Source organism: Sinorhizobium mexicanum (assembly GCF_013488225.1).
In the GTDB taxonomy this organism is placed as follows: Bacteria; Pseudomonadota; Alphaproteobacteria; order Rhizobiales; family Rhizobiaceae; genus Sinorhizobium; species Sinorhizobium mexicanum.
On record NZ_CP041238.1, the window covers coordinates 3372725 to 3429658 of the forward strand.

Below are 56934 nucleotides of genomic sequence, written 5' to 3' on the forward strand. Positions count from 1 at the left end.
CGAAGAACGTCAGGTCGCTACCGGGCGTTGCCTTTCCGTCGGCATAGAAAAGATGATAGGCGGTGGTGTCGTCCTGATTGACGGTTTTCTTGACCAGCCTCAGCCCGAGCGTCTTGGTGTAGAAGCGCAGGTTTTCCGGCGCGTTGGCAGTGATCGCGGTGAGGTGGTGGATGCCTGTCAGTTGCAAGCTCATGATTGCCTCCAGTTCAATGCGTTACGGTGGCGTTTGGGCGTCTCATAGGACGAACGGCGCCGTAACGCGGGCATTTCGTTGAGCCCCAATATCGGTCGGCTCGGTCGCTTCAAAAAGAGAAAGCGACGCGAACAGATTGTTCTCTAAAGGCGAACGATCTAGAGCGCCATGCGTTCAACGAACGCACAAAGGGCGCTCTAGCACTCTGATTCTAGAGCATCTTATCCGCCTTCAGTGATTCCAATGAAAGCGGGATGCTCTAACCGCGCGGACGCTGCAGATCCCGGAGATAGGTATTCTCCAACCGCGAAATGGCAAACAGCCCCGGGTCGATTTCCGCGAAGATCAGCGTTTCGTCTGCGGAATTGGCTTTCGCCAGGAGCTGCCCGTCCGGCGAAGCGATGCGCGACGAACCGGCGAAGGAAAACATCGCGTCGGAACCGCAATGATTGATGTAGGCGACGAAGAGCTGGTTTTCGAACGCCCTCGTCTGAATCATGTGGTCAGCAATGAAGGTTCCGGACCAACCGGCCGGAAGCGCCGTCGGCACCAGCACGGCGTCGGCGCCGGCAAGCGCGAGTCGGCGGACATTTTCCGGAAACTCGACGTCGTAGCAGATCAGCATGCCGCACCTGACGCCTTGGTGTTCGAACAGGCGCGTCGACGGCTCCGCCGGCGTGAACAGCGAGCGTTCGTAGTCGCCATAGAGGTGCGACTTGCGATAGACCGTCGGGGCGGCGTCACCGTCGACATGGACGGCGCTGTTGTAGACGGCATCGCCCTCACGCTCGGCGAAGCCGGCAATGATCGCGATGCCGGCTTCGGCCGAAATCTGCTGCAACCGCTGCACGATCGGGCCGTCGGCGGCCTCGGCGATGTCACGGATCACGTCACCGGCACCGTAGCCGGTGACGCCGAGCTCGGGCGTGACAAGCAGCGTCGCGCCCTGGCGGGACGCCTCGACCGCCGCTGCCCCGATCCGGGCGAGATTGGCGGCGATATCACCGCCAACGGATTTCATCTGCAGAGCGGCAAGCTTCATCATTTGCCATCCGATGACATGGCGCCGAGCAGCTTCGGCAGGTCTCCGAACCGGGCGACGAGGCCGAAGATGATCGCGGCCGTCGTGACGAAGAGGATCGTCACCGAGGCCATGGTCGGCGTGTAGCCGTAGCGTAGCGCGTTGAAGATCTTGATCGGCAGCGTCTCCATGGTGAAGCCGACGGTCATATAGGCGACGATATATTCATTGAGCGACAGCACGAACGCAAAGGCATAGCCCGAGACGATGTAGGGCAGGATCAGCGGCAACACCACGGTGCGGAACACCGTGCGCTCGTCCGCGCCCATGGTCGATGCTGCCTCGACCAGCGATCGATCGATCGACGTGAAGCCGAGCGAAAGCGTGACGAGCGGCAGCGTCACGAAGAAGATCGCGTGGCTGACGACCGCAGTCCAGGGCTGGCCGTAGAAGCCGACAGTCGCCCAGAAGGTGAGAAGGCCCAACGCGGTGATCACCGGCGGCAGCGTGAAGGGCGCGACGCCCAGAAGCTGGAAGATGTTCGCCCAGGGCGCTATCCGCCGCCACAGGAACCAGGCAAGCGGCAAGGCGATGGTGACGGCAAGCGCTGCCGAAAGCACCGCAAGCGTAACCGAGGCCATCAGTGCGTTTCGCCATTCGGGATTCAGGAAGATCTCGCCATACCAGGATGTCGAGAAGCCCTGCGGCGGAAAGGCGAGCGTCTGTTTTTGATTGACCGAAACGCCGGCAACCACGATCAGCGGCAGCGCAAGGAAGAGCGCGATCAGGAAGAAATAGAACTTGCGGAAAATGGACGTCATGCCGCCTCTCCCTTTCGTCCCGCAATAACCGTCAAGGCGACAAGGCCAAGCGTCACCAGGACGAGGAACACCGCCATCGCCGCCGCGAAAGGCATGTTCGACTGGTAGATCGCCTGGTCGGTAATCAGCACCGACAGCGTCCAGTGCTGTGGACGGCCGAGAAGCTGCGGCAGTAGATAGGAACCGAGCGCGAAGATGAAGACCATGATCAGCGTCGCGACGATCGTGTTCCTCAGCGCCGGAACGACGACGGTGAAGAAGGCCTTGAGTGGCGACGCCCCGAGCGTTCGCGCGGCCTCGGTCAGAGTCGGATCAAGTCGGACAAGCGCCGGGAACAATACGAGCACCGTATAGGGGAAGGCCTGATAGACCATGCCCGTCAGCACTGCGGCGAAACTCGGCGTCAGCGCCTTGGCCTCGCCCATGAGGCCGAGCGCAACAAGAATGTTCGTGATGCCGGCCGTGCGCGAAAAAAGCGTCGACCAGGCGAAACCGATGATGACCTCGGAGAGCGAGAGCACCGAGAGCAGCGCGACAAGCCAGACGACCTGCACGCTGCGCGCCATCCGCGTCAGCATGTAGGTGAAGGGTAGCGCCAGCACGACGCAGCAGATGGCGACTGCGATCGCCATCATGAGCGAGAAGCCGAGCACGCCGCCGAAGAACGCCGTAAGAAAGCGGGCATAATTGTCGAAGACGAAGGCCGGCGTATAGAAGCCGCCCTGCTGGCGCTGGAAGAAGCTCACGGCGATCATCGTACCAAAGGGCACCACGAAGAAGATGGTGAGCATCGCCGCGGGGAAAAGGAGCGGCGCGTAGTCGCCGATGGTCTGGGGCGGTTCGCGTCTCATTTCCTGAGCACCACGCAAACGTCCGGAGTGAGCGCGACGCCGACTTGCTGGCCGACGGTGACGTCCGGCCGCTCGCGCGGCGTGGAAACGGCGACGATCTGGCGGCCGGCTACATCGACAAACGTTTCGATCGTGCCGCCGAGATCGCGCACGAAAGTGACCGTGCCGGAAATCGCACCGGCACCCGGCGCCGTCAGGTGCACGTCCTCGGGACGAATTGAAAGCATGGCCTTTGCGGCGCCGTCAGGCAGGGCAAGGCCCTGCACTGGCTGGCCGAGAACGGAAACATAGCCCCGCGTGTCCGCTTCGGCTTCGATCAGGTTGGTCTGGCCGATGAAGTCGGCAACGAAACTGTCCGCCGGTCGGCGATAGATTTCGATCGGCGATGCCGCCTGGCGGATTTCCCCGCCATTCATGACGACCACCGTATCGGCCATCGTCATTGCTTCGCGCTGGTCGTGCGTGACGACGATCGTCGTAATCCCGAGCTGCTGCTGCAACTGGCGCAGTTCCACCTGCATCGCCTCCCTGAGCTTCGCGTCGAGTGCCGAAAGCGGCTCATCGAGAAGGAAAAGCTTCGGTGAGATTGCCAGCGCGCGGGCGATTGCAACACGCTGACGCTGACCGCCGGAAAGCTTCGAGACTGGCCGGTCGGCATAGCCGGAAAGGTGGATCATCGACAGCAGTTCCTCGACCCGCCGCTTCTGGTCCTCCTTCGGCGCCTTGCGGATTCGCAAGGGATAGGCGATGTTTTCGCCGACGGTCAGGTGTGGGAAGAGCGCCAGCGACTGGAACACCATGCCGAGATTGCGCTTATGGGTCGGCACGTGGGTGATGTCTTCGCCGTCCAGGCGGATCGCACCTCCCGTCGGAAGATCGAGGCCGGCGATCATGCGCAGCAACGTCGTCTTGCCGCAGCCTGAGGGGCCGAGCATGCAAACGAAGGTGCCATGCGGCACCGCGAGCTCGACATTGTTGACGGCCCTGAAGGACCCGAATTCCTTGACGACGTTCTGAAGGGCAAGTCCCGACATATATTTCCCGTCCTGCGGCGCCGTGCGTCCGTTCAGACGCAAAGGTCGCTGCATCGCTGTGAGTTGCTGCATGGCCTTGGCCTCAAAGCGGTTCCCTAGGAACCATGCAGTAGCGCCTGATGCGCATGTGGTTCATGGAGCGCGAACAGGGGAACGGTTTTTCCGCCCGCATTCCGCTCGGTCTTTCAACATCGACCCCCCGCCCGCAGGCGGGAAGTCGACGCCCATTGGCGATCAGCCGACGATCAGCTCCGTCCACTTCTGGTTCAGCCAATCCGACTTGGTCTGGTAGAGATCGTAGCGCGGGATGATCGGCTCGATGTCCGACGAAACGGCTGCAAACTCCTTGTCCGTAAGATCAGTCGATTCGCGCTTGACCGTCGGCGAGGTGCCAACCTTACGCGACAGCGTCGCCTGAATCGACGGCTGGGACATATAGTCGATGAAGATGTGCGCTTCCTCCGCTTTCTGCGAAGCGCGCGACAGCGCCCAGCAACCGGAATCCTGGATGCCGCCTTCCTTGGGGAAGGTAGAGCGTACCGGATGGCCGTCTGCGGCCGCAAGACCGGTCACGTCGTGATAATACTGGCCCATCGGAATTTCACCCGACTTCAGCGCCTGTTCGAACTGCGCCTCGTCGCGATACCAGAGCCGGACATTCGGTTTCACTTCGGCGAGTTTCTCGAATGCCTTGAGGATGCCCTCCTCCGTGTCGAGCGCATTGGTGCCGCCCATGAAGGTCTTCGCGGTCACCTCGAGCAGGAAAGAATTGGAGACGAGCGCGAGCAGCCCGAGCTTGTCGGCATTTGCCGGATCCCAGAAGGCGGTCCACGACGTCGGCGCTTCCTTGAAGACGTCGGTGTTGGTGACGAGCGTGATGTACCAGGAAACGGCTCCGATGCCAGCGACGCGGCCATCCGGATACTTGTTGATGAACCGGTCGAGCAGATGCGAGGCGTTCTTGATCTTCGCCATATCGAGCGGCGCCCAGAGCTCGGTCGCCTGGCCCTTGAGCATTGCGACCTGCGACATCATCGAGACGTCCGCCGGAGCCTGGCCGGCACGAGCGGCCTGTTCCAACTGCACGAGCCAGGCTTCACCGGTCGGCTCTGCGACCGACTCGATCGCGATGCCCGTGGCCTTGGTGAATTCGGGGAAGATGTTCTTGTCGAACGAGTCCTTGAAGTAGCCGCCGTAGACGCCGACCTTCAACGACCTGTCCTGCGCCCTCAGCACCGCCGGCATCGCCAGCATCGATGCGCCGGCAAGCCCCGCCCCCAGCAGCGTGCGCCGCTTGATGGAATTGATTTTCATTGCATGTCTCCTTTGTTTTGGCGGCAGCTGCCGCGTTCCCTGTTGTAGTTGATTCCCTGCATCTTTTCGGTGTCAATGTGCTGGCATTCGCCGCTCGAGCATCCGCGCATATTGCGTCAAGGGATAACAAATCACGAAGAAAATCACGGCGACCAGACCATAGACAGTGAAAGGTTCGAAAGTTGCATTATTGATCGCATTGGCCGTCCTGAGAAGCTCCTCGAAGCCGATGATCGAGGTCAGCGCCGTGCTCTTGATGAGCTGGACGAGAAAGCCGACAGCCGGCGGACGCGTGATCGCAAAGGCCTGCGGCAGGATGACCAGGCGCAGTTCCTGAAGATAGTGCAGACCGAGGCTGGCGCCAGCATCCCATTGACCGCGCGGCAGCGCTTCCACGCCGCCCCGCCAGATTTCGGCGAGATAGGCGCTGGCGTAGAAGGTGAGCCCGAGCGCCGCGGCCGTCCACGGCTCGATGCGGAAACCCAGCATCGGCAGGCCGAAGAACATCAGGAAGAGCTGCATGAGCAACGGTGTTCCCTGGAAAAGCGCGATGTAGCCTGAGCCGAGGCGGCGCAACCACGGGTGCTTCGATATGCGGGCAAACAGGATCAGCAGGCCGACCGCAGTCCCGCCGGCGAAGGCAACGATCGAAAGCAGAAGCGTCCAGCGCGTCGCGAAAAGCAGATTGCGCAGAATATCCCAGAAAGTGAATTCGATCACGACACGCCCGCCCCCAACACACGCCGGCCACTGGCGACAAGGCATCGCCTGATCGCCATCGACAGGCCGAGATAGATCATCGTGACGACGAGGTAGGTTTCGAAGGACCGGAATGTCCGTGCCTGCAGCAGGTCGGCCTCATGCGCGAGCTCGCGCACTGCAATCTGCGATACGACCGCCGACTCCAACATCATGATCACAACTTGGCTGGTCAGTGCCGGGAAGATTACCTTGAGGGCCTGCGGCAGGATGATCTTGACGAAAACCTGACGCGGCCTCAGGCCGAGCGCGAGAGCGGCCTCGCTCTGCCCCCTTGGAACTGCATCGAGACCGGCGCCGACGATCTCGGTCGTGTAGGCGGCCATGTTGAGGGTCATCGCCAGGATCGCCGCGACGATTGAATCGAGGCGGATCCCTATGGTCGGCAGACCGAAGAAAATGAAAAAGAGCTGCACCAGAAACGGGGTATTGCGGATCACTTCGACGTAGCTTGCTACTGCCTTGCGGAGCACGCCATAGCGACTGCGGCGCGCGGCAGCGCCGAGAATGCTGATGAGGATGCCGAGCACCGTGGTGCAGGCGATCAACAGCAAAGTCATGGCCGCACCGTGGGCGATTGCGCCCGCGGCGTGGTGAAGCCATCCAAAGTCGAGGCTGTAGCCCATCGTCGCAACCCTTCCCGGACGGGCCTGCGGAAGCCGCAGGCCGCGCGCCGTTCGCCGGAGCGGCTTAGTCCTTGAGGTTGTCGGGGTTGAGCGGCGTCTTCAGCCACGCCTCGGAGCTTTCATTCAACTTGCCGTCAGACAGCATTTTGGCGACCGTGTCGTTGACCGATTGCTTCAGGCGCTCCTCATTCTTGTTGAGGCCGATATGCGACGGTGACGTCAGCAACTGGAACTTCTGTTCCGGCTTCAATGCCTCCTGCCGCGCAAGGACCTGCGCGCCGACGTCGTTACCGACCACCATCAACTGCGTCTGGCCTGAAATGAAGGCCTGGATCACGGCATTGTAGTTATCGAACCGCTGGATGTCCGCCGAGGCAGGTGCGGCTTCGGTGAGGGAAGTGTCCTCGAGCGTCCCGCGATTGACTGCGATCGTCTTGTCGCCGAGATCGTCCTTGCCGGCGACCTTGAGCTCGGCCGGGCCGATGACGGCGATGTAGTAGGGAGCATAGGCGGCCGCGAAATCGATGACCTCGGCACGCTCCTTCGAGTAACCGACGCTCATCAGGATGTCGACGCGCTTGTCGTTGAGATAGGGAATGCGGTTCTGGCCGGTAATGCTGACGAGGTTGAGCTTCACGCCGAGCGCATCGGCGATGTGCTGCGCGACATCGATATCATATCCCTTGATGCTCATGTCAGCACTGGCCGACGAGAACGGCGGGAAATCAGAGAAGATGCCGACATTGATCTGGCCGGCGGCCTTGATATCGTCGAGAGCATCGGCATGAGCCATTCCAGCCGCGGCACCGACCATCAGTGCGGCGGCAAACAATGCTTTCAGCTTGATTTGGATTGTCATTTTCGTTCCCCAGTCTGGAAGTTTGTTTGTCGGGTCAGGATGCCCCTGGCCGTCGCTTCCAGTTCGGCGGCCGGGCGATCTCGAAAGTGTCAGCCGGCCTTGCCGGTGATCGCCGGACTGAAGACCATCAGGCTCAGGATCTCGAAGAGTACCTGCGCACCGGCATGGGCCGTATTGGTCGTCGCGTCATATTGCGGGGCAACCTCGACGACATCGCCGCCGACAAGATTGACACCCTTCAAGCCGCGGATGAGTTCGAGCACCTCGCGCGTCGTCAGGCCGCCGACTTCCGGCGTGCCGGTCCCGGGAGCGAAACTCGGGTCGAGGCTGTCGATATCGAAGGAGAGGTAAGTCGGACCGTCCCCGACGATCTTCCTCGCCTTTTCGATGATAGCCGGAATGCCAAGGCCGGTGACTTCTTCGGCGTGGATCACGGTCATGCCGGACTCGTAGGAGAACTCCCAGAGATATTCGGCCGAGCCGCGGATGCCGATCTGGACGACGCGGGTCGGGTCGAGCACGCCGTCGAGGACCGCGTTGCGGAACGGACCGCCATGATGGAACTTGGTGAGGTCATAGGCGCCGCCGGTGTCGCAGTGCGCATCGATATGAATCATGCCGACCGGGCGCTTCTTGCCGACTGCCTTCAGGATCGGATGCGTGATCGAATGGTCGCCGCCGACCGAAAGCGGCACGACGCCGGCATCGACGATCTGGTTGATGCGCTTTTCGATATCGTCATGGCTGAGTTCCAGCCGATAGCGGCTCTGGAAGGCAACATCGCCGATATCGGCCACGCGGAGATCCTGGACGGGCGCGCAGCCGAGCACATGGTTGTAGGGACCAATGCGTTCGATCGCACGGAGCGCCCGCGGTCCGAAACGGGAGCCCGGGCGGTTGGTGACACCAAGATCCATCGGTATGCCGACGATCGCCACCTGCAAGTTGCCGAAATCCGGATTTTCGGCGTCGACCGGCATATACGGCGCGGTCAGGAAGGTCGGGATGCCGGAATAGGGCGCCAGCCGCGTCCCGCTCTTGGTGAAGATCTTATCCGCGACCTTGCGAAACGTCGGATCGAAGAGCTCGCCGCCGTGACTTTCGCCATATTTCGCCTTCAATTCGCTGAGCTTCTGTTCATCCCAGGCCATGCGCCCGAACCTCCATGTTTTGCCGCCGGGGATGCGCGGGACGCGCCGCAAATCGTGATTTGCGGATTTCGCCGGTTGGACTGGCGCCGTCATGTTCCCCAGGCTTTTGCCTTTGTTGGCGTATATTAGGAGACAATTCCGCTGGAAAATCAATTGACATTGTTATAGCGTTTCGTGTGAGAAAAATTCACATTCCTGCCCGTCTTCCGGAGCGCCTTTTTTGTCGAGCCGCCTACCTCCTCTCAATCCGCTGCGTGCTTTCGAGGCGACCGCCCGGCGCGGCTCCGTTTCGGCTGCGGCGCGCGAGCTCAACGTTACGCACGGCGCCATCAGCCATCAGATCCGGGCACTCGAACTCTCCTTCAACGCCACGCTTTTCGAGCGTGGCGGCAAACGGCTGAGGCTGACCCCGCAAGGTGCCCTGCTGCTGCCGGCCGTCACCCATGCCTTCGCGGAGATCGCCGCCGCCACCGCCGCCATGACACGCCCGGCGACAAGCGGAGAACTCAGGATCACCTGCGTCCCGGCGCTGCTCTCCTTCTGGATGATCCCGCGCCTGCACCAGTTCACCGAACAGTTCCCGGACGTCAGGCTGACGCTGATCGCCTCCAACGATGCGGCGCATCTGCATTCCCCCGACGTCGATGTCTGCCTGCTCTACGGCGATGGCAACTGGAACGACTGCTGGGCGAAGCTCTGGAGCCGACTCGAGCTCTTCCCGGTCGTCAGCCCGACACTCCTCAATATGCGGCCGCTGCGCTCCGTGCGGGATCTGCGCGACCACGTGATGCTCCACGGCGACGACGGTCGCGAGTGGAACACCTGGCTAGCCGCCGCCGATGCGATCGATCTGCAGCGTGGCCGCCAGCATTTCATGAGCGACGCGCGGCTTTCGACCGAAGCCGCATTGCACAATCAGGGCGTCGCGCTCGGCGACACGATCACCGCGGGAAGCCTGATCGCGCGCGGCGAACTGATCGCCCCCTTCGATCTGACGGTGCCGGCCAACGATGCCTTCTTCGTCGCCTGCCGCAACGAGATCCGCGCCGCACCGATCGTCCGCGTCTTCATCGACTGGTTGTTCGCCGCGCTTGAGAGCGACCCGATGCCGGAGCTACAGGTTTCCGCCCGCACGATCATTCGAAGCCGCATTCCGAAGCCGGAAGCCGCGCGAAAGACGGCCGCGGACGGTTTTCAGCCCGTCTCGTCGCCGGCTCGGAACCGTCGCCCGGAACGCCCCCAGAAACGCAAGGCCAAATCATAGAACGGGACCGAGAGCTCGGCGCAACTCTCCGCCAGCCCTTTGTCCCCGCTTGCCAGCAACAACAGGAAGGTTCAAATGCCGCATTTCAATCCCCTCGTCGAAAAGCTCGCGCCGCCGCCGGTTCCCTCGGTGCTCGCCTGGGCGAAGGCCTATGACGGGGCAAGAGGCCCGTTGATCGATCTTTCGCAGGCGGTGCCGGGCTATCCCGCGCATCCGGACATGCTGAAATGGCTCGGCGAGGCTTCCGCCTCGACCGCCTACACCCGTTACGGCGCGATCGAGGGGGAGACGGAATTGCGTGCGGCCTATGCCGCCCATGTCGCCAGCCTCTATGGTGCGGCGGTTACGGCCGAAAACATTCACATCACCTCCGGCTGCAACCAGGCTTTCATGTGTGCCGTCATGGCGATCGCCGGGGCGGGCGACACGGTCCTGATGACCAACCCCTATTACTTCAATCAGGAGACGACGCTGGCGATGCTGGGCATCAATGTCGAACTGGTGCCCTGTGACGCCGGCGCCGGGTTCCTGCCGGAGGTGGACGCGATCGCCTCGGCGCTTCGGCCTGGCATTCGCGCGCTTGCCCTCGTCTCGCCAAACAACCCGACCGGCGCCGTCTATCCGCCGGAGTTGCTCGAGCGTATCCACGGCGCCTGCCGCAAGAACGGCACCTGGCTGATCCTCGACGAGACCTACCGTGACTTCCTGCCATCAGCCGACCTTGCGCCCCACGGTCTGCTTCAGGCGAAGGGCTGGCAGGACAGCTTCATCGGCCTCTACAGCTTCTCGAAATCCTTCTGCATTCCCGGCCACCGCCTCGGCGCGATCACCGCCGGTCCGGCGCTCGTCGAACAGATCACAAAGATCATGGATAACCTGCAGATCTGTGCCCCGCGCGCAGCACAGGCCGCCGTCGCTAAAGCGATTCCGGCGCTTGCCGATTGGCGGCTTGCGAACCGTGTTGAAATCGGCGCGCGCGCCGACGCCCTCAAGGAGGTCATGAGCCGCCTGCCGAAGTGGAAGCTGCAGGCGGTCGGGGCCTATTTCGCCTATATCCGCCACCCCTTCCCCGATATCGATTCGCAATTCGTTGCCGAGAAGCTGGCGAAGCTCGCCGGTGTGGTCTGCCTGCCCGGCGACTATTTCGGCGAGGGCCAGGAAAACTACCTGCGCTTTGCCTTCGCCAATGCCGATGTGGCGACGATCCGCAAGCTCGAAGAACGGCTCGCGAGCTTCGAGTTGCCCGGCATCTGAGCGTAGGAGATTATCCGCGGCGGGCGATCAGGATCCCGACGAGCACGATCGCGCCGCCGATGGCCTGGGCGAGGCCCACGGGTTCACTGAGCAGCACCCAGGCGAGGATCGCCGCCACAACCGGCTGCAACAGCAGGGTCAACGACGAGAAGGCGGCCGGCAGGTAGGCGAGCGCATAGGTGATCGCCACCTGTCCGCCCGCATGACTGACAAAGGCGAGACCGAACAGCATCGCCCATCCGAAGGCACTGGCCGGGAAAAGCGTGGGTTCGGCGACGAGCGTCATCGGCAGCATGCAGACGGCCGCCGAGGCCGTGCTCCAGATCATGATCCGGTTGGTGTCGAAGCGGCTCCGCAATTTGCCGATCGCAAGGATATAACCGGCATAGAACATCGCGGCGACGACCGCGATGCCATCGCCGAGGAGGTTGCCCGCGGCGAGCCCGGCTGGCCCGCCCTTCAAGATCACGACGCCGGCGATCGCCGTCGCGAGCCCCGCGACGAAGACACCGCTGACCTGGGCGCGAAACAGCGCCCAGCTTGCGAGCGTGACGAAGACCGGCGCAAGATTTGCGAGCAGCGTCGCATTCGCAACGGATGTCATGGTCAGGGAAAGATGCCAGGCGGCGAGGTCGATCGCGAGAAAGACGCCGGGCAGGATAAGCATCGCATAGTCGGAAAGTTGCTGCGGCCGCCTGTCGCCTGCTGGCGCGTTCCGAAACCACGACCAGGCGACAAGCGGGATCAGCGCCAGGGCGACGCGCCAGAAGGCGGTCGCCATCGGCCCCACCTCGGAGAGCCTCACGAAGATCGGCGATCCCCCGATAGCAGCACCGCCGAGCAGCAGTGCTGTCATCGCAAGCGAGTTGCGGGAGGAAACGGAAGCGGCGGCTTGAGTCACGGCGATGTCCAGAGGGTCAACTGATGACGGATGCCGCACGGCACCCGCGAGCCAGCTACCAGAACCCGGCCGCCGACAACAGCCGCCAGCCGCTAATTTAGCTACAAAAATTCAGCCGGTGGACGGGCACCGGCTGAATCTCGTCATCGCAGAGGATCAAGCCGCGTCGGGGACGTGCACGGTCTTCACTTCGAGGAAATCCTCAAGGCCGAACAGGCCGCCTTCGCGGCCATTGCCGGACTGCTTGTAGCCGCCGAAGGGGCTGCCATAGCGGTGCGGTCCGCCGTTGATATGCACCATGCCTGCGCGCAACCTTGCGGCGACGCGTTCGGCCCGTTTGGGATCCCCTGTCTGGACGTAGGCCGCAAGTCCATAATTGGTGTCGTTGGCGATCCGGATCGCTTCCTCTTCCGTATCGAAGGGAATGATCGCCAGCACCGGACCGAATACTTCTTCGCGTGCGATGCGCATCGTGTTGTCGACGTCGGCGAAGATCGTCGGCTTGACGAAATAACCGGTCTCGAAGCCCTCCGGCTTGCCCACACCGCCGACGAGCAGTTTGCCGCCCTCGGCAATACCCGCCTCGATCAGCGCCTGCACGCGGCCAAACTGGATGTGGCTGACAAGCGGCCCGATGTGTGAGCCCTCCTTCGCCGGATCGCCGACCCTGGCCTCGGCACCGACACGCCTCGCAATCTGCACCACCTTGTCGTAGACGCCGCGCTCCACCAGCATGCGCGTCGGCGCGTCGCACGACTGGCCGGAATTGTTGAAGCATTCGAGGATGCTGCCGGCAACGCGTTCCTCAAGGTCAGCGTCGGCGAAGACGATGTTCGGCGACTTGCCCCCAAGTTCCAGCGTGACGCGCTTGACCGTTTCGGCCGCATCCTTGCTGACGGCGATACCAGCCCGGGTCGAACCGGTGAACGACATCATGTCGATGTCCCTGTGCCTCGAGAGCACGGCACCGACGTTGATCCCGTCGCCGTTGACGAGATTGAAGACACCTGCCGGGAAGCCGGCCTCGTGGACCATCTCCGCGTAAAGCATGGCGTTGAGCGGCGTGAATTCGCTGGGCTTCAGCACGCAGGTGCAGCCGGTGGCAAGCGCCGGCACGACTTTTAGCGCGATCTGGTTGATCGGCCAGTTCCAGGGCGTGATCAGGCCGCAAACACCGACCGGCTCACGCAGCATGATATCGCCGTTCGGAAGCCGGTCGCGCGTCTTCAAGCGCTTCAGCGCGTCGATGAAACCCTGCAGGTGGCCGACGCCGACATCGGCTTGTTGCTCGCGCGCCATCGTCGCCGGCGCGCCCAATTCCATGGTGATCGTTGTGGCCATCTCGTCATAACGGCGCTTGTAGATCGAAAGCAGCTTTTCGAGCAGCGCCAGACGCTCCTCGACGCTGGTCTGGCTGTAGGTTGCGAACGCCTTCTTCGCCGCGGCGACGGCGCGATCGATATCGGCGGCGGTACCCATGGAAATCACGGCAATCGGTTGCTCGGTCGCCGGATTCAGGACCTCCAGATCCTTCGCCTCGATCGGATCGACCCATTCGCCGTTGATATAGAACTTTCTCTTGTCGAGCATTCGCTCCTCCTCCCGTGCGGCTCCGAAAGCGAAGTGACGAGACGCTTCACCGCATACGGGTCTTCCGGAGCAATTCGTCGCATAAGTCACACATTCCCGCTTGCCGCGGGCAAGGCTACGACGTTGACAGTCCCGACGGCAAGCGGAACGATCGTCTTCGGCGATAACGGCCGATACGCCACAAGCGTCCGGTCTGTCGCTGTACGCGGCGTCTCAAACTGGAGCAAAGGGGAATGATCGTGCGCGAGACTAAGCCGGGCGGCCAGCGGCTCGCCCCTGGACGAGCATTTGTCGCGGTCAGATTAGCCCTACTGGCGCTTCAGATCGCGCCGATGATGAGCGCCGTGACAAAACTGAAAGCCGCCGCAATCGCAATGGTGTGAGGAATCAGATTGCCCCGCGCGCGCCGCGCCGGTTGTGCAGCGTAGATCGTGTAGCGGGATTGGGCTGTCGCCTTGATCGCGTGCATCTTGCTCTCCGCTGTTTCGCAACTTCACGATAGCTATGTTCTCCTATATTATCCATTGAGTTTATAGATATTATTTTCTGTCGATCGCGCCGGAAATGAAAAATCCGTTTACGGCGACATTGCCATGTTCAGTGCCGGTTGCGGTCGCGCTCTTGCAGATGTCGCGACCAGGTTTCGCTGAACCAGGGCGTCAGCAGCGAAACGTCGGCCGCGCGGTGCGACCGGGCGAGCGAGACATCGGTTTCGACCGAGGTCCACACCGTAAAGGCGGTGAGCTCATGCTTTCCGAAGGTCTGGATCAACGGGATGTCCGCCGCGTCGCGGCCGCGCGCGACAGGAATGCGGCCGATGCGCCGCGCATTGTTCTTGGCGTCGAACGTATACCAGCCATCGCCGAGATAGACCTCGAACCAGGCATTGAAATCCATGGGTGCCGGGCTCTCGGGCACGCCGACATTGGTCATGTAGCCGTTGACGTAGCGCGCCGGCATGTTCATGCAGCGGCAAAAAGCAATCGCGAGATGAGCATAATCGCGGCTGACCCCCAGGCGATCCTCGTGCGCCTCCAGCGCCGTGCGCATTGCCTGCGCATAGCCATAGCTGAAAACCAACCGATCATGGACATAGTCACAGATCGCCTGGACGCGCTGCCATCCGGCGGGAACGTCACCGAAAAGCTTCCACGCCAGCGCACCGAGCCGGTCGATCTCGCAATAGCGGCTGGCGGAAAGGTAAGGCAGCCAGGCCGCTGGAAGCCGCTCCACTGGCACGGCTTCTGCCAGTGGATCCGAGGCATCGGGCCTGCCGTCGTCCTTGATCACAGCGTCATAGCTGAGCTTGGTTTCGCCCGCGTGCAAGACCATCCGCAGGCAGGCGTTGCCGTGGGGGTCAGTGATTTCCTCCATCGCCAGGATCGGAGATGCGACGGGGCCGCGTTCACGGAGGATGTTGCCACGCCGTTCGGGTACAACCGAAAGATAGGTCATCATCGGCGTCGGCTGCGTGCACCGAACGCCGATCTCGTAACCGAAGCGTATGAACATCTCTGACCTCCCTGATCAACCGCGGCCACTCCGTCATGGCCTGGCCCGCGATTAGGGCATGAATGCCCTGCGGTACATGTTCACGCGTCGCGTTTGCCGCGATCTCGACTGTTGAGATCGGACCGAGGAAAAGTCCCGTGGCGCGCCATTGCAGCACGCCGGATATCGCGCCCGATCCGGACGCGCCGGTCAGACGGTCCAGCCGAGAAAATTCTAGCGCATCATTGGCCCTAGAGGAATCGATTTGGACGCGAAACTCCGGAAAGTCGACCATTACCAGCCGACGGCATCCTTGAAGGAATACCACCAGGAGCCGATCGTCGAATATTGCGCGCGGAACATCCGCCCACCCGGAAACGGATACCACGGCAGCCTCTCGAAGACGTCGAAGCGCGACGTGTCGCCGTCGATCGCCTCGGCAAGCGTGCGACCGAAGAGATGGGAACCGGTGACGCCATGCCCGCTATAGCCATGGGCGAAATAGGTGTTGGCTCCGATCCGTCCCATCTGCGGCACGCGCGTGAAGGAGAGCGCGAAATTCCCGCTCCAGGCATAGTCGATCTTCACGCCCTTTAGGCGCGGGAAAACCTTTTCGAGATTGGGCCTGAGTTTCGCGACGACATCCGCCGGATCCGTGCCGCCATAGACAGTGCCGCCACCGAAAATCATCCGCTTATCGGCAGAGAGCCGGAAATAGTCGAGAATATAGCGCACGTCCTCCACGCACATGTCGCTCGGGATCAGCGAATGGGCGAGTTCCTCGCCAAGCGGCGCCGTGGTGATCATCTGCGTCGAGACCGGCATGACACGCGAAACGAGCTTCGGCACCGCGTCGCCGAGATAGGCGTTGCCGCAAAGCACGACGATGCGAGCGGAGACCTCACCCTCTTGCGTGTAGACGGTCGGCCGCGCCGCCTCGTGGTCCACGCGGGTGACCGGCGACATTTCGTAAATCGTGCCGCCAAGGCTTTCGAGAGCGCGAGCCTCGCCGAGCACCAGATTGAGCGGATGCATGTGCCCGCCCGTCGTGTCGAGCATGCCGCCGCAATAGGCATCGGAATTGACCAGCTTCCTGAGCGCCTCGCGGTCGAGAAGCTGGTGGTCGTCCATTCCGTATTGGCGCCACAACGCCTGCTTGGCTTCCAGCTCCTTCATGTGCGCGGCGGTATAGGCGGCATAGATGTTGCCGGGCTTCAGGTCACAGTCGATGTGGTATTGGCTGACGAGCCGGCGGATGATTCGCGCGCCCTCCTGCACCAGCCCACCGATGAAGCGTGCCGCATCCTCGCCGTAACGGCGCTGGATGGTCGAAAGGCCGGCATTGAGGCCGTTGACGACCTGACCGCCATTGCGCCCGGAGGCACCCCACCCTACCTGCGCGCCTTCGATCACCGTGACCTTGTAGCCCTTTTCGGCCAGGTGGATTGCTGTCGACAGGCCGGAATAGCCGGCGCCGACAACGCAGATATCAGTTTCGATGCGGCCCTGAAGCTTGATCGGGGTGCGGACGATGTTGCGCGAGGCAGCGTAGTAGCTCGTCGGATAGCTGCCGTCGCCAGCATAGGATTTCTTCGCGTTTGCCATCATACGATTTCCAGATAGGCGCTGAATTCATAGTCCGTAACCTGCTCAGCAAAGCCGGCGATCTCCTGGCGCTTGCAGGCGATCATCATGGAGCGAAGCACGGGGTCGAAAATCTCGGCGGCAATCGGTCCGGCCTCGAAGGCATCGACCGCCTGCCCCCACTCGGCGGGGATCTTGGGCAGTTTCTCCGCGTCGTAGGCCCGCCCCTCGACAGGCGCCGCGGGCTTCCATTTGTTGCGTATACCGACGAGGGCGGCACCGAGGATCGCCGCGATGACGAGGTAAGGGTTCGCATCGGCACCGGCCACCCGATGTTCGATGCGTCGCGCCGCCGGGTTGCCGCCCGGGATGCGAATGGCCGAGGTGCGGTTCTCATAGCCCCAGGAAATCGAGGTCGGCGCATGGGTGTCGGGCCGAAGCCGCCTGTAGGAATTGAAATGCGGCGCAAACATGAGCGTGGTCTCCGCCATGCCGCGCAGTAGTCCGGCGACCGCGTGCCTCAGGATCGGCGATCCCTCGTCGCTGCCATCGTTGAAGACGTTGTTGCCCTCCTCGTCGAGCAGGCTGAAATGGATGTGCATGCCGTTGCCGGAGCGCGTACCGTAGGGCTTGGCCATGAAGGTCGCAGCGAGCCCGTGCTTGCGCGCAACGCCCTTGACGATGCGCTTGAAGAAGATCGCGTCGTCCGCCGCCTTCAGCGGATCGTCGGTGTGCAAGAGGTTGATCTCGAACTGGCCGATGCCGTTCTCGGCGATCGCTGCATCGGCCGGCACGTTCTGCCTGGCGCATTCCTTGTAGACGTCGGAGAAGAACTCGCCGAAATCATCAAGCTCGTCGATCGACAGGATCGCGTCGGAATCCAGCCGCTTGCCGGTATAGGGCGAGATCGGCGGCACGGCGCTGTCAGGCTCCGGGTCGATCAGGTAGAATTCCAGCTCCGTCGCGACGACGGGGCGCAGGCCAAGTTCGCGGTATTCCCCGACGATTGCCGCAAGTGCTTGACGCGGATCGGCAAGAAACGGCTTGCCATCCTCGATGAAGAGCCAGAGCGGCACCAGCGCGCTCGGCCGGGACGTCCAGTTGACCGGCAGTGCTCCGCGCCCGGTGACCCCGCAGATTCCGTCGCGGTCGCCGGTCGCGAAGACCTGTTCGCTGCCGATGATGTCCTCTCCCCAGACATCGACGCCGACGATCGAGAGCGGCATGCGGATGCCGCCGCCAAGCACCTTGGAGGCCTGTTCGACCGGCACGCGCTTGCCGCGCATGATGCCGTTCAGGTCACAGATAACCGCCTGGATGCTTTCGATCGGACCGTTCTGTTCCAGCCAGAGCTTGAATGCACTTGGATCTTCCGCCTCTAGAGACATATCTCAATTCTTATTTGTGATCACATTTGTCGAAAGTTGACATAATTCACGATTTGAAGTCAAGCTTGGCCGGTGCTATCAGCCCCCGCGAACCAATGCGGCAGGAGGAATCGCAATCTTGAAGGCCCTTGTTTTGCCGGCGTTGGAACGGCCGGAAGGCATGACCACGCATGACTATGCGTTTGCACGCCTCAGGCAGGCGATCATGGTCGGCGCCTTTCGTCCCGGAACGTCGGTGACGATCCGCGGTTTGGCCGAAGCGCTGGAGAGCAGCCCGACGCCGGTCCGCGAGGCGCTGCGGCAGTTGACGTCGATCGGCGCCCTGCACTTCCTCGAAAACCGCCGCATCGTCGTGCCGCGCATCACCCCTGCGCGCTTCGAGGAACTGATATCGCTACGGATCGTGCTCGAAAGCCACGCCGCCCGCAGGGCGGTCGCCCATCTTTCGGAGCGGCAGATCGATCGCATCGTCGCCATCGACGAGGCCATCGAGGCCGCGATCCTCGCTGGCCAGAAGGCTGCGGCGCTGATCGCCAACCAGGATTTCCATCGGCAGATCTACATGGCCAATCCCGACCAGATCGCCATGCCGCTAATCGAAAGCGTGTGGCTGCAACTCGGGCCCATTCTCGGCATCGCCATGGAACATGTCGCCGAACTCTACGTCGTCGATCGTCATCGCGAGGCGATCGAGGCGCTGAGACGGCGCGACGAGGACGCCGTGGCCGACGCAATCGGGGCCGATATCCGCGAGGGCATCGGCGGTTTTGACCAGCAGGCGATTGCCAAGCTGCTCAGCCTCGCCGGCTGAACCCCCTCCCGAAGGAGCCGCAAACCCGCCCGAGCTCATGCGCAAAATGGATTTTTAGTGGGGCTAAAAAAGCCGTTGACAGCGACTCGCGAGTGCTCCAACTTTGAAGAAATACTAAAAATGCGGGAGGCGTCCGTTGAAGACGGAGAACGCTCAGGAAGCGCACGTTGGCGTGGGCGATCCGCCGCTCGGCGAGCGGCTGCGCCGGCGCCGGAAGGAACTGAAGCTGACGCTCCAGACCGTCGCCGACCGCTCGGGCTTTTCGGTCGGCTTCATTTCACAGATCGAGCGCGGCATTACTGTGCCTTCGCTCACATCGCTGATCGCCGTCTGCCGCACGTTGAAAGTCGAAGTCGGCACCGTGTTCACGCCGCCGAAGCTTGCCTCGCCCGTCACCCGCCGCGCGCATCGTCCGATCTATGCGCTTGGCGACGGCGATGGCAACGTCTCCTACGAACGCCTTTCCGCCGCCTTCCCCGGCAATGTCCTTCGAAGCACGATCATTCATGAGCCGCCCGGGCGCCGAAGCGAACCGATGTCGCATGAAGGCGAGGAGATCTACTTCATCCTCGAGGGCTCGCTGACCCTGGAGATCGACGGCGAGCGCATCGTTCTGGAGTCCGGCGACTCTGCCCATTTCCCATCCACGCGCACCCACGCCACCTGGAACCACACGAGCAAGCCGACGACCATCCTGCATACCTGTACAATGGACGTCTTCGGCGATGGCGAGCCTTCCGGCGACCCGGACAACAGCCTGGCGGTGACGCGTGCCGCAAGCCGCCGCGGTGTCGCGAAAAAACACAAGCCACGCTGATGCCGGGGACCGCACATCTGACGCACGTCCCGCAAGCAGCATTTTCACCCACCATCAACACAGGACGCAACCACATGAACGAACAGACGACGATGCGGCTCACCGCGCTGCGCGAGCGAATGAAGGAAACCGGCACGGGGCTTATCGCTATCGCGCCGGGATCGCACATGGACTGGGTGTTGGGCTTCCATCCGCATCCGGACGAGCGTCCCTGCCTGCTCCTGATTGCGCCGGAGCGGGAAGCCTTCCTGATGCCGGGGCTCAATGCCGAAGGCACGCGCGAGCATACCGACATTGACTTCTACAGCTGGTCGGATGCGGAAGGACCCGTTCTGGCGCTAAAGGCGGCGCTTGCCGGACTCGGTGCCGAGCGGCCAGGCCGCGTCGTTCTCGACGAGACGATGCGTGCGGATTTTGCGCTGCTGCTTCTCGACAACCTGCCGGACGACACCGCGCGTGATTTTACCCCTGGCACGCTTGGCGCACTGCGCATGCGCAAGGACCGTAGCGAATACGAACTCCTCAAGATGAACGCAGCGATCGCCGACCGGGCGATGCAGGCCGCCTTTTCGAAGGTTTGCCCCGGCATGACGGAGAAGGAACTCGCGGCCGAGATCCGCGCCCACTTTTCCTCGGAAGGCGCAGCGCCGGCGTTCTGGATCGTCGGCTCCGGCGGCAACGGCGCTTTTCCGCACCATTCCGCCAGCGACCGCGTTATCGAAGAGGGCGACGCGGTGGTGATCGATATCGGCGGCCGCAAGCTGGGTTTTCCAAGCGATATTACCCGGATGGCGGTCGTGGGCCGCGCGCCGGAGGGCTATGGCCAGATCCACACGATCGTTGAAAAAGCGGTGCAGGCCGCAATGAAGGTCGCCCGTCCCGGCGTGGCGGCGAAGGAGGTTGATGCGGCCGCGCGCAAGGTGATTACCGATGCCGGCTATGGCGAATATTTCGTGCATCGCACCGGCCACGGCATGGGCATCGACGGTCACGAGCCGCCCTACATCACCGCGACCTCGGAAACGATTCTTGAGGAAGGCATGGTGTTTTCCATCGAGCCCGGCATCTACCTGCCCGGCCATTTCGGCATTCGGCTCGAGGATATCGTGATCCTGCGCGCCGATGGTCCGGAGGTCCTCTCCTCGCTGCCGCGCGAGGTCCATGTCGCCAAGGTCTGACGGCGAGCGTTTTCTGTAAGCCATGAAGGGGCCGCCGGCATCTCGCACCGGCGTCCTTCGCCTACAGCGCCGCGTCCAATCGGACGGGCAACGGTAGCTGTAGCACTTTGAATGGCTGCACGATTTTATCCTTAAATCGACTCCGAGATAGGGAAGCATGCAGCAGCTATTGGGCCGGATAGTTCCTGCCGCTCTTCGGCGGCTGCTTGGCTCCGGCTGCATTCCTTTCGGGCGCACCAAGGGCAGTCTCGCGATCGCGGCCGGTGATCCAGAAAAAGAGATAGCCCGGCCAATGCTTGCGCTGGATGCCGCTGTAATACTCCCCCTTCCCCGTTCGCATCTGCGCATTCGCATCGGCCGCCGACAAGCCAGATACGGTCACTGCCACGGCAAGGGCGAGAGCCGCAAAAACTCGATATCTCATCGTTGAACTCCTCGCTCTGATATCGCGCCCAGTCACGGCAACGGTCAAGGGATCGCTGCCGCCGTGGGGCCGAGGACTCCCCTCGTGCGCTCCGACAAGGCCGCTACCACGGCCGGCTTCCGCGTCACTGACCGAAGACCCGAGTTTGCCGCTTGACCGCCGGGTGTAGCGCCTGCATATTGCTCAGATGTCAGACCAATTTGGCACCGCGGGAGAGAGGATGCCTCAGCAAGAAAAGGCAACGCTTGTTCCACTGCCCCCCGTCGACCGGGTGCAACAGGTCATTGCCGCACTTGCCGACTACATCCAGCATGCCGGCCTGAAGCCGGGCGATCGGCTGCCGGCCGAGCGCGAACTGATGGCCGCGCTCGCCGTCGGGCGTTCCACGGTCCGCGAGGTCCTCAGCCATTTCCAGGCGCTCGGCGTCATGGAGGCGCGCAAAGGCAGCGGCACCTATCTGCTGCGCGCCATTTCCGGCGCGACGATCCACATGCCGCTGGCGCTCGATACAGAACACCTGCGCGACGCGCTTCTGCAGACGCTCGAAGTGCGGCGCGGCATCGAGGTCGAGGCCGGCATGGTCGCCGCACACCGCCGCACCGATTTGGACCTCGTCAACATCCAGACAAAGCTTGACGAAATGGAACGCGTGCATCTCGCCAAGGGCACGTCCGGGCCGGAAGACCTGGCCTTCCATCTCGCGATCTATGACGCCACCCACAACCCGCTCTTCCGCCAGCTTCTCGAGCAGATGCGCGAGGCGTTCGAACAATTCTGGGAGAAGCCGTTCGACCGGCCGGATTTTGCCCGGCGCTCCTTTCCGTTCCACCGCACGCTTTTCAACGCCATCGCAGCGCAGGACGCCAACGCCGCGCGCGAAGAAACACTGAAGATTCTCGCCATCGTCGAGGAAGACATCAAGGAAATGTCCAAATGACCACCGGCTTCGATCCGTTCGATGCAGCATCCCTCATCGTCGCGCATGACGAAGGCAATGCCTTCGATGCCGTCGTGCCACCGATCGTCCAGACGTCGCTGTTCACCTTCAAGGACTATGACGACATGGTGGCCTCCTACCGGGGCGAGCGCGTGCGGCCGATCTATACCCGCGGCCTCAATCCGACCGTCCGGATGTTCGAGGAGATGCTGGCGAAGCTCGAAGGCGCCGAGGATGCGATCGGATTCGCGAGCGGCATGTCGGCGATCTCATCGACCGTTCTTTCCTTCGTCGAGCCGGGCGACCGTATCGTCGCGGTCAAGCATGTCTATCCCGACGCCTTCCGGCTGTTCGGCACGCACCTGAAGCGCATGCGCGTCGAGGTGACCTATGTCGACGGACGCGACGAGGAGGCGGTGGCAAAGGCGCTCCCCGGCGCCAAGCTCTTTTACATGGAAAGTCCGACGAGCTGGGTCATGGACACGCACGACGTTGCCGCCCTTGCGGCGCTCGCAAAGGCTGAGGGCGTGATCACCGCGATCGACAACAGTTGGGCGAGCCCGGTGTTCCAGCAGCCGATCGCGCTTGGCGTCGATCTCGTCATCCACTCTGCCTCGAAATATCTCGGCGGCCATAGCGACGTCGTAGCCGGCGTCGTTGCCGGCTCGAAGGACCTGATCGGCCGAATCCGCTCGGAAGCCTATCCCTATCTCGGCGGCAAGCTTTCACCGTTCGACGCCTGGCTCTTGATCCGCGGGCTTCGCACGCTGCCGATCCGGATGAAGGCGCACGAACGCTCGGCACTCGCCGTCGCGCAGCGCCTGCAGAGCCATCCGCTGGTCGAAACGGTTTGCCATCCCGGTCTCGGCAATCACCTGCCGCCGGGCCTTTCCGGCACGTCCGGCCTGTTCTCGTTCATCTTCCGCGAGGGCGTCGATGTGCGCCGTTTCGCCGATCACCTCGAACTGTTCAAGCTCGGCGTTTCCTGGGGCGGCCACGAAAGCCTCATCGTGCCGGGCGAAGTCGTTCTGGCGCAGAAAGCCCAGCCCAATTCCGCGGCCGCCTTCGGCATATCACCGCGGTCGGTACGGCTCCATGTCGGCCTGGAGGGAACGGAGGCCCTCTGGAGCGATCTCGAAGCGGCGATCGCCGTCGCTTCGCTAGGCTGACGACACAGTAACACCCGAACACCTAAGAAAAGGGGAACTGAAAATGAGGAAACTGATCACCGCTACGCTGCTTGCGACGCTGATGGCCGGCAGCGCGCTCGCCGACACCAAGTTGAAACTCGTCGAGGTCATCACCAGCCCCGAGCGCACCGAGACGCTGAAGTCGATCGTCGCCAAGTTCGAGGCGGCAAACCCCGGCACCACCGTCGAGATCATCTCGCTGCCCTGGGGCGAAGCCTTCCAGAAATTCGCGACCATGGTGTCGGCCGGCGAAGTGCCGGACGTCATGGAAATGCCGGACACCTGGCTCTCGCTTTACGCCAACAACGGCATGCTCGAAAGCCTCGAGCCCTATCTCGAAAAGTGGGAGCACACCCCCGGCCTGACGGAGCGCGCGCTCGAGCTCGGCCGCGATGTCAACGACACTGCCTACATGCTGCCCTACGGCTTCTATCTCCGCGCGATGTTCTACAACAAGAAGCTGCTCTCCGAGGCCGGCGTTGCCGAACCGCCGAAGACGATGGACGATTTCGTCAAGGCGTCCGAGGCGGTTTCCAAGCTGCCGGGAAAATCCGGCTACTGCCTGCGCGGCGGTCCGGGTGGCCTCAACGGCTGGGTGATGTTCGGCGCGACCATGGCCGGCGACAACAAGTTCTTCAACGAAGACGGCACCTCGACGATGAACAGCGAGGGATGGGTCAAGGGTCTCACCTGGGTCATCGACCTCTACAAGAAGGGGCTCGCGCCAAAGGACAGCGTCAACTGGGGCTTCAACGAAATCGTCGCCGGCTTCTATAGCGGCACCTGCGCCTTCCTCGACCAGGACCCCGATGCGCTGATTGCGATTGCCCAGCGCATGAAGCCTGACGATTTCGGTGTCACCACCATGCCGAAGGGTCCGAGCGGCAAGGCCTTCACCACCATCGGCTTTGCCGGCTGGTCGATGCTTACCGCGAGCCAGAACAAGGATCTCTCCTGGAAGCTCATCGAAACGCTCGAAGGGCCGGAAGGCAACATCGAGTGGAACAAGCGTACCGGGGCGCTGCCGGTGCACAAGTCCGCCGAGAAGGACCCCTTCTATGCCAGCCCGCAATTCAAGGGCTGGTTCGATGAGCTCGCCGACAAGGATGTCGTGCTGACCGTTATGCCGACCTATCTCGAAGAATTCGCCTTCTTCAAGGATTCGCTGGCGATCAAGACCACCCAGGAAGCGCTGCTCGGCGACATCACGCCGGAAGACCTCGCCAACCAGTGGGCCGACTATCTGACCAAGGCGCAGCAGAAGTACCTGGCGAACAAGAAGTAAGATCGGCACCGGCGGCGGCTCCCGGCCGCCGCCGGTCTTCAAACCAAACGACAAGAAGGCGCCGATCGTAACGGCGGTCAAAAGGGGAAATTTCGAACGATGGCCTATGCCGCACGCCACAACGGCCTGCCTGCAATTCGTCCACCGCTGATGAAACGCATCGCCGATGCCTCCGCACCCTATCTTTACAGTGCGCCAGCGCTGATCCTGATCGTCGCGGTCATGCTCGTGCCACTGGTGCTCGGCGTCTCCTATGCCTTCCGGGACATACAACTGCTCAACCCCTTCTCCGGTGCCTTCGTCGGCCTCGATCACTTCAGGGCATTGTCTGAGGACCAGGCGTTTTTCCGCGCGCTCCGCAACACGCTCTGGTGGACCGGCGCTTCCGTGCTGCTGCAGTTCACCTTCGGGCTGATCCTCGCCCTCCTGCTCGACAAACCGTTTCCCGGCCGTGCGATCGCCCAGGCGCTGGTCTTCCTGCCCTGGGCCGTCCCGAGTTTCCTCGCCGGTCTCAACTGGGCATGGCTCTTCAATCCAGTCGTCGGCCCGCTGCCGCATTGGCTCTACGGCCTCGGGCTCATGAGCCAGCCGGCCAATATCCTGTCCGATCCGCAGCTTGCCATGTGGGGGCCGATCGTCGCCAATATCTGGTGGGGTATACCCTTCTTCGCGATCACGCTGCTTGCCGCGCTGCAGGCGATCCCGCGCGATCTCTACGAGGCTGCGAGCATCGACGGGGCGGGGCCGGTCCAGCGCTTCCTTTCGATCACCCTTCCCTTCCTTGCTCCGACGATCGCGATCACCATTCTGCTCCGCACGGTCTGGATCTCGAATTTCGCCGACCTCATCATCGTCATGACCAATGGCGGCCCGGCCGACCGGACACAGATCGTCGCGAGCTACATCTTCACCCAGGCCTTCAAACGGCTCGATTTCGGCTATGCCTCGGCGATCGCGCTGGTGCTTCTGGCGCTGCTCCTCGCCTATTCGCTGCTGCTCGTCATCCTGAGACAGTGGCTCCTGAGCAAGGATTGACACCAATGCGCGCCAAATCAGCCTTCCTCACCGTTGCCCACCGCCTGGCGATCCTCGCCTACATCGCCTTTGCGCTCTTCCCCCTGTTCTGGCTCCTCAAGGTCGCGGTCACGCCGAACGATCTGCTCTACACCGAGGGTGTGCGGCTCTGGCCGTCGCGCGCCAGCTTCGAGCATTTCGACTTCGTGCTCAGGCACAGTTCTTTTCCGGTTTTCTTCCGCAATAGCCTGATCGTTTCGGGCTCGACCGCGGTGATCGTGACGATCCTTTCCTCACTCTCCGGCTACGCGCTCTCGCGTTTCAGCTTCCGGGCCAAGTATTGGCTGGTGACCTTGATGCTGCTCACCCAGATGTTCCCGCTGGTGATGCTGGTCGCGCCGATCTTCAAGATCCTCTCGCCGCTGGGGCTCACCAACAGTTTGACCGGCCTCGTCATCGTCTACACGGCGTTCAACGTGCCCTTCGCCACCTTTCTGATGCAGTCCTTCTTCGACGGCATTCCGAAGGATCTGGAAGAAGCGGCGATGATCGACGGCGCCACGCAGTTCGTCGCCTTCCGTCAGATCATCCTGCCGCTGACGCTGCCCGGCATTGCCGCAACGCTCGGTTTCGTCTTCACCGCGGCCTGGAGCGAACTGCTCTTTTCGCTGATGCTGATCTCGGGCAACGAGCAGGCGACGTTCCCGGTCGGGCTCCTGTCCTTCGTGTCGAAGTTTTCGGTCGATTTCGGGCAGATGATGGCCGCCGGCGTGCTGGCTTTGATCCCGGCCTGTCTCTTCTTCCTGTTCATTCAACGCTATCTCGTCCAGGGCCTCACGGCCGGCGCGGTCAAAGGCTGAGGATTGGTCTAGCCATGGCTTCCATCGATATCGCCAATATCCAGAAATCCTACGGCATTCACCCAGTGCTGCACGACGTCGATCTCAAGATCAAGGATGGCGAGTTCGTCGTCCTCGTCGGTCCGTCCGGCTGCGGTAAGTCCACGCTTTTGCGCATGATCGCCGGGCTTGAAAGCGTGACGGCCGGCGAGATCCGCATCGCCGGCAAGCGCGTCAACGAGCTCGCGCCGAAGGACCGCGACATCGCCATGGTGTTCCAGTCCTATGCGCTCTATCCGCACATGTCGGTCGAGAAGAACATGAGCTACAGCCTACGACTGCGCAAGACGGCCAAGGACAGGATCACCACCGTCGTTTCCGGCGCCGCCACCAAGCTTGGTCTCGAACCCCTGCTGGAGCGCCGCCCGCGTGCGCTCTCCGGCGGCCAGCGCCAGCGCGTCGCGATGGGGCGGGCGATCGTCCGCCAACCGAAGGCCTTTCTTTTCGACGAACCGCTTTCAAACCTCGATGCGCGCCTGCGCGAACAGATGCGTGCCGAAATCAAGAAACTGCACAAGGATCTCGGCGCGACGTCGATCTACGTGACGCACGACCAGATCGAAGCGATGACGCTGGCAGACCGCATCGTCGCGATGAACGGCGGCGTGGTTCAGCAGGTGGGAAGCCCGCTGGAGCTCTACGACCGTCCCGCCAACCTCTTCGTGGCGGGTTTCATCGGCTCCCCCGGCATGAATTTCTTCAAGGGCACCTATCGTGCCGGCGAACGGCCGAGTTTCGAGACGGAAGGAGGCGTCAGCGTTCCGCTCGATGCGTCCGCGTCGATCGCGGAGAATACCCCGGCGACGCTCGGCATCCGCCCGGAACATGTCATTCTTGCGGGTCACGGGCCGGACAGTCTGCTCGCGACCGTGGACCTCGTCGAGCCGACCGGATTCGGCATCATCCTGCATTTGTCGCTCGGCCGCAGAAGCTTCAAGGCCTTCACCAACGACCGGTCCTTCCTCACAGCTTCCGGTACCGTCCCGGTCCGCTTTCCCGCACACTACCTGCATTTCTTCGACGCCGAGGGCACTCGCGTCTGATCCGCGCGCCGCAGCGCCGGAACCGCCCCGACATGGCAATTGACTTCTGCCAGGCGGGCCTTAGTTTGTTCTTGTCGCAAAATATCAACCGCCTTCGGCGCGCTACCATTGAGAGAAGCAAGCACCGCCAATACAACAATTTGACGATAGTCCTCCTTGCCCCGCGCCCGGCGAAATTGAGGAAGTATCATGCGAATTCCTGTTGTTGCCCTCTCCTTCTCGGCACTCGTACTCTGTCCGCTGACGGCCCTCGCCCAAGAGGGCGACGCCGAGGCTGGCGCGACCGTCTTCAAGAAATGCCAGACCTGTCACGTCGTCGACAAGGACACCAACAAGGTCGGTCCATCGCTCAATCACGTGCTGGGCAGGACAGCCGGCACACATCCCAATTTCCATTACTCGCCGGCGATGGTCGAGGCCGGCAAGGGAGGCCTCAAGTGGGATGAGGCGACGTTGCGCGATTACCTCCACGACCCGAAAGCAAAGGTGAAGGGAACCAAAATGGCCTTTCCCGGGCTGAAGGACGACACCGACATCTCCAACCTGCTCGCCTACCTCAAGCAATATTCGCAATAGGCGTACTGTCGCGCGAAAGGGGAACCGAACAACAACCCTTTCGGGCGATTTGCGACTGTTTTCCGTTCGTGCAATAATCGTGATCGGAACTCTACGGATTGCGTATTCATGCCCACAGCCGATTACGGTAGGAGGGACAAGAAATGGCCGTGGTGGTGATTCTGGTTTTGTTGGCCGCCGGATCAGTGTTGTTCCATTTGTTGAGTCCCTGGTGGTGGACACCAATCGCCTCCAACTGGAATTACATAGACAATACTCTCATCATAACTTTCTGGATCACCGGCTTCGTCTTCGTCGCGGTTGTCCTGTTCACTGCTTATTGCGTTTTCCGCTTCCGCCATCGGCCGGGCAACCAGGCCGCCTATGAACCCGAAAACAAGCGCCTCGAAGGCTGGCTCGCCGTAAGCACGACGGTTGGCGTCATCGCGATGCTGGCGCCGGGCCTTTTCGTCTGGAACCAGTTCATCACCGTTCCGGCGGCAGCAACCGAAGTCGAAGTCGTCGGCCAGCAATGGCTGTGGAGTTTCCGGCTGCCGGGCAAGGACGGAAAGCTCGGGACGTCGGAAACCCGTGACGTCGCGCCCGAGAACACGCTCGGGCTCAACCGCAATGACGCAGCGACCCTCGACGATGTGATCATCGAAGGCGGCGAGTTGCACCTGCCGGTCGGCAAGCCCGTCAAGGTTCTCCTGCGTTCGGTCGATGTCCTGCATGATTTCTATGTGCCGGAGTTTCGCGCCAAGATGGATATGGTGCCCGGCATGGTGACCTATTTCTGGTTCACGCCGACGCGGACGGGCACCTTCGAGATCCTCTGTGCCGAACTCTGCGGCGTCGGCCATCCGCAGATGCGTGGCACCGTCGTGGTCGACAGCGAGGCCGATTACCAGACGTGGCTCGCCGAGCAGCAGACTTTTTCGCAATTGACGGCATCGTCCGCTGATGGCCCGAAGGCGGTCACGGCCGACGCCTCGTCGGCGCAATAGGAGGCGCCAGACAGAAGGGGCGTCAGGGTAGAAACTGGGAACCTGGGAGGAATATGATGGTCGACGTCCGGTCCGGTATTGGCGATGCGGTCCCGCCCGCCGAGGTGGAGGATGTTGAACTTTATCATCCGCACAGCTGGTGGACGCGATACGTTTTCAGCCAGGACGCGAAAGTCATCGCCATCCAATACGCGACGACGGCGATGGCCATCGGCATGGTCGCACTGGTGCTTTCATGGCTGATGCGCCTGCAGCTCGGCTTCCCCGGTGCCTTCGCGTGGATCGATGCAGATCGCTATTACCAGTTCATCACCATGCACGGGATGATCATGGTGATCTATCTCTTGACCGCGCTCTTCCTTGGCGGCTTCGGCAACTACCTCATTCCGCTGATGGTCGGCGCCCGCGACATGGTCTTTCCCTACGCGAACATGCTGAGCTACTGGATCTATCTGCTCGCGGTCCTGGTGCTGGTCGCAAGCTTCTTCGCTCCCGGCGGCCCGACCGGGGCCGGCTGGACGCTTTACCCACCCCAGGCAATTCTGTCCAATACGCCCGGCGGAAAGGATTGGGGCATCATCCTGATGCTCTCTTCGCTGATCATCTTCATCATCGGCTTCACGATGGGTGGCCTCAACTACGTCGTCACTGTTCTGCAGGGCCGGGCGCGTGGCATGACGCTGATGCGCATGCCGCTGACCGTCTGGGGCATCGTCACCGCCACAGTCATGGCCCTGCTCGCCTTCCCGGCACTGTTCGTCGCCTGCGTCATGATGCTTTTTGATCGGCTGCTCGGTACGAGCTTCTTCATGCCGGCAATCTCCGAGATGGGCGAGCAACTGCAATATGGCGGCGGCAGCCCGATCCTGTTCCAGCATCTCTTCTGGTTCTTCGGTCATCCGGAGGTCTACATCGTCGCCCTGCCAGCCTTCGGCATCGTTTCGGACCTCATCAGCACGCATGCGCGCAAGAACATCTTCGGCTATCGCATGATGGTTTGGGCGATCGTCATCATCGGCGCGCTGTCCATGGTCGTCTGGGCGCACCACATGTACGTCAGCGGCATGAACCCGTATTTCGGCTTCTTCTTCGCCACCACGACGCTGATCATCGCCGTGCCGACGGCAATCAAGGTCTACAACTGGGTGCTGACGCTTTGGCGGGGCAACATCCACCTGACCCTGCCGATGCTCTTCGCACTCGCCTTCATCGTCACCTTCGTCAACGGCGGACTGACCGGGCTTTTCCTCGGCAATGTCGTGGTGGACGTGCCACTCTCCGACACCATGTTCGTCGTCGCGCATTTCCACATGGTGATGGGCGTTGCGCCGATTCTGGTCATCTTCGGGGCGATCTATCACTGGTATCCGAAGATCACCGGGCGCCTGCTTAACGAGGCGCTCGGCCAGGTGCATTTCTGGGTCACCTTCCTCGGCTCCTACGCGATCTTCTTCCCGATGCACTATGTCGGCCTCGTCGGCGTTCCGCGCCGCTACTACGAAATCGGCGAAACGGCGTTCGTGCCGGAATCGGTGCATACCCTCAATGCCTTCATCACCATCGCGGCGTTCGTCGTCGGTGCAGCCCAGATCGTCTTTCTTTTCAACCTCGTCTGGAGCCTGCGCCACGGCAGGGATGCCGGCGGCAATCCCTGGCGCGCGACGACGCTCGAGTGGCAGACGCCCGAGACACCCCCTCCGCATGGCAACTGGGGCAAGGAACTGCCTGTCGTCTACCGCTGGGCATACGACTACAGTGTCCCCGGCGCGCCCGAGGACTTCATTCCGCAGAACCAGCCTGGGCCGGGACGCGTGACCCACGAGGCCGCCTCATGACGGTCGTGCTGGTCTTCCTGGCGGTCATCGCCGTCATCATCGCCTGGTGGCTGGCACAACAGCGACTGGCCTCGAAACCTTGGCTGGAAGTGGGTCATGCGCACGACCATCGCGGCATCGAGCCGGTGCCCGCTGCAAAGGTCGGTCTCGGTGTCTTTCTCGCCGTGGTTGGCGCGCTCTTCACGCTTTTCATCAGTGCCTATTTCATGCGCATGGCGTCTTCGGACTGGTCGCCGCTGCCGCTGCCGCGCTTTCTCTGGATCAATACCGGCATTCTTGCTTTGAGCAGCGGCACCCTGCATTGGGCAAAGCTCGAAGCCGAGCGGCGGAACGACGAGGCTGCCCGAACGAGCCTCCTCGTTGCGCTCGCCGCTGGCCTCGCCTTCCTCGTCGGACAGCTTTTCGCCTGGCGCGCGCTCTCTTCCGCCGGATATTTTCTGACCAGCAGCCCCGCCAACAGCTTCTTCTACATGCTCACCGGCATGCACGGCCTGCACATCATCGGCGGTATCGCGGTGCTGGCGCGCGTAATCCTGCGTACGTGGGATGCACCGATCGACCGCCGGGCGCACCTCTCCATAGGGCTCTGCGCCACCTACTGGCATTTCATGCTGGCCGTCTGGCTGGTTCTCTTTGCCCTCTTTTCCGGTTGGGCCAACGACGTCGTCGACCTCTGCCGTCAATTGCTGACATAGGAACGCTGACATGTCCGCTCCACTAAAGCCGTCCTCCCTGGAAACGCTCTCCCGCCCATCCGGTCTCGCCGGCTTGGCCGCCGACTGGGCTTCGGACCAGCGGGCATTCAAGAATGTCTCCTGGGGAAAGGCCATGATGTGGATCTTCCTCCTGAGCGACACGTTCATTTTCGGCTGTTTCCTGATCGCCTACATGTCGGCGCGCATGGCGACGACCGTACCCTGGCCGAACCCGAGCGAGGTCTTCGCGCTGGAGATCGGCGGGGTCCAGGTGCCGCTGATCCTGATCGCCATCATGACGTTCGTCCTGATCTCCAGCAGCGGCACCATGGCGATGGCCGTCAACTACGGCTACCGCCGCGACCGGAAGAAGACCGCCGCGCTGATGCTCCTGACCGCGCTGTTCGGCGCCACCTTCGTCGGCATGCAGGCCTTCGAATGGTCAAAGCTGATCGCTGAGGGCGTGCGGCCCTGGGGCAATCCCTGGGGGGCGGCGCAGTTCGGCTCGACCTTCTTCATGATCACCGGGTTTCACGGCACCCACGTGACGATCGGCGTGATCTTCCTGCTGATCATCGCCCGCAAGGTCTGGCGCGGCGATTTCGACACGGAGCGGCGCGGCTTCTTCACAAGCCGCAAGGGTCACTACGAGATCGTCGAGATCACCGGCCTCTACTGGCACTTCGTCGATCTGGTATGGGTCTTCATCTTCGCATTCTTCTATCTTTGGTGAGGAGGGCATCATGGCTCCGGTTGAGGCGCACGCCGCACAGCAGCAGCATCACCCGATCAAGCTCTACCTTGTGGTCTGGGGCCTGCTGTTCGTCCTCAGCACCTTTTCCTATCTGGTCGACTATGTCGGCCTTCAGGGTTATCTGCGCTGGTCGCTGATCCTGATTTTCATGGTGCTCAAGGCCGGCCTCATCGTCGCCGTGTTCATGCACATGGCCTGGGAGCGCCTCGCACTGATCTACGCGATTTTGCTGCCGCCCCTACTCGTCCTGGTTTTCGTCGGGATGATGGTGTCGGAGTCGACCTATGTGCTCCTGACGCGGCTCCTGTTCTTCGGCGCGGCGCCCTGAACAGCATACGCAGTGCGCGGTCATTCCGACCGCGGCATGCCGCATTTAGAGCAATTCCAGGAAAAGTGTGTAACGGTTTTCCGTCCGGACTTGCGTAGTTTCAACCAGTTAGATCCTTTCACTGTTTCAATGAAATGATCTACAGCGCCGTGCGTCCTTCAGGACGCACAAAGTCTTTGAATCTACGCATCGTGCTTTCCGAAAATCGATTCCGATTTTCGGGCCGATGCGCTAGGACGCTTGGACTGCTTTCACGATCTCGGCCATGACGCCATGCAGCGCGTCGCGATAGCCGTTGCGCGCCGAAGGCCCGCTTTCCTCCGAGGTCATCACCACGGTCAGGTGCAAGGACGGCACGATGTAGAGCATCTGGCCGCCGTAGCCCCAGGCGAAATGGACATCCTCGCCGCCGATCTGCCGCGCGAACCAGCCATAGCCATAGGCGTCGCCAGAGAAACGCGAGTTGGTGCGCGCCTGCCATGAGAGATCGATCCAGTCTTGCGGAATGATCTGCCGGCCTTCGGCGGTCTTGCCGCCGTTGCGGTAAAGCTCTCCGAAGGCAAGCAGCGAGCGGGCGCTCATCGCCATCTGGTTGCCGCCGAGATAAATGCCCTGCGGATCGCGTTCCCAGGCGCCGATCCGGAAGCCCTCGACCGGACCGAGCCACTCGCGCGCCAGTGCCAGGGTCGATTTGCCGCTGACTTTCGTCAGGATCGCCGAAAGAAGATGAGTGGAGGCCGTGGAATAGAGCATCCGCCCTCCGGGCTCGTCGTCGAAAGGCTGAGCCAATGCAAAACGGACCCAATTGCGGCTGGAGACCCAGCGCCCGTAGTTCGGCCCCGACATTCGGCCTAGCCCTGCCTGCATTGAAAGCAGGTTGCCGATCGTGATGTCGTTGATGCGGGGATCCGGCGATGCCGGCAGGTCGCTTTTCAGAATCGGCGCAATTTTCTGGTCCGGGCCTTCGAGCAGGCCCTTATCGATCGCAATGCCGACAAGAGCCGAGACGATGGACTTCGACGCCGATTTGATGTTGGTCGAATCCTCCGGCGCATGACCGCGATAGCCGCGCTCCGCGACGACCTTGCCGTTACGGGCAATGATGACGGTCTTCAGCGAAGTCAGATCCCGACGGGCCGCAAGGTCTTCGAGCAGCGAAGGGACGGAAGAGGCCTCCTGCGCGATCGCGCCCGGCAGGAACGCGAAGAACGACAGGAAGGCCGCTATCAGCTTGATCACGCGTCTCACCCTAGGGTGGATGCGCGACGAAATCACCAAGCGGCCGACAGAACTCACGTCGATTTGAAGCCAGTTTATCGCGAAACCCCAGTTAGACGCCTAGCCTACCGAGTCGTCATCGCCAAGCGGATGCCGAGTGCAATGAAGAGCGCGCCAAGCCCGCGATCGAGCCAGAGAGAGATCCGGCCATTCCGCTTGATAAAACGGGTGAACCGTGCACCAGCAAGGATAAGCGGTGGTTCGATGAACGCTGCAACGACGATGATCAGGAGGCCGTGCACGGCAAGCTGCAACCAGGCCGGCCCAGCGCCCTCCACGACGAACTGCGGCAGGAACGCGAGGAAGAAGATGGCGACTTTGGGGTTGAGCGCGGCAACCAGGACACCCTGGCGATAAATCTGTCTCCAGTTCAAGACTTCGTCCTGCGTTTTCGCAAAAGCACTTCCGCCGCCTGCGCGCAGCGCCTGGATACCGAGCCACACGAGGTAGACCGCGCCGATCCACTTGACGGCCGTGAAGGCGGTTGCCGATGCGGCGAGAACTGCCGAGAGGCCGAACGCGGCCAGAAGGACGTGGACGAGCGAGCCGGTCCAAATGCCGAAGAGCGCTGAAAATCCCGCCCTTGTCCCGGTCTTGATCGTGTGGCCAAGGATAAGAGCCATATCTGGACCAGGAGACACGTTCAGCAGGATGGCAGCCGTGAGAAATGCCATCCAATGAGCAAGCGAATATTCAAGCATAGGCGATCCAATCGAACTGGACCTTCACGCTACCATTCGGTCACTTGATCGAAAAATGATTAGTTTTGATTGATTTTCCGCCTTCGTGCCGGTCTTCTTCGATTTCGCAGAGCCGTCTGGTATCGTCGTCCGTCAACGGCTCTGCAGCGATGTCACCAGACAGAAACAGTCACCCCGCCCGTTTCGCCTCCAGCACGTCCCACACCTTCGCTGCTACGTCCGGACCACCAAGCTTCCTAACCGCGCGGATGCCGGTCGGCGCCGTCACGTTTATTTCGGTGAGCTTGTCGTCGATGACATCGATGCCGACGAGAATGAGCCCCTTCTCGCGAAGCGACGGACCTAACCGCTCGCAGATTTCCCGTTCCTTCTTCGTCAGGTCAGCGACGGTCGGCGCGCCGCCGCGCACCATGTTGGAGCGCAGATCGCCGGCCGCCGGCACACGGTTGACCGCTCCGGCAAATTCACCGTCAACGAGAAGGATGCGCTTGTCCCCGTGCTTCACGTTCGGCAGGAACTGTTGAATAACCCAAGGCTCACGGAAGGTCGTCGCGAAGATATCGTAGAGCGAACCGTAGTTGAGATCGTCCTTGGTGAGGCGGACCACTGCCGCTCCGCCGTGGCCGAAAAGCGGTTTCATGACGATGTCGCCGTATTCGGCGCGGAACAGGTCGATTTCCGCCTTGTCGCGTGTAATGAGGGTCGGTGGCATCAGATCCGAGAACTCGGTGACGAAGAGCTTCTCCGGAGCGTTGCGCACCTGAGCCGGATCGTTGACAACCAGGGTCTTGGGATGAATTTTTTCCAGGATATGGGTCGCCGCGATGTAGGACAGGTCGAATGGCGGGTCCTGGCGCATGAGCACCACGTCGACGTCAGCGAGGTTCGCACGCTGCTTCTCCCCGAGCACGAAGTGGTTGCCTTTCTCGTCGCGCACTTCCACCGGTTCAAGCGCGCAAAAGACATTGTCGCCGATCATCGCCAGGCGGTCGGGAGTATAGTGATAAAGCTCGTGTCCGCGCGCCTGCGCCTCCAGCATCAAGGCAAAGGCGCTATCGCCTGCGATGTTGATTGAGGAAATATGGTCCATCTGGACCGCAACTTTGAGTGCCATGGAGAGTCTCTCGGCGAACCGCCGCCAATATGGAATTTAGGCCGGCTGGCGGTCTCGCCGACCTCATTGAAGACATGCATCCGGGCTGACACATGTCGGTGACGTGCCATCTTGAAGCACGACTTCGACCTCCGTGCAACGGTCGCCGACGCCTTATGCGGATACTCGTCGATCTCGATGCAATCGGAGGAGGAACAAGCGGACGGCGTTTCGGTACGTCAGCCGGTGCGGCCGTGCCAGGGGTCCGGTCCCGGATCGCGCCCGGCCGCGGCCTCGCCCAGCCGGTCGAGATAATGGGCCCAACCTTCCGCATGGCCGGCGCACTGTTCGGCATTGGGCAGGCCGCTGTGGGTCAGCCTGAGCAGCGTTCCATCCGGCTGTTCGATGAGGTCTATCTCGACAAGGCTCGACGCCGGCGGCACGATCTCGCTGTCGTCCCAGCCGAAGCTGTACACCAGGCGATGGACCGGCACGACCTCCCGGAAGGAGCCGCGAGCGAAGCGGGACCCGGTGACATTGACGAGATAGAGCCCGCCGGGCTCCGGCTCGACGTCAGCCTCCGTTCCCATCCAGCGCAGGATCTTTTCAGGATCGGTCAGCAGGGCGAACACCGCAGCGGGTGGCGCAGAAATGTGTGTTTCGCGACGGACGACGAGGGTCTCAGGCATCGGTCTCCCCCAATGGTTGCGATGATCTGCCCGACTGTGGTCAAACGGAGAAACGTCGGACAGGGATCGATGATAGCCCCCCGCGGTTGCCTGCGCCACCACTTACGGCCTCGCGCGTTTCTCGGGACAGGCAAGGTTCGCTTTAGATCTTTGAATTTGCTGAACGTTCTTCCGATGCGTCGGCTCCTGCGCAGCGAACGCCGCTGTAGCGCGGATGACAGGTGAGCGAACGTGACGCTATGATCCTGGCATGGATCTACCCGCACCCCTTGCTTGGCTGGTCGACGAGGCCGGCGCATCGCCCGGCCCGGATCGTTTTTTGGCCGAGCTCGGCCGCCGGCTGCTGGCCGACGGTCTTCCGTTGGCCGGCGGTGCGCTAACGATGGCAGTGCCGCATCCGATCGTCGCCCGCCGCACCTGGCTGTGGCGAGCGGAGACCGGGACGGTGACCGAGGCGCTGGCTTTTGCCGGCAGCCCATCCAACCAGGCAGGACACGACTGGCTCGCGGCGCTGGGGCCGGTGTTGGAGGACACGGTCGGCCCGGTGCCGGATAGGCTAGTGCTTGGCTGGGCCGGCACCCGGTCATTCGATCCTGCCGGGATCGACCGTCTGCGCCAGGCCGCGCGCTTCGCGGCCGCTCCCTTGGCTGCCTTGGCCGAACGGGCGGCACTTGCAACGCTGCTCGAAGCCTATCTCGGCCGCCGTAGCGCCGCCCGGGTTCAGGCCGGCGCGCTCGGTCGGGGCACTGGAGAGACCATCCGTGCCGTGCTGCTTTGTACCGACCTGCGTAACTTCACCGCCCTGTCCGAGGCGACGGACCCCCAGGCGATGATCGCCACCCTCGATGCCTGGTTCGACCGGGTCGCCGGGGCAATTCACGTCTTCGGGGGTGAAGTGCTGAAGTTCATGGGCGATGGCCTGCTGGCGATCTTTCCGGTCTCCGGCACACCGGCCGAGGCCTGCGCGGCGGCATTGCGCGCTGTCGTCGCCGCGCGCGCCGGCATGGCCCATCTCGATGCCACGCGCGAGACACAGGGGCTGCCGCCGCTACCCTTCGGGGTGGCGCTGCATCTCGGCGAGATATTGTGGGGCAATATCGGCGCGGCCGACCGGCTGGACTTCACCGCCATCGGCCCGGCGGTCAACCTGGTCAGCCGGCTGGAGGGGCTGTGCCGGCCGCTTGGCCGCTCGGTGCTGATCTCGGGCGCGGTCGCCGCGGAAGCCACCACGCCGCTGGTACCGCTCGGCGAACACGTGTTGCGTGGCATCGCGACGCCCTGCGCCGTATTTACCCTGGCGGATACTTGAGCGGCTGTCAGCGGCACATGGTCGGTTCGGTTCGTCTTGGCGAGATCCCCGCACGCAGCATCGGGCAAACATGCGGCAACGAATGGTATGCCTGTATCCCGCACGGGATTTGTGCCATGAAGCGATGGTTGCAACATCGAACCTCTGCAGTGCCGCGCGTCCAACGCGCTAGGGTCGCTGTAGCACTTTGAATTGCTGGATGACTTTGTCCTTGAACCGATTCCAAGCTAAGGAATCATGCAGTAGGCTGCACAACCATGAAGAAGATCGGCTTTCTCTCGTTCGGGCACTGGACGCCCTCGCCGCACTCGCAGACGCGATCGGCCGCAGACGCGCTGTTGCAGTCCATCGACCTCGCGGTCGCTGCCGAGGAGTTGGGCGCGGACGGGGCCTATTTTCGCGTGCATCACTTCGCGCGCCAATTGGCCTCGCCATTCCCGCTGCTTTCGGCGATCGGCGCGAAGACCAGCCGCATCGAGATCGGCACAGCGGTCATCGACATGCGCTACGAAAACCCGATGTACATGGCCGAGGATGCGGGCGCGGCCGACATCATCGCCGGCGGGCGCCTGCAGCTCGGCATCAGTCGCGGTTCGCCCGAGCAGGTCATCGACGGATGGCGTTACTTCGGCTACCAGCCGCCCGAGGGCAGCACCGACGCCGACATGGCGCGGCGTCATGCAGAGGTCCTGCTCGATGTGCTGCGCGGCGAAGGCTTCGCTCAGCCTAACCCGCGCCCGATGTTTCCCAATCCTCCCGGCTTGCTGCGCATTGAGCCGCACTCGGAGGGGCTGCGCGAGCGGATCTGGTGGGGCGCCAGCTCGAATGCCACCGCCGTTTGGGCGGCCAAGCTGGGCATGAATCTGCAGAGCTCCACACTCAAGGATGACGAGACGGGCCTCCCCTTCCATGTGCAGCAGGCCGACCAGATCCGCGCGTTCCGCGAGGCGTGGAAGGCGGCAGGCCACGAGCGCGAGCCACGGGTGTCGGTCAGCCGCAGCATCTTCGCACTGGTGGACGACCGCGACCGCGCCTACTTCGGACGAGGCGGTGCGGGTGAGGACAAGATCGGCTTCATCAACGAGAAGACCCGGGCGATTTTCGGCCGGAGCTATGCCGCCGAGCCCGACGTCCTCGTCGAAGAGCTGGCGAAGGACGAGGCGATCGCGGAAGCCGACACGTTGCTCCTGACCGTCCCCAACCAGCTCGGCGTCGACTATAACGCGCATGTTATCGAGGCGATCCTGACCCATGTCGCTCCCGCTCTTGGGTGGCGCTGAGGCACGCCACCGCGGGAGCCAAAGACGTACGGACGGTGGACGCAACCATCTGCGGTCGCTTCACCAAACCGCAGTGGGCTTGCGACGAGCCTACCGGATCTCCCGCGCAAGCGACTGCAGCTTTCTGAAGGCATCGTATCTCAGCGCATGACGCGCAGCGATTTCACCGCCGGCAGGCGCGTAGGTGCGATCCGTGCCGGAAAGCCTTGCCATCGCCGAGCGAACGTCCGGGAACTCGCCTGCCGCCACGCTTCCGAGGATGGCCGCTCCGAGAAGCACAGGCTCTTCGGAGCGCGTCGCCAGAACCGGCTTCCCGGTCGCGTCGGCGAGCAACTGGCGGACGAGATCAAGCTGGCCCGCACCCCCGCTGATGACGATCTTGTCAATGAGGGCGCCGGACGAAGCCTGCGTATCGATGATCTGACGCAGCCCGTAACCGATGCCACATAGTCCGGCCACGTAGAGCGACACGAGATTGTCGAGATCCCTCTCCATGCCGAGCCCTGCGACGACCGCGCGAGCATGCGGATCGGCAAACGGCGCACGATTGCCGAGGAATTCCGGAACGACGTGGAATCCGCCCGCCAGTTCCACCGAGTCCGACAGCGCCTGGACCTTCTGCGCGGCAAGGTCCGCCAGCAGGACCGGCAGCGAGAGGCCGCGTCGTCCTGCGAGCTCCAGCGCCTCGCCGGCAGCCGGGTGGAAAGACAGAAGCTGCTCGATCGCAGCGCCCGCGGCGGACTGGCCGCCCTCGTTCAGCCACATCCCCGGCACCATTGCCGAATAGTAAGGTCCCCACACGCCTGGCACGAAGACCGGCTCCGACGTAGACGTCATCGTGCAGGAGGAAGTTCCGAAGACATAGCCAAGGTTGCTCTCCGGGGGGCCGTCAACGCCGACCGTTCCGATGCCGCCGGCGTGGGCGTCGATCATGCCGGCTCCGACCGGTGTGCCGGCTGGGAGACCCAACTCCTCGGCGGCACGGTCCGTCAGCCCGTTTCCAACCGGCGTGCCCGGCTCCACGACACGCTGACCTATGCGCACGAAGTCTTCATCCGCGAGCTGGCCAAGGCCGATCGCGCGAAAATAATCCGGATCCCAGCGCTTCTCGTGCGCGAGATAGGTCCACTTGCACGTCACCGTGCAGGTCGAACGGGCAAGGTCGCCCGTTGCCCGCCAGGTCAGGAAATCCGCAAGGTCGAAGAATTGCCAGGCGGCATCGAAGACGTGAGGACGATTTTCGCGCAGCCAGAGAAGCTTCGGCGTCTCCATCTCGGGCGATATGCGCCCGCCGACATAGCGCAGCACGTCGTGACTCTTGGCGTTGATGCGCTCCGCCTGGTCGAGGGCACGGTGGTCCATCCAGACGATGATATCGCGCTGAGCGTCCTCCGACGGTCCGACCGGAAGGGACCGCCCGTCATCGCCAAGGACGACGAGCGAACAGGTCGCATCGAAGCCGATGCTTGCGACTTTTGCAGGATCGACACCCGCCGACGAAACCGCCTCGCGCACCGCCCCGCAGACCGCGGACCAGATCTCCGTGCTCGACTGCTCCACGATGGAACCGGCCTCGCGAAAGAGCGTGATATCGCGCTTGCCCGACGCCAGCAGCCGGCCGGTCAGGTCGAAAAGGCCCGCTCTTGCGCTTCCGGTGCCGACATCAACGCCGATGAGATATCGTTCGCCGCCCGTGGGGCGTGCGGGAGAAGTGTTGGTCATGGTCTACCGCCTGCAATCAGGAACGTGGATCGGCGGAGGCCGGAGCCTCGCCGGTGATAATCAGAGCGGGATGAGGAAAAGTGCGTGCGGTTTTCCGCCCGCATCCCGCTCTAACCTATTAGAATCGATCACGTTTATGATTTAGGTCGAGCCGACCTAAATCATCGTGATCTAGAGATCGACGCTGTTGGGCAGGATCACCAGATCACGGATCGTGACGTTGCGCGGACGCGTCAGCATGAAGAGCACCGCATCCGCCACTTCCTTCGGCTGCATGAGGCTGCCGTTGGCAAGCGCTTCTTCCATCTTCGCCTTGGGCCAGTCGTCGAGCAGTGCCGTCACCACGGGCCCGGGCAATACGGCTCCGACGCGTACGCCATGTGGCGCCACCTGTCGCCGCGTGCTGTGCACGAAGGCCTGCACGGCAAATTTCGATGCCGTGTAGATCGGCTCCCAGACGACGGGGACAACGCCCGCAATCGAGCTTGTAAAGAGGATGTCACCCGACTTCTGTTCGATCATATGGGGCAGCACGGCGTGCACTGAGCGGAACGCCGCATTGATGTTAAGGTTGAGCATCCGGTCCCAGGCGTCCGGGTCACCTTCGGCCACCGGCCCGCCGATATAGGCACCGGCATTCGCGTGGAAGACATCGAGCTTTCCGGCGATATCCAGGATCCTCGGAAGCATCCCTGAGACTTCGGCGGGCTTGAGAAGATCGACGACCAGCGGCAGGGCGTTTTCGCCGAGCTCGGCACAGAGCTGCTCCAGCTTGTCCTGAGCGCGATCGACGAGAACGACCTTCGCGCCTTCCGAAAGCAGCGTGCGGGCGCATTCCAGACCGATGCCCGATGCTGCGCCGGTGATGGCGGCGACTTTGCCTTTCATGAGGTCAGCCATTTTAGAACTCCATTCCAATAGATTGGATCACGCGCGTCCGTGGCTGACACGGGAACGACGGGCCAATGAGTCGACGATGACAGCGATTGCCAGAACGCCGCCGGTGATCATGTAGCGGAGCGACGAACTCAGATTGAGCAGCGTCAGACCGTTCGAGATCGCCTGGATGACGATGATGCCAAGCAGAGCCGAATAGGCGCTGCCACGGCCGCCGAAGAGGCTGGTGCCGCCGATGACGGCCGCCGCGATTGCATTGAGGTTGACATCACCCGTGCCGGCCTGCTGGCTTGATGAGGCAAGACGTGATGCCGACAGGATGCCGCCCAGAGTGGCTAGCGTGGAACAGAGAACGAAGGCGCTCATGTAGATTCGGCGCACGTTGATACCCGACCGGCGCGCGGCCTCCCGGTTGCCGCCGACCGCGAACATCGAGCGGCCCCACTTCGTGCGCGTCAGCGCGTAGTTGAGGATCACGGCGAGAGCGACGAACAGGCCGAACATCCACGGCACGCCGCGGCCAAGATTGAGGTAGAAGACTGCCGCTTCAAGCGCGACCGTAAGCACGACCGCCTTGATGATCAGCGCGCCAAGCGGCTGGGCGGAGAGGTTCGCCGCCTGCCTCTGGCGCATCGTGCGCATGCCCTTGCCGATCATCACCAGACCCGGCACCAGCGCCAGCGTGTGGGAGAGCCAGTCCGGCATGATCAATATCTGCCCGAAGCGGACGAGCGAGGAAGCGTATGGCAGGTTGATCGAACCGGTCGGCCCCAGGATATAGAGCTGCATGCCCAGCAGCGCGAGAAGACCAGCGAGCGTGGCGATGAAGCTCGGCATCCCGAGCCGGTTGTAGAGGGTCGCGTAGATCAGTCCGACTGCGGCCCCGACCAGAAGCGCCGCGAAGATCGCTGCGGCGATCGGCCAGCCGGAATTCACCCACAGCACCCCGACCATCGCCGAGGCGAGGCCGCTCATGGAGCCCACCGAAAGGTCGATTTCGCCCAGCACCAGCACGCAGATGATCCCCAGCGAGATCACGCCCACAGTGGCGCAATCGAAGAGCAGGTTCACCAGGTTGTTGGGAGCAAGAAAGACCGGATTGAGGGCTGAGAAGATGATCGATATGACAATGAGGCCCACCGCGACCGGCAGCATGCCGAGGTCGCCGGACCGCACGCGATCGATGAAGCCCCACACCATGTCGAGGATTCCCTCGTCGTGGCGCACACGTTCATCGCTGCGGTCAAGCCTCTGCTGGGTCTGGACAGCGGTGTTCGAAGGATTCTGGCTCATGCGGCTCCTCCGCTCTGCTCGTTGGCGAGGCCGGTCTTGCGGTCGAGCCGGCGCGAAACGGCGTTCTCCGTGGCACCGGTGATCGCGGTAACGAGGTCATGATTGGACGCGTCCGGCAGGAAGACGCCGTTGTTCCGGCCAAGCCGCAGCACGACGATGCGATCCGCCACCGCGCGCACGTCTTCCATGTTGTGACTGATGATGATGACGCCGAGCCCGCGGTCGCGGACGCGTTCGATCAGGTTGAGGACTTCGGCAGTCTGGGCGACGCCGAGTGCCGCCGTCGGCTCATCGAGCATGATGAGCTTGGGATCCAACAGCAGCGAGCGCGCGATCGCCACCGTCTGGCGCTGGCCGCCGGAGAGCGACGCGATCGGCTGGCGCACGGACGGGATGCGCGCGGCCAGCTCCCGCAGAAGCGTCCAGGCGCGCACTTCCATCGCGACCTCGTCGAGTTGCCAGGGAGCCAGCTCGTGACCGAGGAACAGGTTCGCGACGACATCGAGATTTTCGCATAGCGCCAGGTCCTGGAAAACCGTCGCAATCCCGAGGCCAAGCGCCTTTGCGGGGTTGTCGAGCGTCACGCCCTCTCCGCAGAACTCGATCGTGCCCGCGGATGGCTGATGCACGCCGGCGAGGATCTTGACGAGCGTGGACTTGCCGGCGCCGTTGTCTCCCACCAACGCAACGACTTCGCCCCCGTTGACGTCGAGCTCGATGTCGGTGAGTGCGGATACGGCGCCAAAATTCTTGGATATGCCGCGAAGACGCAGCACAGGCTCACCCTTTGCGGGGGCACTCTGGATATCGCGTGTCATCGCCTTTCGACCTTTCGACCACAGCGCCACGCATCGGGCGCGGAAAAACGCTGTAGCGCTTTGAATTGCTGCATGTTTCTGCCCTTAATCGGGTGCGATCCAGGAAAACATGCAGTGGAGCGGGATCAACGAAACGTATGAGCGATACCGCCAGGCATCCCGTTCCAGGTTTTGGAATCCATCACGACCATGATTATGGGTCGACCAAAAATCATCGTGATCTCGGAGATGTGTTCGGCCGCGCCTCGCGACCGAACACGACAGCAGAGTCTCAGTTCATGATGCCGAGTTTGCGGCAGCCTTCAACATATTCGCCGGTGCAGATCTCCTCCGGCGTGTTGATCTTCTTGTCGAAGATCTCGGCCTTGATGTTCTCGGCCGTGACCACCGCGGGAGTGAAGAGCTGCGAGGGCGTTTCGTACAGTTTATGGGTCGATTCCGGCGTTTCGCCCTTGATCAGCTTCACGGCGACGTTGGCGGCAGCCGCCGCTACGATCTCGGATGGCTTCGAGATCGTGTTGTACTGATCACCGGAGATGATCAACTGCAATGCCGCAATCGTCGCATCGTTGCCGGTGACGGGCGGAACGGGCTTGACGCCCGCAGCCTTGAGCGCCGCGATGGCACCGCCACCGGTTCCATCGTTGGCCGCGACAATCCCCTTGATCTGGTCGCCGAAACGGGTGATCTGGCCCGCGGCCCATTCCTGCGCCTTCGGCGGCGCCCAGTCCGGCGTGTCGAATTCGGCGAGCGTCTTGTAGCCGGATGCATCGAGGGCGGAATCGATGCCGTCGCGAATGAGGCCAGCAGCCGCATCGGTCGGCGAACCATTGATCTGCAGGACGCCGGAACCATCCGCAACGCCGGACGCCTTCAAATGATCGACCAGCGACTGCGCGATCGCGCGGCCGATGCCTTCGTTGTCGAACGAAACGTAATAGTCTGCCGGCTTGTCCGGGATCGGACGGTCATAGGCGATCACCTTGACGTCCTGGGAATGGGCGATTTCGACGAGCGCGGCGGCCGCGGCGGAATCAACCGGATCGAGCACGACAACCTTGGCGCCCTGCGCGATTACGGAGTTGAACTGCTGCTGTTGAAGCGCCACGTCCGCATTGGCGTTCTGGTAGATGACGGTGCAGCTCGGGCAGAGCTTCTCCATCTCCGCCTTGAAGCCCGGATAGTCGTGTTCCTCGTAGCGAGTCGATGCCTGGTCCGGCATCAGGAAGGCAACGGTGGCCGCTTCCTGCGCAACGGCGGCGCTGCTGAGCGACACGGCAAGGCCGGTCGAGGCAAGCAAGTAATAGATCGTCTTCATAAGTTTCCTCCAAGGTTGATTTTCGCCGGCGTCCTGAAGCTGTTGAAGGGCGACACCCCCAAGATATCGCGAAGTCGTCCGGCGACAATTCCAGACGGCTTTTGTGGGCCCATCAGGGCGCAGCCGGTCGTTCGCCGCAGCGAACACCGCGGCGCTTGATTCTTTGATTCCTGTCTGACTCCTCCCTGCCCAGCTTTTTGCGAAACTGGCGGCTTCATCGATTGTGCTTGCTTGCTCAATCGATGAAGCCGAATTGCCACTTAACTTCTTTGATGTCAAGGTGGCGTTCGAAAATGGAGATCAAAATTCGTGAAGCGCAGCATTCCGACGAAAAGGACAACGATCTACGACCTGGCTGAATTGGCCGGCACCTCGGCGAGCGCGGTGAGTGCCGTGCTGAACGGAAACTGGAAGAAGCGCCGCATCAGCAGCCAGTTGGCCGAGAAGATCACCCGGCTTGCCGAGGAACAGGGTTATGCGCTGAACATGCAGGCGAGCGTGCTCCGTCGCGAGCGATCGAAAATCATCGGCATGATCGTGCCGAAGTACGACAACCGTTACTTCGGCTCGATCGTGGAACAGTTCGAGGCCATGGCCCGCGAGAGGGGTCTTTTCCCGATCATCACCTGCACGCGCCGCGATCCCGCACTAGAAATCGAAGCGGCCCGCGCGATGCTTTCGTACCAGGTGGACTGCCTGATCGCGACCGGTGCGACCGATCCGGATCGAATAGCCGACATCTGTTCGGCTGCCGGCGTCCGTGCCGTGAACCTCGACCTGCCGGGTTCGCGTGTGCCATCGGTCATCTCGGACAATTTCGGCGGCGCGCTCGAACTCACGCGGCGCGTGCTGGCGAACTGCGAGAGGGAGTTCGGTGAAAAGGCACCGCTGCTCTTCGTCGGGGGACGCGGAACCGACCACAACACAGCGGAGCGTGTGAGAGGCTTCCGCGCCGCCCATGCCGAGGCGGGGGTGGCGGTCGACGAGACGCTCGTCCTGACCTGTGGCTATGCGCCCGAGAAGGCAGAGAACGCCATGAAGGCGATGGCGGAAAAGGTGGATGCACTGCCGCGCGGCATGTTTGTCAACTCGACCATTTCGCTTGAAGGCGTCATGCGGTGGATCCGTCGCTCCGGCCATTATGCCGACCGGATGCCGCACCTCGGCTGCTTCGACTGGGATCCTTTCGTGGCCATGCTCGGCGACCACATCGAAATGGTTCGCCAGGACGTTCCAAAAATGCTCGACGCGGTCTTCGAGATCATCGACTCCGGCGCATCGGACCTGAAAGTGATCCAGATTCCGCCGATCGTCGAGCAGACGGGGTGATCACGGGAGTTTTGCCGACGACGCACGAAAGGGGCTTTGCTTTCATGCACGTCGCTGTCCCAATGCTGCAAACTTTTGGGCGACATGCAATTAGTCGAGTTCGAACTCTTCCTTGTAGTCCTTGCGTAGACGTTCAGGCTGGTCTTCCTTCTTCAGCATGCAGTTGCCGACGACGAGCCGTTCGATCTCGGTGCCCATGAAGCATCGGAATGCATCTTCAGGCGTGCAGACGATAGGTTCTCCCCGCACGTTGAAGCTGGTGTTGACAAGGACTGGACAGCCGGTGCGCGCTTTGAAGGCTGTCAAGAGATCCCAATAGCGAGGGTTCGTCTCGCGATGCACCGTCTGGATGCGCGCCGAGTAATCGACGTGGGTGACAGCCGGAATCTCTGATCTCGGCACATTCAGCAAATCGATGCCGAACAACTGTTCCTGCGGATGGTTGGCATGCAACCTCCGGCGCTCCAGCACGTCAGCGACGAGCAGCATGTAAGGGCTGTCGGCATCGAGATCGAACCAGTCGGCTACGTCCTCGCGGCGGACTGAGGGAGCAAAGGGGCGAAAACTCTCCCGGTACTTGACTTTGAGATTGAGCGTCTTCTGCATCGTCGGCGAGCGCGGATCGCCGAGTATCGAGCGCCCTCCAAGCGCACGCGGCCCAAACTCCATGCGCCCCTGCATCCAGCCAACGGCCTTTTCCTCCACAAGGGCCTCGACCGTGTCTGTCGTGATTTCGGCGTCGGACAGAACCCGGTAGGTGGCGCCGGCAGCAGCAAGGCGCTGTTCGATTTCACCTTGTCCGTAGCTCGGACCGAGATAGGCCCCGGCCATACTGTCCCCGCCGTTTGTGACGCGGGGCTGGCTCAGGTAGTCATGCCATACGGCGAGTGCCGCACCCAATGCGCCGCCTGCATCGCCGGCCGCGGGCTGCACCCAGATGTCCTCGAAGAGGCCTTCCTTGAGGAGCTTGCCATTGGCAACGCAGTTGAGCGCGACGCCACCCGCCAGGCAAAGATTTCTTTCATTGGTTTCCTGCTTCGCGAACCGTGCGAGCCGCAATACGACCTCTTCCGTAACGCTCTGGATCGAGGCCGCCAGGTCCATTTCGCGCTGGGTAAGCGGGGACTCCGGCTTGCGCGGATCGCCGCCGAACAAGCGATGGAAGGCCGGCGACGTCATCGTGAGACCGGTGCAATAGTCGAAGTAGCGTTGATCAAGCCGAAACGAGCCATCCTCCTTGAGGTCGATAAGATGGTCGAGGATGGTTTGGGCGAAGCGCGGCCGGCCATAGGGCGCGAGCCCCATCAGCTTGTACTCGCCGGAGTTCACCTTGAAGCCGGTGTAGTAGGTGAAGGCGGAATAAAGCAGGCCGAGGGAATGGGGGAAATGGATTTCCTTCAATATTTCAAGGTGATTGTCGCGGCCGTGGCCAAGGGATGTCGTGCACCATTCGCCGACCCCGTCCATGGTCAATACCGCCGCCCTGGAGAAGGGAGAAGGAAAGTACGCGCTCGCGGCGTGCGCCAGATGATGCTCAGTAAAGAGCAGCGATCCCGCCCATTCCTTCACTCCGGCAAGCCTGCCCAGATCCTTGCGAAGGAGCTTCTTTTGAAACAGCTTCTCCTTGATCCATACCGGCATCGCAACCTTGAAGGAACGAAACCCCCTCGGGCTCGTCGCAAGATAGGTCTCGAGGAGCCGCTCGAATTTCAGGAACGGTTTGTCGTAAAACACGACATGATCGATATCGTTCATGCCGCAGCGCGCTTCCGCCAGGCAATATTCGATGGCCCGCGCAGGAAACCGCGGATCGTGCTTCTTTCGAGTGAAGCGTTCCTCCTGCGCGGCCGCGAGGACGCGGCCGTCTTCGACCAGAGCCGCGGCGCTGTCGTGATAAAAGGCGGAAATGCCCAGAACGCGCACGAGGGCCCCGCGTCAGAACAGGGTGTAGATGAACGGCGCGACCGCGGTGCCCTGTGTGAGGACCACCAGCGTTCCAAATACCGACACCATGATCAGGATCGGGAGCAACCAGAACTTCTTTCGGTTACCCATATAGGCGAAAAGCTCCTGGACGAATTCCATCTCTCTTCCCTCTCGACATTTAGTACTGGTTGCGCATCGTCGCCGGCGGCGGCTCGTTTGGGGATCTCGTCCTCCAGTAGGTGCTTGCGCTGCGGTCGAATGCTGCCCCCAAGGGGTCGTGGCCGCGCAATCGCAACAGAACCCCGATCGGAATGAAGGTGGTGACATAGATCAGCAGCATCACGACCGGATTGATCACCTTGAACAGGAGCAGGCCGAGTTTGGTCCAGAGCCGGTTCGCTGTCGTCAAAGTATGCGGAGCCAGGCATGCCAGGATGACAAGCGCAATACCGATGGAACCAAGCGCAATGGTGAGTAGGGTGGCGTGCTCAGCCTGCCACCATCTCAACACTGCGATGCAAACAAGAATCCCGCCGACGGTGTACCCGAAACTACGGTTGGACGGACCTTCCGGGATGCTTTCTATGATCGGCTCATGCGACGCGCTCATTGCTACCCACCTCAATCAAGCGCCCGGCGTCAATGTTGGTGAACTGAAATCGAGGGCAATAGTCCCTCACAATCGCATTAATTCATGACCAAACTACAGCAACAGCGGTCAGGTTTGGTCAATATGCCGATGGATATAGAAACGGTTTCCGTGGAGAAAATCCGCATCAGTCAATGCTCTGCCGCGGCATATCGGCAACCGATGACAGCATAGAAGGAAATGGATTTTTACATGTTGGCTAACGTTACGATGCCGGTCAGGCTTTTGGTGTTCAAAACAGAATTTTTCGACTGATATTACTGAATATCATTGTGCTCGTGTGCCCGGTTGTTGACCGCTTTGCAACTTCGTCCTGATGGGTGAAAAATTCGATCGCGTGAGTGCGTGCCGGATCGACGGATCCATATATCCAGCGGTATATTGGCAGTCATGCCAATTAAGCTTATCCCAGCCCAAATGCATGTTCGCGCCATTGAGAGACAGGGGTCATTTTAAAAGACTAGATTTGGCTGCCGCAGCCGGCAGATATTTGTTTTGACAGTAAATACCTGGATCAGTTCATACTCGGGTGGCCGCTTTAATGTGGAACGGTTCGGCCAACATAAGCGCTTCAATTGAGGCAGCTCTCAGGGGATGTACAACGGCCATCCTCAGGACATTCAATCTGTCAGATCGACTGCGTGCTGAATATGGTCGCGCGCACGAAAGGATGCGGAGCGATCGCCACGCGAACGAGCGGGATCTTCTTCCAGGTCGCATGGTTTGGACGAACACCTTCCGTGCCCGGTCGGACAAGGTGATCGCAATCGGCCGCATCATGCTTGCGGCCGGCAGCATCTGGATCGCGTGGCTGGACTCGGTGCATGTGCCGTTGCCGCCCGAACCGATGTACGCGCTGCTCGTCGCTTATTTCTGCTACGCCGTCATCGTTGCCATCCTGTCCTGGCGAACCGAGATTTCGAGGGTACGCGGGACGTTCGTGCGCCATGTGATCGATATCGTCGCATTCGCGGCGTTCATGTCGATGACTGACGGCACGTCGAGCCCCTTTTTCGTGCTCATGCCCTTCACGCTGTTGTCCGCGACCCTGCACTGGAGATGGCGAGGCGCGTTCTGGAGTGGGCTCACTTGCCTGCTGATCCTGCTGTATCTCGGATACTTCGACACACGTGATCTGTTCGATCCGGACGCCGATACCACGACGAATGTTTCCCGGTTGTTGTTCATCTTCGTGGCAGCGGTACTGCTCATCTGGCTTGGGGCCCATCAGGAGGCCGTGCGCGCCGAGTTGTTGAGACTGGTTCAAAGAACGCCTGCCTTGCCTCAAGGCCGCGAGTGGCCCGCCGCTGCCGCGCTGGAATATGCCGCGCACGTGATGCTGGTTAAGCGCGCGCTGCTCATCTGGAGTGACGGCGAAGAGCCGTGGACATATGTGGCGTTATGGGAAAACGGGGTCTGCAAGGTCACGCAGATGGCTCCGGATGCCTTTGGAACATGGACCGACAAAACCCTGCACCAACGAAGCCTGTTGATATCCGATACCACGCGCAACCGTGTTCTCATTCACAAGGGCGATGGTCGATTTGACTCCTGGACCGATGAGCGGCCGCCCCTCTCTCCCGCGCTTGTCGATGCGTTTTCGTTGACTTCCGCCGTCTCTGTTCATTTCGAGGTTGGCGACCTGCAGGCCCGCCTCTTTCTGCTCGAACCGCCGGCGCTGACGCTTGACGACGTCGCAATCACCGAAATCATCGCCGATCGCATCAAGGCGCTCTTCGAACAAGCGATGCTGGTTCGTCGTCTTAGCGACGAGGCCGCCGTCGAGGAACGCATTCGTATCGGCCGCGACCTTCATGATGGTGTTCTTCAAACTCTGGCGGGCACCGCCTTGCAGCTCCAATCTCTGCGGCCGATGGGACAAGAACCGCCCGACGACTTGGAGGAACGCTTGACCGCAATCCAGTCGATGCTTCTCGACGAGCAGCGGGAGTTGCGCACCTTCATCCGGGCGCTGGAACCGGGGCGTGAGCATGGAAACGCGGCGGAAGCACAACTGGAGCATCAATTCGCGGAATTGGCCGATCGGCTCATGCTGCAATGGCAGATCGATGTGGATGTCGCGCTCGATCCAGCCAAGGTCAGGCTTCCGATGAGTCTGATTTACGAGTTGACGCGCATGACATCAGAGGCGACGGCCAACGCGGTGCGCCATGGACACGCACAGAAGGTCAGGATCCGCCTGCGGACAGACAAGGAAGCAATCGTACTGACCGTTGACGACGACGGGGTCGGGTTTGGCTTCGGCGATCGCGTCGAGCATGCCGAGCTGGAACACAAGAAAATGGGTCCAAGAAGCTTGCGCGAGCGAACAGCCGCTCGCGGCGGCAAACTTGCAATTGATAGGATTGCGGAATGGACACGAGTGATGATCATGCTTCCGATGCCTCGATAAATCTCCGCGTGATTGTCGTCGACGATCATTTGATCGTTCTCGACGGGCTGCGGCGTTTGATCGAGACCGTGCCTGGTTGGCAGGTCGTGGCGACATGTCAAAACGCCGTGCAGGCGCTTGACGTCCTGAATTCCGATGCTGTTGATTTCGTCGTTCTCGATTTACGAATGCCGGAGATGAACGGCCTGGAGTTCGTTCGTCGCGCACGTGGCTGCTGCCGCGCGGCGATCGTGATCCTTACTGCGGACATCGGCGACGACCAACTCGAAGAAGCGATGCAACTCGGCGTGCGCGGCATCGTGCTGAAGGAACAAGCGCCTGTCGCGCTGTTGGATTGTATCAGAGAGGTCGTGGCGGGCGGCACCTATTTTCACGATCCGGCGCTAAAGGGCGCGCTCGATCGCATCCGCAGACAAGAGACCGAGCGCGACCGGGTTCTTGAGGTGTTGACGCAGCGCGAAATAGAGGTGTCACGCCTTGCTGCGGCGGGAATGCGCAGCAGAGAGATTGGCATGCGACTCGGGATTTCACCCGGCACCGTGAAGCTCCACCTTCACAGCATCTATAGCAAGCTCGATATTTCGACGCGCGTGGAGCTTGCCAATCTGTCAAAGAGGCTGCAGCTCAACATTGATTGATCTCCCGGTTATTGCGGAATGTTTTGGCCAAAACTGCTAGGCTCAGGAAAACGATATTTGACAGAATTGACGAATTCTCGCCGGAGATCGGAATCGTAAAATAAACGCCGAATGCCCCTCCCCTGCGTGTCCTCGGGTCAGGTAGACAGACCCGAGCAAAAAGCGGAAGTCAAACATAGGCTTGACCTTGCGAGAAAGGTGGAACTGCCTTGAGACACAGAAGAACAGGATTTATACTTTGTACGATCCTGGCGGCTTACTTCTTGCTGAGCCCCGCCTACGCGCTGTTGAACTATAGCGAATATGCTTCCGCCGCGCCGCACTTCCTTCGCTACGTTGTGATCCCGGGATCGCTCGCCCTTTTGTTTCTGCTCGCGGGCGTCCTGGCGAGACCCAAGCTAGCGATGGCGGTCGGCATCTACGGCCTGAGCGCCTTGCTCGGCCTGTTTCTCTTTGAAGCATTGCTTACCTTCCGGTCCGTGCCAGTCCGATTGTCGATGTTGGGGCAGCTCGACGAAAACGAACGGCAGGCTCTTGAGCAGAAAGGATATGTCGTAGCCGCATTCACACTCAACCAGCTCAACAGAATGTCGAATGTCGATAGTTTGCCGCAAGCAGTATTGTCCGGCTTCCCGAAGACTGAAGTCGTTCTCTGCGCGCCAGACAACAATGCGATCACCTATCGTTCAGATCGTTTCGGCTTCAACAATCCGGACGAGGTATACGATCGCGGCACCATCGACGCGATGCTTCTCGGCGACTCTTTCGTCGAGGGTTTTTGCCTGCCTCCCGGCGACGATATTGCGTCACACCTGAGATTGGACCGGCTTGTAGCGACTGCTGCGGGTATCAGGGGCAATGGTCCCCTCGTCGAACTCGCGACGCTCGGACGCTTCGGCCCGATCCTTCGCCCCGATCATGTGCTGATGGTGTTTTTCGAAGGAAATGACTGGGAGAATCTGGAAAACGAGCTTCACATGCCATGGCTGCGCGCGGCTCTCGACCTGGATGCGAACTACGGATCCCCGTCGGACGCCGGCGACTCCTTGCATCGGGCAAGAACCGCGATGGGGCAGCGTAACAAGGAGCCTGTGACGGTCATGGATCTCTTGACAAAGACGGAGCTCCTTCGAAATTTCGCGGCATTGCAACAGACGCTTACGCGCTTGGGACTGGTCTTGCCGAAGGCCACGCCGGAAATACCGCAGTTTCGTAAGATCCTCCATCGTGCGAAATCGATAACCAACAGTTGGGGAGGAACCTTCACGCTCGTCTATGTGCCAAGGGTCGATCGGTTCATGGGCGCACTCAGCTCGAGAGCCGCATTCGACCCGCTGCGCACGCTTGTGCTCGACAGCGCGGTTGCCGAAGGCATCGAGGTGATCGATCTCGTGCCGCCCTTGGAGGCGCACCCGGAGCCTGAGAAGATGTATGCTGCAGATAGCCACTTCAACCGCGACGGCGCCGCATTTGCTGCAGATATCATCGCGAAACGCTTGGCAGGCCCTCAGATATCGAAGGCGGCCAGCGTGATGCACTGAACGCAATACCGCGCAAAGCAGGCCTCGCAACGGGGCGTCACCAACGCGCATGTGCCGCCTGAGCGTGAAAAAAGACGCGGTGAGTATATCCATGGGAATATATTCGAAAAACTGGCAATAGGTTAGAGTTGCGCTGTTTAATATCCGGCTCCCGGAATGATGCGAATTTAGATTAGGTAATCAGCACCGTCAGTTTTCCAGTTGCGAAGCGTTCTTCTCTTCCTCGGAGAGCGATCATGCATGTACAAAACGTTGTAGAGATCACGCCGACCGACGGCCTGCTACCAGCGGCTGTGATTATTACCGCCTATCGGTCGAGCCGGTACGGGCTTGTGGTCTTCGTTCTGAACGACGTGGCTCCGGCGGCAATTGACGTGATCCTGGATCCGGTCGTCAGTACCATGCCACTGTCCATCCCCGGCGTCCTCTATGTTCAGATTTCCGATGAGGCACGGGTTAGCCAGGCCGTGTCTTCCGCTGAGACGGTTTATGTCGCGACGGAAACGTTCCACGATTTAGCAGTCGGCTACGGAGCCTCCCCCGGTAATATTCGTCCCGTCGGATCTTCCCAATACCGGCCAAGGAAACGAGTAGTGTTTGCCAAGTCTGGTGAAGCGCGCGGACTCCCAAAAATGAGGCGGGCACCAATGCGACCCGTTCTTTATCAAGCCTGTCGAACCCAACTACGCGACGGCGAAACCCGGCACGCGTGACACACCGGGCGAGACGGCGCGGCGGAATAAGACCATTGGAAAGGTCCTCGTCGTGATGCGGGAAGGCAGTCGTCGCAACAAGCCAAACACTGGAAGTTCGATAGCGGCGGATGATATGGCGTCCACTCGGAAAAGCGCTGGACGCGTGCATCCTTCTCGGGCCCTCCCCTGGATCGGCGACGCGTTGACAGTTGTCATTTCGATTGCGGTCGCCGTGGTCGGGTCCGAACTGGTGCTGCGCGCTTTCCCAAGCCTTCAGATCCCCGTTGGTGAGGGCGACTATGTGTTCTGCGGAATAGCACGAACGAGACACCAGCCCCATCCGCACTACGGCTTCACGGAAATCCCCGGCAACAGATACTTCGAACGATTCAGCAGTTTCGATCCGTGGAATCCCGTGAAAATCAACGCAGACGGCTTCCGCGACAATGCCATTGGCAACGGCGAACCCGTGATCGTACTCGGCGACTCGATCGTGCGAGGCTCGCTTGTTAGGGAAAGCGAAACATTCAGCGCGCTGTTGAATGCTTGGCACCCGCAGCTCCTGTTTAAGAACTATGGCACCGGTGGTTACGGGCAGCCGAACGAGATCCGGCTCTATGAGGACAAGGGGCGAGCGATCTCCCATAAACTCTTGATCGTCGGGTTTTCACTGAGCACGGACATAGAAGACAATGCCGAGCGGGCGGTTCTCACACCTTCCTCCGTCGACATTAACGTTGAACCGGCAGGTTCAAATCCGAAGCAAGCGGGTTTGTTATTGGAGGCGCACCTTTTCTTGTGGAAGAACAGCAAATTATACAATTGGGTCTATTCGACGCTACTGCGGCCCTATGTGGGGAACATCGATTCTCGCCGAGATATAGAAGACGCACTCGAACTGACAAAACGTCTCTTCGACCAACTGGCCACCACTGCCCGGAGTAATGGCGCAGACCTGCTTGTGGTCATTTTGCCCGGATGGGCAGAGATGGCCGGTCGAGACGACGGCCTGCAACCCGATCGGCAACGCAAAATGATTGAGACGCTGGCTGCGACGACGCCAGGCATGTTCGTTGTCGACCCGACCGTGCGTCTGGCGGCCGCCGACCCAACGAAAACCTTTGGCGTCGTTGACAAGCACCTTTCTCCCTTGGGGCATTTCCTCGTTGCGGAAGCAATCGACGAATGGCTCCTCAGTGAATGGAGAGGCAAGAACACAATCAGGGGGAGCCAGCATTCTTTCGCCCCTGGCCCGCCCATCGAGCCCGACTGCGGGCAGCTTTCCGCAGCGCGGTAACCCTGGGGACTGATCGCACGATGATTACCGAGGTAGCGCGAGGGGTTCGAATACCCGGTGGGAAGCCATCCTCCCGTATGAGGCGTATCGCCCTGATGGTGCTGTCGACGGCTCTGAGCATTGCCGTCGGCGCGCTGCTTTTCGAGGGTATTGCGAGGATTGCCTTCGACGATGGCATGGATTTCGACCTGGAAATGTGGAAATACGCGCGGGACCTGAAACGGGTCAGCGCCAATCCGGCAATTGCCCATGAGCATCGCCCCAACACAGGCGGCGTCTATATGGGCGTACCCGTGCAGATAAACTCAATAGGTTTGCGCGACAGAGAGCTTGCCGCTGGCGGCAAGCCCGTCGGCCGTGTCCGGACCGTCATGCTTGGCGACTCGTTGACGTTCGGATGGGGAGTGCGCGCCGAAGACACACCCTCGAGGCAACTCGAGGCATTGCTCAACGGAACGTCCGCCCCCGATCCTCGCTACGAGGTTATCAACACAGGCGTCGGCAATTACAACACGCCGATGGAGGTCGCCTACTTCGTGACTGAAGGGTACAAGTTTGATCCCGACGTCGTTGTGCTGAACTATTTCATCAACGATGCCGAGCCCACTCCCTACCGGAAACAATCCTGGCTGGGCGAGCATTCGGCGGCCTACGTTGTCTTCGCGTCGGCAATAGACAAGGTCTCGCGCATCTTGCTCGGCCGTGCGGACTGGAAGACTTACTATCGCGATCTGTATGAGCCCGAGGAACCCGGCTGGCAGCAGGCCAAGGCTTCGATCCATCGTCTGGCAAGTTTCTGCCGGGAGCGCGGCTACAAGTTGATCCTCGTAAGCTATCCCGAACTCCACGACTTGAAGGACTATCCGTTCCCGGAGGTGACCGGGGCCGTCGAACGGATTGCCTTCAGCGAACACATACCGTTTCTCGACTTGCGACCTTCGGTAATGGATCTTGCGCCCGATACCCTGTGGGTATCACCCAGCGATGCGCATCCAAACAGGATTGCCAACGAGCGTTTCTCAAAGGCCATGGCGGACGTATTGACAGAGACATACCCGGAACTCTTCGGTATGTCCGCGAGCGTCGCGACCGAAAATTCGCAATAGGGAAAACTGCTCCGTCGCGCGGGCAATAGATGCAGCGGAAGCATGAACGCCCCTGCGGCGACCGTCAGG

At 61.6% G+C, this 56934-nt stretch carries 55 protein-coding genes (1 of these 55 running past the window's edge); 26 read left to right on the forward strand and 29 right to left on the reverse strand.

Translation table 11 applies throughout. From position 1 onward, the window contains the following. From FKV68_RS15990 to speB, 10 genes are all read right to left on the reverse strand, one after another. Positions 1–193 carry the 5' end (the start) of a ring-cleaving dioxygenase gene (locus FKV68_RS15990; RefSeq protein WP_180938797.1) on the reverse strand. It extends 761 nt beyond the left edge of the window, so the window shows 193 of its 954 coding nt (coding positions 1–193); the start codon lies at positions 191–193; its stop codon lies beyond the left edge, outside the window. 259 nt (positions 194–452) lie between these two features. Further along, positions 453–1238 (reverse strand): carbon-nitrogen hydrolase family protein, encoded by a 786-nt coding sequence (locus FKV68_RS15995; RefSeq protein WP_180938798.1) that lies wholly within the window; start codon positions 1236–1238, stop codon positions 453–455. After that, positions 1235–2035 (reverse strand): ABC transporter permease, encoded by an 801-nt coding sequence (locus tag FKV68_RS16000; protein WP_180938799.1) that lies wholly within the window; start codon positions 2033–2035, stop codon positions 1235–1237. Before FKV68_RS16000 ends, FKV68_RS15995 begins: the two co-directional genes overlap by 4 nt. Next, on the reverse strand, positions 2032–2886 hold the full coding sequence (locus FKV68_RS16005) for an ABC transporter permease (protein ID WP_180938800.1): 855 nt from the start codon (positions 2884–2886) through the stop codon (positions 2032–2034). Before FKV68_RS16005 ends, FKV68_RS16000 begins: the two co-directional genes overlap by 4 nt. Next, positions 2883–3920 carry an ABC transporter ATP-binding protein gene (locus FKV68_RS16010; RefSeq protein ID WP_180941534.1) on the reverse strand — a complete coding sequence of 346 codons (1038 nt, stop codon included), beginning with the start codon at positions 3918–3920 and terminating at the stop codon, positions 2883–2885. Before FKV68_RS16010 ends, FKV68_RS16005 begins: the two co-directional genes overlap by 4 nt. 234 nt (positions 3921–4154) lie before the next feature. After that, positions 4155–5234, reverse strand: a complete 1080-nt coding sequence (locus FKV68_RS16015) for an ABC transporter substrate-binding protein (RefSeq protein WP_180938801.1) — start codon at positions 5232–5234, stop codon at positions 4155–4157. 72 nt (positions 5235–5306) lie between these two features. Then, positions 5307–5954: an amino acid ABC transporter permease gene (locus FKV68_RS16020; protein ID WP_180938802.1), complete on the reverse strand. Its 648-nt coding sequence runs from the start codon at positions 5952–5954 to the stop codon at positions 5307–5309. Then, positions 5951–6619 carry an amino acid ABC transporter permease gene (locus FKV68_RS16025; RefSeq protein ID WP_180938803.1) on the reverse strand — a complete coding sequence of 223 codons (669 nt, stop codon included), beginning with the start codon at positions 6617–6619 and terminating at the stop codon, positions 5951–5953. The genes FKV68_RS16020 and FKV68_RS16025 overlap by 4 nt, the downstream gene beginning before the upstream one ends. A 64-nt stretch (positions 6620–6683) precedes the next feature. Then, a complete protein-coding gene (locus FKV68_RS16030; protein ID WP_180938804.1) occupies positions 6684–7478 on the reverse strand; it encodes a transporter substrate-binding domain-containing protein in 795 nt (264 codons plus the stop codon). Between the two features lie 89 nt (positions 7479–7567). After that, positions 7568–8629: an agmatinase gene (gene speB / locus FKV68_RS16035; RefSeq protein WP_180938805.1), complete on the reverse strand. Its 1062-nt coding sequence runs from the start codon at positions 8627–8629 to the stop codon at positions 7568–7570. 220 nt (positions 8630–8849) lie between these two features. On the opposite strand from speB, the gene FKV68_RS16040 reads away from it, so the two are divergent. Further along, on the forward strand, positions 8850–9893 hold the full coding sequence (locus tag FKV68_RS16040) for a LysR substrate-binding domain-containing protein (protein WP_180938806.1): 1044 nt from the start codon (positions 8850–8852) through the stop codon (positions 9891–9893). A gap of 75 nt (positions 9894–9968) precedes the next feature. After that, positions 9969–11147, forward strand: coding sequence for an aminotransferase (locus FKV68_RS16045; protein WP_180938807.1), 1179 nt, complete (start codon positions 9969–9971; stop codon positions 11145–11147). Positions 11148–11157: 10 nt separating this feature from the next. Here FKV68_RS16045 and FKV68_RS16050 read toward each other — a convergent pair whose 3' ends face one another. The 6 genes from FKV68_RS16050 to FKV68_RS16075 all read right to left on the reverse strand — a co-directional run bounded on the left by FKV68_RS16050 (position 11158) and on the right by FKV68_RS16075 (position 18101). Beyond that, the gene (locus FKV68_RS16050; protein ID WP_425347592.1) at positions 11158–12048 is read right to left on the reverse strand and encodes a DMT family transporter; all 891 of its coding nucleotides are present in this window, start codon (positions 12046–12048) and stop codon (positions 11158–11160) included. Positions 12049–12204: 156 nt separating this feature from the next. Beyond that, entirely contained in the window at positions 12205–13638 is a 1434-nt protein-coding gene (locus FKV68_RS16055) for an aldehyde dehydrogenase family protein (RefSeq protein ID WP_180938808.1), read from the reverse strand. 319 nt (positions 13639–13957) lie between these two features. Continuing rightward, positions 13958–14107 carry a hypothetical protein gene (locus tag FKV68_RS16060; RefSeq protein WP_180938809.1) on the reverse strand — a complete coding sequence of 50 codons (150 nt, stop codon included), beginning with the start codon at positions 14105–14107 and terminating at the stop codon, positions 13958–13960. 128 nt (positions 14108–14235) lie between these two features. After that, on the reverse strand, positions 14236–15150 hold the full coding sequence (locus FKV68_RS16065) for a transglutaminase-like domain-containing protein (protein WP_180938810.1): 915 nt from the start codon (positions 15148–15150) through the stop codon (positions 14236–14238). Positions 15151–15423: 273 nt separating this feature from the next. After that, positions 15424–16737, reverse strand: coding sequence for an NAD(P)/FAD-dependent oxidoreductase (locus FKV68_RS16070; protein ID WP_180938811.1), 1314 nt, complete (start codon positions 16735–16737; stop codon positions 15424–15426). Then, positions 16734–18101 carry a glutamine synthetase family protein gene (locus FKV68_RS16075; protein ID WP_180938812.1) on the reverse strand — a complete coding sequence of 456 codons (1368 nt, stop codon included), beginning with the start codon at positions 18099–18101 and terminating at the stop codon, positions 16734–16736. Before FKV68_RS16075 ends, FKV68_RS16070 begins: the two co-directional genes overlap by 4 nt. 118 nt (positions 18102–18219) lie before the next feature. Between FKV68_RS16075 and FKV68_RS16080 the strand changes: the two genes are divergently transcribed. The 3 genes from FKV68_RS16080 (at position 18220) to FKV68_RS16090 (ending at position 20907) form a co-directional block, all read left to right on the forward strand. Then, entirely contained in the window at positions 18220–18912 is a 693-nt protein-coding gene (locus FKV68_RS16080; RefSeq protein ID WP_180938813.1) for a GntR family transcriptional regulator, read from the forward strand. Positions 18913–19048: 136 nt separating this feature from the next. After that, positions 19049–19729 carry a helix-turn-helix domain-containing protein gene (locus FKV68_RS16085; RefSeq protein WP_209647225.1) on the forward strand — a complete coding sequence of 227 codons (681 nt, stop codon included), beginning with the start codon at positions 19049–19051 and terminating at the stop codon, positions 19727–19729. 74 nt (positions 19730–19803) lie between these two features. Beyond that, on the forward strand, positions 19804–20907 hold the full coding sequence (locus tag FKV68_RS16090; RefSeq protein ID WP_180938814.1) for a M24 family metallopeptidase: 1104 nt from the start codon (positions 19804–19806) through the stop codon (positions 20905–20907). 166 nt (positions 20908–21073) lie between these two features. On the opposite strand, the gene FKV68_RS16095 is transcribed toward FKV68_RS16090, so the two are convergent. After that, positions 21074–21331 carry a hypothetical protein gene (locus FKV68_RS16095; protein WP_180938815.1) on the reverse strand — a complete coding sequence of 86 codons (258 nt, stop codon included), beginning with the start codon at positions 21329–21331 and terminating at the stop codon, positions 21074–21076. 220 nt (positions 21332–21551) lie between these two features. On the opposite strand from FKV68_RS16095, the gene FKV68_RS16100 reads away from it, so the two are divergent. From FKV68_RS16100 to FKV68_RS16155, 12 genes are all read left to right on the forward strand, one after another. Then, positions 21552–22268: a FadR/GntR family transcriptional regulator gene (locus tag FKV68_RS16100; RefSeq protein ID WP_180938816.1), complete on the forward strand. Its 717-nt coding sequence runs from the start codon at positions 21552–21554 to the stop codon at positions 22266–22268. Next, positions 22265–23437 (forward strand): PLP-dependent transferase, encoded by a 1173-nt coding sequence (locus tag FKV68_RS16105; protein WP_180938817.1) that lies wholly within the window; start codon positions 22265–22267, stop codon positions 23435–23437. The genes FKV68_RS16100 and FKV68_RS16105 overlap by 4 nt, the downstream gene beginning before the upstream one ends. Positions 23438–23480: 43 nt before the next feature. Next, positions 23481–24743 carry an ABC transporter substrate-binding protein gene (locus FKV68_RS16110; RefSeq protein ID WP_180938818.1) on the forward strand — a complete coding sequence of 421 codons (1263 nt, stop codon included), beginning with the start codon at positions 23481–23483 and terminating at the stop codon, positions 24741–24743. 99 nt (positions 24744–24842) lie between these two features. Next, entirely contained in the window at positions 24843–25778 is a 936-nt protein-coding gene (locus tag FKV68_RS16115; RefSeq protein ID WP_180938819.1) for a carbohydrate ABC transporter permease, read from the forward strand. 5 nt (positions 25779–25783) lie between these two features. Further along, a complete protein-coding gene (locus tag FKV68_RS16120; RefSeq protein ID WP_180938820.1) occupies positions 25784–26617 on the forward strand; it encodes a carbohydrate ABC transporter permease in 834 nt (277 codons plus the stop codon). A 14-nt stretch (positions 26618–26631) separates the two neighbouring features. Continuing rightward, complete coding sequence (locus FKV68_RS16125; RefSeq protein ID WP_180938821.1) at positions 26632–27699, forward strand: ABC transporter ATP-binding protein; 1068 nt, start codon at positions 26632–26634, stop codon at positions 27697–27699. Between the two features lie 189 nt (positions 27700–27888). Next, positions 27889–28275, forward strand: a complete 387-nt coding sequence (locus FKV68_RS16130) for a c-type cytochrome (RefSeq protein ID WP_180938822.1) — start codon at positions 27889–27891, stop codon at positions 28273–28275. 143 nt (positions 28276–28418) lie between these two features. Then, positions 28419–29261, forward strand: coding sequence for a cytochrome c oxidase subunit II (locus FKV68_RS16135; protein WP_180938823.1), 843 nt, complete (start codon positions 28419–28421; stop codon positions 29259–29261). A 53-nt stretch (positions 29262–29314) separates the two neighbouring features. Further along, positions 29315–31096 (forward strand): cytochrome c oxidase subunit I, encoded by a 1782-nt coding sequence (ctaD, locus tag FKV68_RS16140; protein ID WP_180938824.1) that lies wholly within the window; start codon positions 29315–29317, stop codon positions 31094–31096. Continuing rightward, positions 31093–31791 (forward strand): cytochrome c oxidase subunit 3, encoded by a 699-nt coding sequence (locus FKV68_RS16145; protein WP_180938825.1) that lies wholly within the window; start codon positions 31093–31095, stop codon positions 31789–31791. The genes ctaD and FKV68_RS16145 overlap by 4 nt, the downstream gene beginning before the upstream one ends. A gap of 10 nt (positions 31792–31801) precedes the next feature. After that, positions 31802–32524, forward strand: a complete 723-nt coding sequence (locus tag FKV68_RS16150; protein WP_180938826.1) for a heme-copper oxidase subunit III family protein — start codon at positions 31802–31804, stop codon at positions 32522–32524. Between the two features lie 10 nt (positions 32525–32534). Beyond that, positions 32535–32873 (forward strand): cytochrome C oxidase subunit IV family protein, encoded by a 339-nt coding sequence (locus tag FKV68_RS16155; protein ID WP_180938827.1) that lies wholly within the window; start codon positions 32535–32537, stop codon positions 32871–32873. A gap of 231 nt (positions 32874–33104) precedes the next feature. Here the strand turns inward: FKV68_RS16155 and FKV68_RS16160 are convergent, their stop codons facing one another. From FKV68_RS16160 to FKV68_RS16175, 4 genes are all read right to left on the reverse strand, one after another. After that, positions 33105–34112 (reverse strand): serine hydrolase domain-containing protein, encoded by a 1008-nt coding sequence (locus tag FKV68_RS16160; protein WP_180938828.1) that lies wholly within the window; start codon positions 34110–34112, stop codon positions 33105–33107. Positions 34113–34216: 104 nt separating this feature from the next. Next, positions 34217–34852, reverse strand: coding sequence for a LysE family translocator (locus tag FKV68_RS16165; protein ID WP_180938829.1), 636 nt, complete (start codon positions 34850–34852; stop codon positions 34217–34219). Between the two features lie 169 nt (positions 34853–35021). Beyond that, on the reverse strand, positions 35022–35966 hold the full coding sequence (gene gshB / locus FKV68_RS16170; RefSeq protein WP_180938830.1) for a glutathione synthase: 945 nt from the start codon (positions 35964–35966) through the stop codon (positions 35022–35024). Between the two features lie 218 nt (positions 35967–36184). Beyond that, positions 36185–36634 carry an SRPBCC family protein gene (locus FKV68_RS16175; protein ID WP_180938831.1) on the reverse strand — a complete coding sequence of 150 codons (450 nt, stop codon included), beginning with the start codon at positions 36632–36634 and terminating at the stop codon, positions 36185–36187. 250 nt (positions 36635–36884) lie between these two features. On the opposite strand from FKV68_RS16175, the gene FKV68_RS16180 reads away from it, so the two are divergent. Both FKV68_RS16180 and FKV68_RS16185 read left to right on the forward strand, forming a co-directional pair. Beyond that, entirely contained in the window at positions 36885–37943 is a 1059-nt protein-coding gene (locus tag FKV68_RS16180; RefSeq protein ID WP_180938832.1) for an adenylate/guanylate cyclase domain-containing protein, read from the forward strand. A gap of 257 nt (positions 37944–38200) precedes the next feature. Then, a complete protein-coding gene (locus FKV68_RS16185) occupies positions 38201–39223 on the forward strand; it encodes an LLM class flavin-dependent oxidoreductase (RefSeq protein ID WP_180938833.1) in 1023 nt (340 codons plus the stop codon). Positions 39224–39313: 90 nt separating this feature from the next. Here the strand turns inward: FKV68_RS16185 and FKV68_RS16190 are convergent, their stop codons facing one another. The 5 genes from FKV68_RS16190 to FKV68_RS16210 all read right to left on the reverse strand — a co-directional run bounded on the left by FKV68_RS16190 (position 39314) and on the right by FKV68_RS16210 (position 45271). Further along, on the reverse strand, positions 39314–40945 hold the full coding sequence (locus tag FKV68_RS16190) for an FGGY-family carbohydrate kinase (RefSeq protein WP_180938834.1): 1632 nt from the start codon (positions 40943–40945) through the stop codon (positions 39314–39316). A 171-nt stretch (positions 40946–41116) separates the two neighbouring features. Continuing rightward, on the reverse strand, positions 41117–41845 hold the full coding sequence (locus FKV68_RS16195; RefSeq protein ID WP_180938835.1) for an SDR family oxidoreductase: 729 nt from the start codon (positions 41843–41845) through the stop codon (positions 41117–41119). Positions 41846–41872: 27 nt separating this feature from the next. Then, on the reverse strand, positions 41873–43135 hold the full coding sequence (locus FKV68_RS16200; protein WP_180938836.1) for a sugar ABC transporter permease: 1263 nt from the start codon (positions 43133–43135) through the stop codon (positions 41873–41875). Then, positions 43132–43953 carry an ATP-binding cassette domain-containing protein gene (locus FKV68_RS16205; RefSeq protein WP_180938837.1) on the reverse strand — a complete coding sequence of 274 codons (822 nt, stop codon included), beginning with the start codon at positions 43951–43953 and terminating at the stop codon, positions 43132–43134. Before FKV68_RS16205 ends, FKV68_RS16200 begins: the two co-directional genes overlap by 4 nt. A 271-nt stretch (positions 43954–44224) precedes the next feature. Further along, the gene (locus FKV68_RS16210) at positions 44225–45271 is read right to left on the reverse strand and encodes an ABC transporter substrate-binding protein (RefSeq protein WP_180938838.1); all 1047 of its coding nucleotides are present in this window, start codon (positions 45269–45271) and stop codon (positions 44225–44227) included. A 309-nt stretch (positions 45272–45580) separates the two neighbouring features. Here FKV68_RS16210 and FKV68_RS16215 point away from each other — a divergent pair, with 309 nt between their 5' ends. Next, on the forward strand, positions 45581–46600 hold the full coding sequence (locus FKV68_RS16215) for a LacI family DNA-binding transcriptional regulator (protein WP_180938839.1): 1020 nt from the start codon (positions 45581–45583) through the stop codon (positions 46598–46600). Positions 46601–46690: 90 nt separating this feature from the next. Here the strand turns inward: FKV68_RS16215 and FKV68_RS16220 are convergent, their stop codons facing one another. From FKV68_RS16220 to FKV68_RS16230, 3 genes are read right to left on the reverse strand one after another with little or no spacing between them, the layout of a single operon-like run. Next, on the reverse strand, positions 46691–48523 hold the full coding sequence (locus tag FKV68_RS16220; RefSeq protein ID WP_180938840.1) for a carbamoyltransferase family protein: 1833 nt from the start codon (positions 48521–48523) through the stop codon (positions 46691–46693). Positions 48524–48535: 12 nt separating this feature from the next. Then, on the reverse strand, positions 48536–48685 hold the full coding sequence (locus FKV68_RS16225; RefSeq protein ID WP_180938841.1) for a DUF5989 family protein: 150 nt from the start codon (positions 48683–48685) through the stop codon (positions 48536–48538). Positions 48686–48704: 19 nt separating this feature from the next. After that, on the reverse strand, positions 48705–49136 hold the full coding sequence (locus FKV68_RS16230) for an SxtJ family membrane protein (protein ID WP_180938842.1): 432 nt from the start codon (positions 49134–49136) through the stop codon (positions 48705–48707). Between the two features lie 796 nt (positions 49137–49932). Here FKV68_RS16230 and FKV68_RS16235 point away from each other — a divergent pair. The 6 genes from FKV68_RS16235 to FKV68_RS16260 all read left to right on the forward strand — a co-directional run bounded on the left by FKV68_RS16235 (position 49933) and on the right by FKV68_RS16260 (position 56865). Next, entirely contained in the window at positions 49933–51588 is a 1656-nt protein-coding gene (locus FKV68_RS16235) for a sensor histidine kinase (protein ID WP_246452520.1), read from the forward strand. 8 nt (positions 51589–51596) lie between these two features. After that, positions 51597–52226 carry a response regulator gene (locus tag FKV68_RS16240; RefSeq protein ID WP_246452522.1) on the forward strand — a complete coding sequence of 210 codons (630 nt, stop codon included), beginning with the start codon at positions 51597–51599 and terminating at the stop codon, positions 52224–52226. Positions 52227–52435: 209 nt separating this feature from the next. Then, positions 52436–53767, forward strand: coding sequence for an SGNH/GDSL hydrolase family protein (locus FKV68_RS16245; protein ID WP_425347593.1), 1332 nt, complete (start codon positions 52436–52438; stop codon positions 53765–53767). Positions 53768–54003: 236 nt separating this feature from the next. After that, positions 54004–54480: a hypothetical protein gene (locus FKV68_RS16250; protein WP_180938845.1), complete on the forward strand. Its 477-nt coding sequence runs from the start codon at positions 54004–54006 to the stop codon at positions 54478–54480. 184 nt (positions 54481–54664) lie between these two features. Next, positions 54665–55759 carry an SGNH/GDSL hydrolase family protein gene (locus FKV68_RS16255; protein WP_180938846.1) on the forward strand — a complete coding sequence of 365 codons (1095 nt, stop codon included), beginning with the start codon at positions 54665–54667 and terminating at the stop codon, positions 55757–55759. A 77-nt stretch (positions 55760–55836) separates the two neighbouring features. Then, positions 55837–56865, forward strand: a complete 1029-nt coding sequence (locus FKV68_RS16260; protein WP_180938847.1) for an SGNH/GDSL hydrolase family protein — start codon at positions 55837–55839, stop codon at positions 56863–56865. The last annotated feature ends 69 nt before the right edge of the window (positions 56866–56934 follow it).

What these genes read in the sequence shown, in the direction of transcription:
- FKV68_RS16105 (WP_180938817.1), top strand. Translation starts at nt 22,265, where the DNA reads ATGACCACCGGCTTCGATCCGTTCGATGCAGCATCCCTCATCGTCGCG.
- FKV68_RS16225 (WP_180938841.1), bottom strand. Translation starts at nt 48,685, where the DNA reads ATGGAATTCGTCCAGGAGCTTTTCGCCTATATGGGTAACCGAAAGAAG.
- FKV68_RS16205 (WP_180938837.1), bottom strand. Translation starts at nt 43,953, where the DNA reads ATGACACGCGATATCCAGAGTGCCCCCGCAAAGGGTGAGCCTGTGCTG.
- FKV68_RS16090 (WP_180938814.1), top strand. Translation starts at nt 19,804, where the DNA reads ATGAACGAACAGACGACGATGCGGCTCACCGCGCTGCGCGAGCGAATG.
- FKV68_RS16000 (WP_180938799.1), bottom strand. Translation starts at nt 2,035, where the DNA reads ATGACGTCCATTTTCCGCAAGTTCTATTTCTTCCTGATCGCGCTCTTC.
- FKV68_RS16005 (WP_180938800.1), bottom strand. Translation starts at nt 2,886, where the DNA reads ATGAGACGCGAACCGCCCCAGACCATCGGCGACTACGCGCCGCTCCTT.
- FKV68_RS16110 (WP_180938818.1), top strand. Translation starts at nt 23,481, where the DNA reads ATGAGGAAACTGATCACCGCTACGCTGCTTGCGACGCTGATGGCCGGC.
- FKV68_RS16150 (WP_180938826.1), top strand. Translation starts at nt 31,802, where the DNA reads ATGTCCGCTCCACTAAAGCCGTCCTCCCTGGAAACGCTCTCCCGCCCA.
- FKV68_RS16055 (WP_180938808.1), bottom strand. Translation starts at nt 13,638, where the DNA reads ATGCTCGACAAGAGAAAGTTCTATATCAACGGCGAATGGGTCGATCCG.
- FKV68_RS16250 (WP_180938845.1), top strand. Translation starts at nt 54,004, where the DNA reads ATGCATGTACAAAACGTTGTAGAGATCACGCCGACCGACGGCCTGCTA.
- FKV68_RS16155 (WP_180938827.1), top strand. Translation starts at nt 32,535, where the DNA reads ATGGCTCCGGTTGAGGCGCACGCCGCACAGCAGCAGCATCACCCGATC.
- FKV68_RS16115 (WP_180938819.1), top strand. Translation starts at nt 24,843, where the DNA reads ATGGCCTATGCCGCACGCCACAACGGCCTGCCTGCAATTCGTCCACCG.
- FKV68_RS16135 (WP_180938823.1), top strand. Translation starts at nt 28,419, where the DNA reads ATGGCCGTGGTGGTGATTCTGGTTTTGTTGGCCGCCGGATCAGTGTTG.
- FKV68_RS16010 (WP_180941534.1), bottom strand. Translation starts at nt 3,920, where the DNA reads ATGTCGGGACTTGCCCTTCAGAACGTCGTCAAGGAATTCGGGTCCTTC.
- FKV68_RS16100 (WP_180938816.1), top strand. Translation starts at nt 21,552, where the DNA reads ATGCCTCAGCAAGAAAAGGCAACGCTTGTTCCACTGCCCCCCGTCGAC.
- gshB (WP_180938830.1), bottom strand. Translation starts at nt 35,966, where the DNA reads ATGGCACTCAAAGTTGCGGTCCAGATGGACCATATTTCCTCAATCAAC.
- FKV68_RS16260 (WP_180938847.1), top strand. Translation starts at nt 55,837, where the DNA reads ATGAGGCGTATCGCCCTGATGGTGCTGTCGACGGCTCTGAGCATTGCC.
- FKV68_RS16120 (WP_180938820.1), top strand. Translation starts at nt 25,784, where the DNA reads ATGCGCGCCAAATCAGCCTTCCTCACCGTTGCCCACCGCCTGGCGATC.
- FKV68_RS16175 (WP_180938831.1), bottom strand. Translation starts at nt 36,634, where the DNA reads ATGCCTGAGACCCTCGTCGTCCGTCGCGAAACACACATTTCTGCGCCA.
- FKV68_RS16045 (WP_180938807.1), top strand. Translation starts at nt 9,969, where the DNA reads ATGCCGCATTTCAATCCCCTCGTCGAAAAGCTCGCGCCGCCGCCGGTT.
- FKV68_RS16070 (WP_180938811.1), bottom strand. Translation starts at nt 16,737, where the DNA reads ATGATGGCAAACGCGAAGAAATCCTATGCTGGCGACGGCAGCTATCCG.
- FKV68_RS16060 (WP_180938809.1), bottom strand. Translation starts at nt 14,107, where the DNA reads ATGCACGCGATCAAGGCGACAGCCCAATCCCGCTACACGATCTACGCT.
- FKV68_RS16200 (WP_180938836.1), bottom strand. Translation starts at nt 43,135, where the DNA reads ATGAGCCAGAATCCTTCGAACACCGCTGTCCAGACCCAGCAGAGGCTT.
- FKV68_RS16145 (WP_180938825.1), top strand. Translation starts at nt 31,093, where the DNA reads ATGACGGTCGTGCTGGTCTTCCTGGCGGTCATCGCCGTCATCATCGCC.
- FKV68_RS16185 (WP_180938833.1), top strand. Translation starts at nt 38,201, where the DNA reads ATGAAGAAGATCGGCTTTCTCTCGTTCGGGCACTGGACGCCCTCGCCG.
- FKV68_RS16075 (WP_180938812.1), bottom strand. Translation starts at nt 18,101, where the DNA reads ATGTCTCTAGAGGCGGAAGATCCAAGTGCATTCAAGCTCTGGCTGGAA.
- FKV68_RS16130 (WP_180938822.1), top strand. Translation starts at nt 27,889, where the DNA reads ATGCGAATTCCTGTTGTTGCCCTCTCCTTCTCGGCACTCGTACTCTGT.
- FKV68_RS16030 (WP_180938804.1), bottom strand. Translation starts at nt 7,478, where the DNA reads ATGACAATCCAAATCAAGCTGAAAGCATTGTTTGCCGCCGCACTGATG.
- FKV68_RS16210 (WP_180938838.1), bottom strand. Translation starts at nt 45,271, where the DNA reads ATGAAGACGATCTATTACTTGCTTGCCTCGACCGGCCTTGCCGTGTCG.
- FKV68_RS16015 (WP_180938801.1), bottom strand. Translation starts at nt 5,234, where the DNA reads ATGAAAATCAATTCCATCAAGCGGCGCACGCTGCTGGGGGCGGGGCTT.
- FKV68_RS16025 (WP_180938803.1), bottom strand. Translation starts at nt 6,619, where the DNA reads ATGGGCTACAGCCTCGACTTTGGATGGCTTCACCACGCCGCGGGCGCA.
- speB (WP_180938805.1), bottom strand. Translation starts at nt 8,629, where the DNA reads ATGGCCTGGGATGAACAGAAGCTCAGCGAATTGAAGGCGAAATATGGC.
- FKV68_RS16180 (WP_180938832.1), top strand. Translation starts at nt 36,885, where the DNA reads ATGGATCTACCCGCACCCCTTGCTTGGCTGGTCGACGAGGCCGGCGCA.
- FKV68_RS16230 (WP_180938842.1), bottom strand. Translation starts at nt 49,136, where the DNA reads ATGAGCGCGTCGCATGAGCCGATCATAGAAAGCATCCCGGAAGGTCCG.
- ctaD (WP_180938824.1), top strand. Translation starts at nt 29,315, where the DNA reads ATGATGGTCGACGTCCGGTCCGGTATTGGCGATGCGGTCCCGCCCGCC.
- FKV68_RS16065 (WP_180938810.1), bottom strand. Translation starts at nt 15,150, where the DNA reads ATGTTCATACGCTTCGGTTACGAGATCGGCGTTCGGTGCACGCAGCCG.
- FKV68_RS16190 (WP_180938834.1), bottom strand. Translation starts at nt 40,945, where the DNA reads ATGACCAACACTTCTCCCGCACGCCCCACGGGCGGCGAACGATATCTC.
- FKV68_RS16125 (WP_180938821.1), top strand. Translation starts at nt 26,632, where the DNA reads ATGGCTTCCATCGATATCGCCAATATCCAGAAATCCTACGGCATTCAC.
- FKV68_RS16165 (WP_180938829.1), bottom strand. Translation starts at nt 34,852, where the DNA reads ATGCTTGAATATTCGCTTGCTCATTGGATGGCATTTCTCACGGCTGCC.
- FKV68_RS15995 (WP_180938798.1), bottom strand. Translation starts at nt 1,238, where the DNA reads ATGATGAAGCTTGCCGCTCTGCAGATGAAATCCGTTGGCGGTGATATC.
- FKV68_RS16195 (WP_180938835.1), bottom strand. Translation starts at nt 41,845, where the DNA reads ATGGCTGACCTCATGAAAGGCAAAGTCGCCGCCATCACCGGCGCAGCA.
- FKV68_RS16095 (WP_180938815.1), bottom strand. Translation starts at nt 21,331, where the DNA reads ATGAGATATCGAGTTTTTGCGGCTCTCGCCCTTGCCGTGGCAGTGACC.